This is a genomic window from Spirosoma koreense, assembly GCF_054777875.1.
This window is the reverse complement of record NZ_BAAHAC010000013.1, coordinates 288,357-346,027: the sequence shown is the minus strand read 5'-3', so window position 1 is coordinate 346,027 and position 57,671 is coordinate 288,357. Positions and strand designations below refer to the sequence as shown.

The following is a 57,671-nucleotide window of genomic DNA, read 5'->3' as shown; positions in this document are numbered from 1 at the left end:
GAGGAAGCAGCGGTAGCCACGTTCGTGACGCAGCAGCAAGCCCTGATCGAGTCCATCGAGCCGTCTTTTTTTGAGGTGACCGTGGCCATGGCCTTCGATTATTTTTCCCGGCAGGCCGTCGATCTGGCCATCATCGAAGTAGGCCTGGGCGGTCGGCTGGATTCCACGAATGTCATCACTCCGGAGGTTTCGGTCATCACCAACATCGGCTACGACCATACCGATGTACTAGGCGACACATTGCCGCAGATTGCCCGGGAAAAAGCCGGGATCATCAAAGCCGGAGTGCCCGTCATTATCAGCGAAACTCAGGCCGACACGGAGCCCGTATTTCGGGAGGTGGCCCAGTCGCTTCATGCACCGATTCGCTTTGCCGACCAGGTTTATGGAATAGCAGATGAGGGCTTACAGAACGGACGCCGACAGGTGCGGGTGTCGACCGCTGACCGACCGGATCTAGCCCTTCAACTGGACCTGACGGGTAAATACCAGGTTCGAAACCTGGGGGCCGCGCTGGCGACCGTAGCCACGCTGCAGGCGAAATTCCCTGTGGCTGATTCGGCCCTGGTTCAGGCGCTGGCGACCGTTACGGGACTGACCGGCTTACAGGGCCGTTTCCAGACCGTTCAGGCGAATCCGAGGGTGGTGCTGGATACGGCCCATAATCAGGCTGGCTTAGCGGCTTTACTGGAAACGGTGGAGAGCTTTCCCTACCAGACCCTCCGGATTGTGCTGGGTATGGTGGCTGACAAAGACCGGACGAACGCACTGATGGCTTTGCCGACCACTGCCGTCTATTATTTCTGTCAGGCACAGACGCCCCGGTCGCTACCCGCCGAAACCCTGCAGGCCGAAGCGGCTCAGTTGGGTCGCCGGGGGCAGGCATTTCCAGACGTCAACGCTGCCCTGGCCGCTGCCCTCGACGCAGCGGCTCCAACTGATTTCATTTTACTAACGGGCAGTAACTATACCATTGCCGAACTACCATTTTTATAATCCGTGACGCGTCGTAAAACCCACCGATTTCTGCAAAATGCCGACAGTGCGAATGTACTTGAAACGGGCAAGCCTCTTTATAAAACCATCCGCGGCCACTGGCGCACGGATTATTTTGGTAACGAAAACCCGATTGTGCTGGAGCTGGCTTGTGGAAAAGGCGAGTATACCGTAGGACTTGCGCAGGCGTTTCCGGAAATGAACTTCGTCGGCGTCGATATCAAAGGGGATCGTATTGCCCGGGGGGCGCAGGCAGCCCAACGGCTGGGGTTGGCCAACGTTGCCTTTTTACGCACGGACATTAATTTCCTGACTGAATTTTTTGAGCCCGCTGAGGTGAATGAAATCTGGATCACCTTTCCGGATCCCCAGCCACGCCCCAAGCAGGAAAAACACCGGTTGACCCATCCGCGCTTCCTAACGGTCTATAAAAGCTTATTGGTGGATGGGGGCACCCTGCACCTTAAAACCGATAATCCGGCTTTGTTTGCATATAGCCTTGCGAAAGTGGTGGAGGAGAAGTTTATCGATTTACATTATACAACTGACTTGTATAATTCACAATTGAACACGATTCACTTAGGCATTAAAACGAAATACGAACAGCTCTTCTTTGATAAAGGATTTACAATTAACTATTTACAATGTAAAACGGGTGCAGTTATGTAAACTACACCCGTTAATTTAACCAAATAAACTACATTACATTTGTAATTAACAATAGTAATATCAGTAATTGACTTACTTAAATAGCTTCGTTATCAAATCAGCCACCCGGCTCGAATAGCCATATTCGTTATCGTACCAGCCTACTACTTTGGCCAGCGTACCGTTGACTGTTGTTAGTTTAGAGTCGAAAATACACGAGTGCGAATTGCCAACGATGTCGATGGATACGATAGGATCGGTCGTATATTCCAGTAAGCCCTTCAACGACGTTTCAGAGGCTTCTTTGAGGGCATTGTTGATTTCTTCTGCCGTCGCTTCTTTCTTAAGGATTACCGTGAGGTCGGTCAGGGAGCCATCTGGCGTGGGAACCCGCAGGGCATATCCGTCCAGTTTACCCTTTAGCTGAGGTAAAACCAGGCCGACAGCTTTAGCAGCGCCCGTAGATGTGGGGACGATCGATAGTGCGGCCGCCCGTGCCCGACGCAGGTCGGAGTGGGGCGCATCCTGGAGATTCTGATCAGCTGTATAAGCGTGGATCGTTGTCATGTAGCCTTTTTCAATCCCAAACACATCGTCGAGAACCTTAGCCATTGGGGCCAGGCAATTGGTCGTGCAGGATGCGTTCGATACAATCGTTTCCTCACCAGTCAGGGTGTCGTCGTTTACACCCAGAACAACCGTTGGGATGTTTCCTTTGGCAGGGGCTGAAATGACTACTTTTTTAGCACCGGCTGTCAGGTGTTGGCCAGCACCTGCTTCGTCGACGAATCGACCGGTCGATTCCAGGACTACATCAATGCTAAGATCTTTCCAGGGGAGATTTTTGGGATCACGTTCGGCATAAGCATGGATGCGTTGGCCATTGACGGTTAGACTTTCGCCGTCGGAAGTCACTTCACCCGCAAACTTACCATGAACAGAATCGTATTTTAGTAAATGAGCTAAGGTCGCATTGTCGGTAAGGTCATTGATGGCTACAACCTCGATGTTTTCTTTTTCTAGCAATTTTCTGAAGGATAACCGGCCTATACGACCGAATCCATTAATAGCAACACGTATTTTTTCCATGAACAATGAAAATTGGTTTGTTTTCGGGGTCAAATATACAGAATATATACGCTGAATCGAAGCTAAAGCAATTTAGTAAATAGGAGAGGGTTTTAGCAAAATAGAATACAGTCTCGCTAAAAATTAGCAAATATTACCCATATTGCTAAGTATTTGTAGCATTTTGCGCTGTTTTTGCTAGTGTTTAGTAGGAATATACCCGTATTTTGCTAATTTTTTCGTACAATGCTAATAAATTACTAAAATAGCATTTAACTACTAATGCAATCGGGTAGGGGAGTAGCTTTTAGTATTTATAGTATCTCTCTTCTGGATGTATCCTTTTCCTGCTTATTAGCTAGGTTTGGATAATAGCAAACTTAGTTGATTCGCATTCTCAACTCCTACTCCACAAACAATCTATGAAACGTAACCTAACGATTACCCCTATTTCTCTTTGCTTCTGCCTTTTACTACTACTAAACAAACAAGGCCATTTAGCTTGTGACTACGCTACTTAGTTGATACAACTGATGTTCTTTATCCTGGCATTTATAGGATACCTTAACTCGGATTGTTTCACTTCCGTTACTACAGTAAGGAGTACTATGAGTACGGTTGATCCTCGCAGAAGAGACCATTTACTCTTTAGCCTTTTCTTCACAAACGATAACGCTTTTGATTCCTTCCTAACTATCTTCTAAAATCTACATTGGTACGCATATGAACATCCTGCCTTTAATATAGGGGTCAGAAACTGATCTGGAAGAGTCTTGCTTTAGTCTACCGAATGCGTCATTCATTTTGTCTCCTGCGGAGAGATACCGGCCCTAGCTAGAAAATTTTTAAAGGCTATGTTTCAACTATACATGGGCATTGATTACCTTTGACATCATAGAACTATAGTTAATTTATCAGTGTATATCGGGCAGAATAATATTTTGTAAAAAAATATAAGTTATTTATATTCAGGAAGTTATAACATTTTTACTCTATACTTACTTTAATTAAAATGATTGACGAGATTGAGCGTATTTGGACAAACCGGGAATTATTAGCTAAACCCGATTCGCTACAAGTTGTTCGGGATGTTATTAATCAATTAGATAGGGGAGCCCTCCGGGTTGCTACTCCTCCAACTAATGAGACTGATCCATGGACAGTGAACGAATGGGTGAAAAAAGCTATTCTGTTATACTTCATCAGTCAGCAGATGAAGCCCGAAGAAGTCGGCATTTTTTCCTACAATGATAAGATTCCGCTTAAATCCGGATTCGCCGAAGCAGGGGTTCGGGTAGTCCCACCGGCCGTAGCCCGCTATGGTTCCTATCAGGCCCCGGGGGTCATTCTTATGCCTTCTTATGTAAACATTGGTGCTTATGTAGATGAGCGTACGATGGTCGACACGTGGGCTACCGTGGGGAGCTGTGCACAAATTGGCAAAGACGTTCACCTGAGCGGGGGCGTTGGCATTGGTGGGGTGCTGGAGCCGCCCCAGGCTGCTCCCGTTATTATCGAAGATGGTGCTTTTATTGGCTCCCGCTGCATTGTAGTAGAAGGGGCTCACATTGGCAAACGGGCCGTATTGGGTGCTGGGGTAACGATTACCGGTTCTTCGAAAATAATCGATGTGACAGGCACTCATCCGGTCGACTACCAAGGGTATGTCCCTGCTAATTCCGTCGTTATACCCGGAAGTTATGCTAAACGGTTTCCCGCCGGCGAATACCAGGTGCCGTGCGCGATTATCATTGGTCAGCGTAAAGCCTCGACTGATTTAAAAACATCGCTGAACGATGCCCTTCGGGAAAATAACGTCTCGGTATAATAAGTTAACTAATTTACAGGATACTTGTTAAATTAACATTTATACAATTTACTTATTTTAATGTACAGGAATTTGGCAATTGACAAGGCTGAATTCCTGTTTTTATTTTAATCAATTGGATTCCCTTATTTTATGTAAACTATTTACGTTTATATTTGTCGCCAGGATTTAACAGGCGGGTTATGACTATAAATGACAAAATTAAACAGATTCTCATCGATAAGAACCTGACTCCCTCATACTTTGCCGATGAGATTGGTGTCCAGCGCTCCAGTATTTCGCATATTCTGTCGGGACGTAATCGCCCTAGTTTTGACATTATCCAGAAAATAATCCGCCGGTTTCCCGATCTTGGCTATGAATGGATTATGGAAGAAGAAACCAGTAATCCATCATCGCATACGGGTTACGCAAATCGGGTTGGCCATCCGTTATCCCGATCCTCATCCAACCGCTACAACTCTGTCGAGTCCTCCTCCATGCCTTACCCTAATTCAACCCCTAATGGTATTCGCAGTCAGCGGAATGAGATTCCGCCCGTGGCGCCTGCCCCGGTAAACCCGATCGAGCAGGTACTGGCCTCCGCCAATCCAATGGTTGTCGTTCCGGCCACCACGAATGCCACCGATAAAAAAGTCGAACGGATTTTGATCTTTTATACAGACGGATCTTTTCGGGAATATACGCCTACCGCAGGGTAACAGCGAAGACCTGACACTAGGAGAAATTCTGACGAACCAGCCACGCTGTTAAAAATGGTTAATCCTTTATTCTGATTCCAACCGTGTAAGGCTGGCCGGTGCTCATCTGTACAAACTTCATTCTGTACTCATGAACCGGTTCATCTTCCTGCTATTCCTTTATATATCGGTCAACTATTCAGCGGTCTGTAAATTCGCTCAGGAGCCGGACCGCCCAGTCAAGCAGCTGAATTATGTAGCCTATCACCAGAGCCTGGCCCGCGCGCAGGATCTGATCGCCTGTAGCCAGTTTAGGGATGGCCTTGCGATCTACAAACAGGTTCTCGACAGTTACCCCTTCGTCTTTCTCAGAGATTATCAGGTTGCCGCCCAATTAGCTTTTTACCTGGGGGAGAAGGAGGCCGCTTTCGCATACTTAAACCAGGGTATGGTACAGGGGTGGACCAGGAAAGCAATCCGAAACAACAGTATATTGAGAAAGCTGAAAGGAACCGCCGAATGGCGGGGGCTTAAAAGACGGCACCGAAAGGTCATACTAAATCCCCATATTGACTGGGCGGTAAGAAGTCAGCTTCAAAAAATGTTTCGCCAGGATCAGTGGAAAGCATTGGGGGCTTTATTTACGTTCTCTGCTCGTGGGCAGGATCGCTACGCCGAAAAACGATTTGCCCCCCACAGTGAAAAGCAGCTGCATCGACTCATCGAGTTCATGAATACGTACGGATTCCCGGGTGAGCAGTTGGTCGGGAATGGTGTCTGGGCAACCGTTATCCTAAGCCACCATACATCCATCAGTACCGCTTATGTGTTGAAAGATACCCTGTATCCGTCCCTTAGACCCAGGCTGTTCGATGCCCTGAAAGCTGGCCAGATTTCCCCGTACGAGCTGGCAACCATCGAGGACTGGTACGTAGCCGTCAGGAGCAATCACCAGGAATTAGCCTACGGGTATCTGAGCGGTGAGCTGAGTGAGGCAGCGGTACGACAAGTCGACCAGTTGAGAGAGCAGATCGGGCTGAGCCGGGTAGCGACTATCCAGGCGCTTCTGGAGATTCAGCGTCGAACCGGCCTGAACTTTTACCTTCCGTTCAGGCGAGGAAAAAAATGATCGGCCAGACCAACTAATTCCGGTGGGTATTATCAGAACGGAATGTTGGAATCCGTGCCATCAAGTATCGGTTTAGTTACCAGTATGGCACTGGTAATTGCTCAGTAAAATGGCCCTTTAGAGGTCCTGGTAGGGCTTTTTTGACCATATACTCCCTAACTCCCTGTAAAGCAATACTTTAGTGTTCCACGTGGATAAGTTGTGGATAAGGCTGTGGATGAACGGATCATTTTGTTGTATAATTTATATTATGTTAAGTAGACCAGGAAAGAAGTAGGGCCGATACAGCTGCACCGGCCCTCTTCAACCCTTACTTACTTTCGATGCAGACGATCTTTTTCTCTTCGTACTGCTTCAGGATGTTCTGCGTATTGGTCAGGTTTTCCGTTAACTCCGGCTCGTCCTTCACCGCTTTCGCTTTCGTGAAAAATGGAAGTGCCTGCTTGAATTTACCACACACCTTACCATCGGCTTCTTTACCTACTTTAGCATATTCATTCATATCCATTTTATCGACGGCCCGTTTCAATTCGACAGCCTCGTTGAAGATATAAATGCCCATGCTGTAGTTGGCGTCGAAATTATTGGGGTCAACGGCCAGGGCTTTTTCCAGATATTGTTTTTCCAGCCCTTTGTTCTCCGCCTGTTTCGCTTTCAGATCAGCCAGCTTTTTCTCGGATTCGGCGTTGGCTGATGCGTTAGCCGTGGCTGCTTTCGCTTCACCGTCCAGGCGGGCAATCTCGGCTTTCTGCTCCGTCACTTTCTTCTGTACATCGGCTAACTGCCGCTTCAGGTCCGCATTCTTCGGCTGCTTCTTGATAGCGCCCCCCAGGCGGGTAACCTCCGAATTGTATGTATCCAGGATGCTTTTGGCATCCGTCAGTTGTTTAGCCGAATTACTGCCTTTTTTCGTTTCGCCTTCCAGCTTGCGAATCTCTTCGGTCGACTTACCGGCGATGTTGTTATAAACGATCGACAGGTTAACCAGATTCTGCACGTTGTTGGGATCTTTTTCGACCATCTGCTTCATGCCTGCAATGGCCTCGTCCATCCGGTTCGAGGTCAGCATGATGTTGATTTTCTCGTTGGCCAGGTCTTTGTTACCCGGTGCCAGGGCAATTCCTTTGTCCAGCGCAGCCAGGGCTTTATCCATTTCGTTATCCGCCCGGTACAGCATAGCCAAAGATCCGTAGATCGTCGCGTCTTTGCCCCCACCGGAAATATATTTTTCCAGCTGGGTTTTCGCCGTCGTGTTATCCTTCATCTGTTGAGCGGCAATGGCAGTGTACAGGGGGGCCAGGGTATCTTTGGGGTTGATATCGCCGGCCATCGACAGGGATTTCATGGCATCCCCGTAGTTTTTAGCCTGGAACTTAGCCACCCCCTGCTGCATGAAGGCATTATACATCATCGGGTCTTTCAGGGCAGTTTCGGCTTCTTTCGCTAATTTGCCCGGTCCTCCTTTCTTGTCTTTATCCAGCTCAACGACTTTTTTAAAAGCCTCGTAAGACGTAGTAGCCGCGGCTGAATCGAGCTTGATATTCCCACCCGCTGCAATGTTCTGATAGAGTTTCGCACGATCCATCCAGGTACTGGCCTTCGTCGAGGCTTTCGGGTCGGTAATATCCTTGTCGCTTTTCTCTTTGTCCTTCTTGAGCGCGTCGGCATTGGCAGCCTCCAGCACGCCACCCTGCTGCGCCCGCACACCCGCCGACACACAACAGGCTACAAGAACTACATAAATCGATTTCATGGGTAAATGGGGTTGTGTTTTACTATTTCAAAACGAAAGTACGGAATCTGTCTGTATAAGCATGAACGAGATTAAAATGTTTGAGCCGCCCAGTCGATTCTTCATCGACTAAGCGGCTCAACGATCGGAGGGTCAGTGGCTGTTACTCAGCCGATTCAGCCGGGAGCGCGATCGGCTCCTCCCCTTCTTCCTCCTGCTTAATCTTCGTAACCGATGAGATCTCGTCACCTTCCCGCAGGCTGATCAGGCGTACGCCCTGGGTATTCCGGCCAATGACGCTGATGCTGCCCACCGGGGTGCGGATGGCAATCCCGGATTTATTGATGATCATCAGGTCGTCGTTGTCGGCTACGTCCAGTACCGCTACCAGCCGACCGACTTTATCCGTTACTTTCAGCGTCCCGACACCCTTTGCCCCCCGGTTGGTGATCCGGTAGCCGTCGATCTCCGACCGCTTGCCGTAGCCTTTCTCCGAAACAACCAGCAGCTGGGCTTCCGGCGAAGCGATGCAGACCATACCGACCACATGATCCGTCGGGTCCTCGTCGTCGAGCGAGATCCCCCGTACCCCGGCGGCCGTACGGCCCATGGGCCGCACCCGGCTTTCGTGGAAACGGACCGCTTTCCCCGCACTCGAAGCAATCACGATATCGTTGTCGCCGTTGGTCATGCACACCCCAATAAGCTGATCTCCCTCATCGATCGTAATGGCAATGATGCCGTTCTGACGGGGCCGCGAGAAGGCTTCCAGCATGGTTTTCTTGATGGTACCCTGCCGCGTACACATCACGAGGTAGTTATTGTTGATGTAATCCTCGTTTTTCAGGTCCGTTACGTTGATCACCGCCCGGACTTTATCGTCGGACTCGATATTGATGAAGTTAGCCAACGGTCTTCCTTTCGAAGTTCGGGTGCCTTCGGGTAATTCGTAGACCGGCAACCAGTATAACCGCCCTTTCTGGGTAAACGCCAGCAGGGTGTTGTGCATGGTGGCCGTAAAGAGGTGTTCGGTAAAATCCTCTTCTTTCGTGGCTACCGCTTTCGCCCCCACGCCCCCCCGGCTCTGCGACCGGTACTCGGTAGTTGGGGTGCGTTTGATATACCCTTCGTGCGAGATGGTGATGACCATGTCCTCGTCGGCAATGAGCGAGAGATCACTGATATTACCATCCCCCAGGGCGTTGATCTGGGTCCGGCGTTCGTCGCCGTAGCGCGCCCGAATATCGATCAGTTCTTCCCGGATAACTTCCCGCTTCCGGTCTTCGCTGGCCAGGATATCCCGCAGGTTTCTGATCTCGGCCATCAGCTCGTCGTACTCCGCCTGGAGTTTATCCCGCTCCAGTCCGGTCAACCGTTGCAGGCGCATTTCCAGAATCGCCTTCGCCTGCACGTCGCTGAGCGAGAAGCGCTCCATCAGCCCGGTACGGGCAATTTCCGGGTCACGCGACGAGCGGATGAGTTCGATGACGGCGTCGATGTTATCCAGGGCAATCAGCAGCCCTTCCAGGATGTGCGCCCGTTTTTCGGCTTCCCGCAGCTCATACTGAGTGCGCCGGGTCACTACTTCGAAGCGGTGTTCGACGTAGTATTTCATCATATCCTTCAGGTTCAGCAGCATGGGCCGTCCCTTAACGAGCGCCACGTTATTGATGCTGAAAGACGATTGCAGGGCCGTATGCTTATACAGATTGTTCAGCACCACGTTCGGGATCGCGTCTTTCCGCAGGTCGTAAACGACCCGCAGGCCATCCCGGTCCGACTCGTCCCGGAAGGCCGAAATGCCCTCGATCTTTTTCTCGTTGATGAGTTCGGCCGTTTTTTCGAGCATCACCGCCTTGTTGACCATGTACGGGACGTCCGTGACGATGATCTGGGTTTTGCCCCGGTTTTCTTCGATGGTCGCGTTGGCGCGCATCACCACACGGCCCCGGCCCGTCTTGAAAGCCGACTTCACCCCTTCCATGCCGTAGATGGTGGCCCCGGTCGGGAAATCGGGCGCTTTGACGTGCTGCATCAGTTCCTCCACCGAAATGTCGTTGTTGGCCAGATAAGCAATGATCCCGTCGACCACTTCCGTCAGGTTGTGGGGCGCCATGTTAGTCGCCATCCCGACGGCAATCCCCGACGAGCCGTTGAGCAGCAGGTTGGGAAGCTTCGCGGGCAGCACGGTGGGTTCCTCCAGCGAATCGTCGAAGTTAGGCTGAAAATCGACCGTTTCCTTATAAATGTCGGTCAGCAGTTCTTCGGCAATCCGTTTCAGCCGGGCTTCGGTATACCGCATGGCCGCCGGGGAGTCGCCGTCGATCGAGCCGAAGTTCCCCTGCCCATCCACCAGCGGATACCGCAACGACCAGTCCTGGGCCATCCGAACCATCGTATCATAAACGGAGGCATCGCCATGCGGGTGGTATTTCCCCAGGACTTCCCCCACGATACGGGCCGATTTCTTGTGGGGCTTGTTATAGTTCACACCCAGTTCAGCCATTCCGAACAGCACTCGCCGGTGCACCGGTTTGAGGCCGTCGCGGACATCGGGTAACGCACGCGAAATGATGACCGACATCGAATAATCGATGTAGGCTCCGCGCATTTCGTCCTCAATGTTGATGGGAATGATGTTACTGGGCGATTCGAGGTCGGGAGTTTCTTCCGCCATGTGTTCAAAGGAGTTTCACAGAAAATTACTATTCCGGTTCATGTATCGCTCATGAACCGCTTTATAGACAAATATACAAAATTTTCAGGAGAAACGATAAATAATCCCGCGAATAAGCCGTAAATCCCGTAGAAAGTGGCAACCCGTCGACCGACCGCAGGCGCCCGAAGCCTGGCGGCTTCCCGGTTATAATCCAAATGAAATACAAATCCCTTTCAACTAAAACCTACCTGCTTATCCCCACCCCCTGACTACGGACTGCTTATACGTCGGATCAGTGCTTAATCCGCGGATCGAAGGCAAACGGCTCGGTGTTCACCAGGGTGATCTTCGTAAATTCGGGATGAGCCGGATTGAGCAGGTAATTCCATTCGTGATCGATGATGGCCGAGGGAACCTTGAGCACTGCCGACCGACCCGCCCGCAGCCACTCCCCGCCTATCCGCTGGCAGATCACATACTGCTGGAACGCAAACCAGCCGGCGGGCAGGGTTTCGGGCGCGACGGTTTCCACCGACAGCCCATCAGGCACGTCGATCAGCATCACCCGGAAATTTTCCAGCAGCCCCTCCCCGCTCCGGTGAACCACATTCTCCAGACAGGCCAGCGCCCGTGTCGCGGCCGTGTAGATGACAAACTGGCCGCGCTCGTTCCAGCGGGCAGCGCCCCCCGAAGCTACCAACCGGTCGGCATAGGCTGCTTTGGTAATCCGGTAAACAAGCATCAGGCCAGGTCGCCGTATTCAATCCGGACGACTTCGTCCAGCACCAGGTCGATACCGCCCGAGGTATGGAGCAACTCGAACGGGACTTGATTTCCCAGGCCATAGGCGGGCTTATCCATCCACTGCCGGAAGGCCTTCGCTGAGCCGAAGACCGACTCACCCAACTGGAAGAGGGCTACGATTTTCAGCACCTTCTCACTGTCCTGCGGGTTCAGCTTCTTCTGTTCGCGCTCGTACCGCTGAAAGGTTTTCAGGGAGGTATCAAACACCTCCGCCAGTTGTTCCCGCTTGTAGCCGGTCAACTCGGCTATCTCGAAGAAACGGGTAGCGGGTACTCCTTTTAAAGCGGAGAAAACAAGCGCGGTTCGGTCGGGAGCGATCATGCGACAAAGGTACGAATTTTGTCTTAACAACCAGGAATTTTGTCCAATGGTTCGTCGGACGGTCAGCAGTCGTAATTAATCGGCTTTTTTTACCGAAAACAGGTAATAGTTCTCATCCGTTATCGAGCCATCGAACGTTTTGATGCAGGTGAAGTGATAATCCCCCTGTCGGGTGTGTAGGGTATCTGTCCGGCCCTCAACGGTGCTGTGGGGCGAATGGTAGGCCATGACCAGTAACGACGGAGGATGCACCTGCTGAAAGCGCAGGTATTTTCCGTAGATAACCGAGTCGGGCTGGCTGTTCATCCGGTCGTTCCAGTCGTGCTGGTTGAACAGCACAAACGGGCGGTAGGCCCCCACATCCAGGTAATAAATGGGCTTCTGCAGATACCAGCGTACGGCCGTCAGGTTGTCCTGAAATACCCCCGAGACCGCCATCTTCGGGTAGTGCTGCCGCAGGTGGGCGGCTACGTCCCGGGCCCGCGAAAACGGGTACCGCACATCCCGATACCAGGCGTTCAGGCCAGCCAGTACCTGAATCAGCAAAATCAGCACACCGAAGTAGCCCAGCGATAACCGATGAAATTCGTGCGCGGGGCGCTTTACGCCCTGAATCCAGTAGGCTGCAACCAGCGCCAGGGTGTAATGCCCGAAATGCCGCAGCAATCCCCGGGGTTTCTCGTAGGTAAATACAAACAGAAACAGCAGCGCGGTTCCCAGGACCAGCAGTGCGACTCGCTCTCGGGGCATGGACACGATGGCCAGCAGGAGTAAAATCCCGCCCAGGGTTAGCTTCACAGCCAGCCCGAACGGCACAAACGAGTAATTCCAGAACTGGTGCACCGAGAAATCCGTAATGGGCAAAAACCCGTGCGCAATTCCGGCCAGGGCAAAAAACAGGGTTCCGCGGTTAAATCCGGCCGACCACTCATTCAGAAAGCTGGAATCGGCCGGGGGTACGGAGCGGGTTGTCAGGAACATCCCACCCACGATGATCAGAGCCGCCAGGAACTGCGTGGGCCGAAGTGGCCATAGCCGCCGGGCATAGAACTCCTCCGCCAGCAACCCGATAGCCAGGGCCAATCCGACTAAAAAAGCAAAAACATTCGTCTGAAATAAAAGAAATAACAGCAGACTAATTTTCAGCAGATTCTGAGCAGGATTTTTCCAGAGTACGCAAATGGAACAGATCAATAATACCCCGATCTGATAATTGCGACTGATGGCTGCGTATTCATAAATAAAATAATAACTGAACAGAATCAGCGCCTTTTCCAGCGTTGTAAACGGGCTTCGAAAAAGAATCAGATACGCGCTGGCCAGCGCCAGACAACCGTGAAAGATTTGCATGGCCACCGGATTGCTCCAGAGTTTCGTAATGGGCCAGAGCAGTACGAACCACAGCAGCGGATGTCCTTCATAGCGGGCATTTTGGATTAGATCGGCGGGGGTGTCGGCACTGACGGCAATTCCCCACGACTGCAGTTCATCGCGCCACATTTCGTGTTCCCACAATACCCAGCCAATAGCCAGGGCGTAGAGCAAAAAAAGTACTCCGTTCGCTGTTTCTTTCGGTGTCAATCGCATGAGTGGATTGATTTATGCATGTGGATAGACGAGCCTGCGGAACGAGAAAAAAGTCGCTGGCAATATCCACGGAATCCGGTAAAACCGAACTACCATACGCTAAGTAGCCGACGAAAATCTTGAATTAGTCTAATCGACTCCCCGTATCGTCCGGTAAACACAAAAAGCGGGCGAATCAAAACCTAAGTGGCTGAAAATCGTTTACTGAATGATTCACTAATTATCAATCACGTTATGAAAAAGGTAAGTTTAATCGTGTTGCTGGCCGTGAGTACCCTCAGTTTCCAGGCCTGCAGCAGCAAAAAATCCGAGAGCGAACGCACGGACAGCGTGGAAACCGCCGACAGTGCCAACGAAGCCAAAGCCGATGCCGGCACGGGGCAGGATGAAGACAGCAACGAGTTTGCCGTAAAAGCTGCCAACGGCGGGATGCTGGAAGTAGAGCTGGGTCGTCTGGCGCAGGAAAAAGCCGCCAGCAAGGACGTGAAAGACTTCGGGGCGATGATGGTCAAAGACCACTCGAAAGCCAACGATGAGCTTAAATCGATTGCCGCTACCCAGAACATCACCTTGCCGTCTACCCTGGGCGAAGACGAGCAAAAACACGTGAACGATATGGCGAAGCTGTCGGGCGCGGAGTTCGACAAGAAATACGTCAGCATGATGGTCGACGACCACAAGGAAGACATCGACCTGTTCAAAAAAACAGCCGAAGACGACAAGACCAACCCGGCGGTGAAGAGTTTCGCGTCGAAAACCCTGCCGACGCTCCAGAAACACATGGATGCCATCAGCGCCATCGATAAGAAAATGCGTTAACCGCTCATCTGGCCGCTCCTGCCACGGATATCCTATCCTTCACAGGCGGAGCGGCCTGGCTAGTCTATCCTATGAAAACGATTTTCATGACCGCCTGTCTGCTGCTGACCGTCGGGCTTGTTCAGGTAACCCGGGCGCAGTCGACCACGGGTGGCCGCAGTGGTGGCTCAACGGCATCTACGGGAGCCGGGTACGAGAGTTCGGGCAAACGCCCCGCCGAAACGAGTGCGTCCAGCATGACCATTGCCGACGAAGGCGCTTCCCGCGCTTACATGTACGTTCCGCCGGGAGCGGGCAAAAAAAACCGATCGGCTTCCCCCGATGGATCGGGATCGCACCCGACTACTTCCCCATCGACTCATACTCGTAAATCAGGCGATAAAGGCGACAAATCGACCGGTACCGTACGCGGAGTTCCGCATTCCTGAACGAGTGGCTTACTTCCCCAGATCCAGCATCTGGGCGAGCCGGCGATTCAGGGATTTATCGGCTTTCGCATCCAGTACGCCATAATACTCCTCCAGGGGAGCGTTATGGCGTATCAGTGCTTCTTTGATCTCCAGAAAAGCGCGGGAATTCAGGTATTCGATGTACAGCCAGTCTTCTTTCCGGAGCAGGGCAAACAGGGTTCGGATGGTCAGTTCCCCGTTCGTTCGCGCAGACGTGCCGACCCGTCGGCTGTTGACGATGCGATAGACCAGGTCCCGGGCGTTGATGGTAAGCCCCAGCCGACTCAGGGACAGATCCGGCAACCGATCGATAAAGGCATTCCGGCGGTCGGTTTCTTTCTGGACCGTTTCGGCGATGGCCAGCAGTTCATCCAGGGATAACGATCGGATGTGTTGGGAAAACGTCATGCAGCTCAGGCGGGGTTCGATTTCTGCCAGCAATATTAACACAGAAACCGATAGGCTCGGGCGGAAGACAGTACCGGGGGCCGGGTTCAGCCGGGCGGATATATGCTTTTTTTATCACCTCACCCCTACCCCACAACTCTCTCATTACAAAGTGATTAGCTGTTTACCTACCCGACTATACCTTTTATACCTAACAGGACTATACCTAAACGAAAATAGCCGTGAGCCAGCACGCTCATACCCCATGGCCGCTCGCTGGGCACCTACCGCACGAGTATAGACTACTTATCTGCGATATAAACGATAAAATTCCTGTTGGTTGCAATCAAGAAACCAGACTCGCTCAAACCCGTATACCGTTTGTCGCCCGCCCGACGCTTCGTTTCTCCTACCGACTTCCGGCTTATTTCGCCGGTTCGGCTGTTGATTAGGCCTGTCTGAACAGCGGTCACTCAAAACCATCAGCCGCGAGTCGGGTTACCCAAAGAAGCAAATTCAATTTTACACGTTCATCAAGTAAGCGATGGAACAACCCCACAAATCCGAGCGGGGACGGAAAACTACCCTGATCGGCATAGCCGTCAGTATAGCCCTGCTGCTGATCAAAGGCACGGCCGGCTGGCTGGGGCATTCTTACGCCCTGATCGCCGATGCCATCGAATCGGGGACGGATGTGGTAACCTCTTCGTTTGTATGGCTCGGCTTGTGGGTAGCCGCCCGCAGACCCGACGAAAATCATCCCTACGGCCACGGGAAGGCCGAACCCCTGGCGGCCATCGTCGTTTCCCTGGCTTTGCTGGGTGCCGCCATCCTCATTGCGGTAGAAAGCATTCGGAATATCCAGGTTCCGCACGAGATTCCGGCCCCGTTTACCCTGGCGGTACTGGCGGGTGTCGTCATCGTTAAAGAAGTACTTTTCCGGCGAATCGCCCAGGTGGGCGCCGAAACCGAAAGCAGTGCCGTCAAAGCCGATGCCTGGCACCATCGCAGCGATGCCATCACGTCTTTGACAGCTTTTGTGGGAATCAGCATCGCCCTCATCGGCGGACCCGGCTACGAAAGTGCCGACGACTGGGCGGCCCTGCTGGCCTCGGGTTTCATTGTCTTCAACGCTTATCACATTTTCCGGCCCTCCTTTGGCGAGATCATGGACGAATCGCCGGCGGGCGACTGGAAAGCAGAGCTCGAAGCGATTGCCCTGACGGTTCCGAACGTCAGCCGGGTCGAGAAATGCCTGGTTCGTAAAACCGGGTTCGACTACTTCGTGGACATGCACGTGCAGGTGCCCGAGCACCTGACCGTTAGGCAGGGTCACGACATTGCGCATGCCGTCAAGCGTAAGATCATGGCTAAAAAGCCGGCGATCTACGACGTGTTGATTCATATCGAACCGACCTGACAGCTTCTCCCGACTGAACCGGGCATCGGGGTGAGCGTTTCTCAGGCCGCTACGGGCTAACGGGATTTTATCAGTCGGGGTCTTTGCTGAGCACGGAGACAATCACGCTCGATGGCTGCCGGGGCGAGAAATATACCCGGTGGGTCGCTTTCTGAAAATCGGCCGCAGTCGCCTGGTAGATGTTGACGAATGTCTGCGGGTTCCGGTCGACCAGCGGAAACCACGAACTCTGCACCTGCACCATGAGCTTATGTCCTTTCCTGAACGTGTGGGCCGCGTCCTGCATGTCGAACTTCACCTCCGTCACCTCGCCGGGCTTCATTGGCTCGGGCTTCGAAAAACTGTTCCGGAATTTGGCCCGCATGACCTCCCCGCGGACCATTAGCTGAAACCCGCCCATTTTCGTACCCGGAATCGGGCTATTGTTGGGCGCGTTGGCCGGGTACACATCGATGAGCTTGACCACGAAGTCGGCATCGGTCCCCGTCGTCGAGACGAACAGATCGGCCAGTACGTTACCCGAAATGGTCAGGTCCTGGGTCAGCGTGTCCGACTCGTAAACGACCACGTCGGGGCGGGTGGCAGCAAACCGCTGGTCTTCGTACATGAAATCGCTGCCGCGGACAGTACGAATTTCAGCCGTGTAAGGCACCGGTTTTTTGGGGTCGCTGACGTACTCGTCGAAAGGCGTCTGACTGGCCGAGGGCGCGTCGAACGACAGCTTTCCGTTGGGGTGGAAATACAGGCGTTTTTCCTGAGCGGTTTTCGGGGGCCACTGGTCATATTTTTTCCACTGGTTGGTACCCGTCTCGAAAATGTAGGCTTTAGGCAGCTGCGGATCGGGCTTGTCTTTGAGGTAATGCCCGAAAAACGGAAATTCGATCGTTTCCCGAAAAAACGGCGCGGTCTTCGCGTCGAAGCGGATGTTTCCCAGACTTTCGCCCGTGGAGCGCGACCAGCCGCCGTGAATCCAGGGGCCCATGACCAGCAGATTCGGCGACTTCGGATGGTTGCGTTCGATACCCGCGAAGGTTTTCAACGGTCCGTACAAATCTTCCTGATCGAACCAGCCACCGACGGTCATCACGGCGGGTTTGATATTCTTCAGGTACGGCACCGGCGTGCAGGCCTGCCAGAATTCATCGTAGGCTTCGTGGTCCATCATTTCCTTCCAGATAGCGTTCTGGCCCTTGAAAATGGTCTCATCGGCGTTTTTGACCGGCCCCAGGTTTAGGTAAAATTCGTAGCCACTGGGGGTACCGTAGGCCGAAAAGCCGGGACTGTTCTTGGGCGTGGGTGTGGGGCGCGGCTGTCCGTACGACGACAGGAACGCAAACGTACCCATCAGAAAAAACGCGCCGTTGTGGTGGCGGTCGTCGCCCATAAACCAGTCCGTCACCGGGGCCTGGGGCGACGCCACTTTCAGGGCGGGATGCGCATCGATGAGAGTTTCGGTGGTGTAGAAGCCTGGTGCCGAAATGCCCCAGGTGCCGACGCGCCCGTTATTGTTCGGGATGTTTTTGAGCAGCCAGTCGATGGTATCGTAGGTATCGGTGGTTTCGTCGATGTCGGTTTTCTTTTTCTTGGCCGGGTTATACGGCCGGACCGCCACAAACTCTCCCTCCGACATGTACCGCCCCCGAACGTCCTGGTAGACGATGATATAGCCATCCCGCGCAAAGAGCATCGACGGTCCCAGCGAGGTTTTGTATTTATCCTCGCCGTAGGGCGCTACGCTGTAGGGTGTACGGTCCAGCAGGATCGGGTATTTCTGATCCGTGGATTTCGGTACGTAAATTGACGTGAACAGCTTCACTCCGTCGCGCATCGGGACCATACGCTCCAGCTTGGTGTAGTTTTCGCGGATGTACAGCGAATCCTGCTTATTGGCGGGGGGTGCCTGGGCGATTAGCCGGTGCGCGAGCAGAGAGAGAACGAGCAGCAGCGAAGCGGCTTTGGATAGCGAAGTAACGATTGTCATGTATATCGAACAGGTTGCGCTGTAAAATTCAGAAAAAAGTTGTTTTCAACCCAGAGCCACGGAGGGCACAGAGGCTATTTTTCTCTGTGTTCTCCGTGGCTCTGGGTTGAAAATCAACCTTAGTACACCGAAGAAGCGGGGATGCGCTCGGCTTTGGCAAAGGCCGACCGGTACCCCGCTTCGATCGGCGGTAGTTCCGCCCGCTTCCCCTGCAGGATCAGCGCCCGGTGCAGCCCGACCAGCGCCCAGCCATTCCCCGGCTGATGCACCAGATTCTGCCGGTAGACGGCTTCGGCTTCTTTTCCTTTTTTCAGGGTCAGCAGATACGCGCCTAAAAACTGCCGGGCGGGCAGCGGCCAGTCACTGGGTTCGGTATAAATGAGCTGATCTTCAATAGCAATCGCCTGCTGAAGACTGGCCAGTGCCTGCGCCTGCTTTTGCTCCGCAACCAGTAAGGATGCTTCCAAGATATGGGCAGCAATCTGCGCCACGGGCAAGGACGCATTGAACGGAATCCGGCGCTTTTCGAGGATCGGGTCGGTCAATCGGTCGCGGAGTCCCTGCAACTGCTTGCGGGCTTCCGGTAGTTTGCCCGTCCGGGTATACGCCATTCCCCGGGCGAAATGATCCAGCAGGGTAGCATACCCCCAGGTTTCGTACGGTTTTTCGGTGGCCAGAATTTCCGCCCACTTCCCCAGCCTGACCAGCGTCAGCGAAGGCAGCATGTACAGGTATTGATCGTAACTAGCAGCGGCCGTCGGCGACACCGACCGACGGCAACGCAGGGCATCCCGCAGCCCGGTTTCGTACATTCCTCCGGTAAGGGCACAGTACGTTTGCACCGCAAAATAATGCGGGGAATGTTTCACCAGCCCCAGGTGGGCAGCCAGGGAGTCATAGTGTAACAGATTCGCGTCGGCTGCGTCGTTGACAACCACACCCTGCGCATACAGCCCGTTGCGCTGGTATTCATGGCTTGCCATATGGACCATATGCGCCACCCCGGGCAGCAGGGTTTTGAGTTTATCGGCATTGGCCAGTGCCACCTGCGGCTGCCGGGAGGCTTCGGTCAGGTGGATGTGGTAATGCAGGGCGGCCGGGTGATTGGGGGTTTGTTTCAGTACGGCTTCCGCCAGATCGACGACTTCCGGGGTCCAGGGTTTCGGCTTCCCATCAGGCGTCCAGAAATCCCAGGCATGGATGAGCATGACCGCATCCACGTAGAGCATTTTAATATCCGGATCATCGAATTCGGCCATCAGCTGACGGGTCGCGTCGGCATATGCCTGATTGAGTTTTTTCCGTTCGGCATCGAGCGGATCGGCCCCGTATCGGGTATTCATCACCTGCATCAGCCGTTTCTCCTTCGGATTAGCGTTGGCGGTCAGCTCGTTCATGCGCGCCAGCACCGTGGGCATGTCTGCCGGAACGGTATAGGTATGAGCGGCATTGTAATAAGGCCCCCCTGCCAGCGCCTGCCCCCACCAGGCCATCGGGCAGGCAGGGTCCTGCCGGGCGGCTTCTTTGAAGGAGGCCATGGCCTCCTTCATGTGGTAGCTGTAATACATCGTCAGACCCTGGTCGAAATAAAACTGGGCGCTATCCACCTTTTTCGAAATCGGGTACGAATAGGTTCCCCAACCCGGCATCGGCCCGATAAACTTGCCGTTTGGCAACGGGTCGACCCGAGTAGCGGCACTGGCTCCGCACACAGCGATGCTTCCGGCCATTTCGGCTTCAGGACTACGCAGGTTTGTCCATACCACATAGACCACCGATAGAATCGGTAGAATTAGCACCAGTAGACTGTTTTTCATAGCAGGTTATTTATGCGTCGTTTCAGATAAACAGGATTTCCGATCCCAGAACCGAATGCGTTAGGTGTAGGAATTTCCAAAATACCAGCATCAGGCGAATAAGAGGTTGGCAAAAAACCGGGACTGTTTGCATAGGGGGTATTGACTCTCTTTACCGCTTCGGGAATCTTTCAGGTTAATGATCACTACCATTTCTGGTAAGACTACATAGCTTAGTTTGGTATAGGGACCAGCTGCTGACGCAATGCACTAAATTCGGCGTGGGCTCGCCCAATATATGGCATTTTCGATAAGGTTTCAATAACGTCGAACAGCTTTTGCATTTACATCGTCGCCGTGTCATGCCCCATTCCCCACCCAGATTGATATGATGCCAGGTATGGGTGGACGTTCGTGGCAATTCCCCTCGGTTTTTTCATGGCGACACGGCGGCTCGTCGGCTGACCTGCCCCACCAAACTGGCGGTGGCCTGCCGACTTTGGTAGTACTGCTCCTTGAGATTGTCCACACAATCAATCAGTGCTCCCGCGACCGCCTTATTGAGCGTCTGAATCAGGGCATCGGCTGCATGCAGGTATTGGTGGGTAATGAAAGTAAAGCCTTTTCCAGGCCCCTGTCCGTAGACACGCACATACACCTGGCGCTCATGGATAGACTGGGCCTTAACTGGTGAAGTACCGACTAAAAGCAGGCTAGTCAGCCATGGAATGGGATCGGCAATCAGTTTCATATTGTCTTCTGTACCTAAGTGTGGCTTCGAGTGTTATACTTTTTTGCGTTTATCGTCTGCATATAGAGTCGCTATAAATGCCCCAATAAAGGAACAGAATAGGAATACTCCTTCATCTCAGGCTGGAGCGTTTACTGAGATTGGACTTGCAACAAAGCTCTGGACGAAGTAGCTGTTACACGTTTTTAAGCTACTTCCTGGTATTGCCAGTTGTAATAATCAAATGGAGCAAGATCGGTTATCACTGGCCGGGCTGCCGACGCCATACCTTTGTTGTCAGCCCGGTGGCCTGTGCCATTGTACCGTAACAACGGCCCACTTTTCAGAAAATCTGTTCAGTGAATAGCAAGCAACGACACCTATTGAACGGGAAGTTTCTTTCTTGGCTCGCTCTTATGAGAAGCACTTAAGGCAACTAATAGCAAAACAATACGAATGCATATGGACTTTATCGTATTAAGTAGGTAATGTAGTAAAACAAAAACTCAACGATAATGAATCAACCGCAAAAAGATGCGAAGTACCCCGTCTCAACCGATGCAGACAACCATGGCAATGCTTTACCAGATATACCATCGGCCCATGATGTTACAGCGAAATCAGTGCATACAATACCCGTCGATAAACCCATAACGACCGACAACCGCTCACCCCTGACGACAAATGTAGGCCAACCCGTTGCCGATGACCAGAACTCCCTGCGCGCTGGTGAACGCGGACCCACACTCCTGGAAGACTTTCTGCTCCGGGAGAAACTGCAGCACTTCGACCATGAACGCATTCCCGAGCGCATTGTGCATGCCCGGGGCGCAGCCGCTCACGGACACTTCCAGCTCTACGAATCACTGGAAGCGCTTACGACGGCTAAAGTACTCACGGATACCTCCCTTCAAACTCCCGTTTTTGTGCGTTTCTCGACCGTGGCCGGATCACGCGGTTCTGCGGATACTGCTCGTGACGTTCGTGGTTTCGCCGTCAAGATGTATACTCCCGAGGGAAACTGGGACATTGTAGGTAATAATATTCCGGTGTTCTTTATTCAGGATGCCATTAAATTTCCTGATTTAATCCACGCGGCCAAACCCGAACCAGACCGCGAAATTCCGCAGGCGGCCACGGCCCACGATACGTTTTGGGACTTTATTTCGCTCACGCCCGAATCCATGCACATGATTATGTGGATTATGAGCGATCGCTCGATTCCCCGCAGCTTCGCCACGATGGAAGGGTTTGGTGTGCACACCTTCCGCCTGATCAATGCGCAGGGCAAATCGACTTTCGTCAAATTTCACTGGAAACCCCTTCTGGGTGTTCACTCTCTGGTATGGGATGAAGCCCAGCAGATAGCGGGCAAAGACCCCGATTTTCACCGTCGGGACATGTCCGACTCCATTAAGGAAGGGAACTTTCTGGAATGGGAACTGGGGATTCAGACGCTGGCCGAAGAAGACGAACAGAAATACGATTTCGACATCCTGGATGCCACCAAGCTGTGGCCCGAAGAGTTACTGCCCGTTCGCCGAGTGGGTAAGATGACGCTGAACCGCAATCCCGATAATTACTTTGCCGAGACGGAGCAGGTCGCCTTTAATACCACCAATGTGGTACCAGGGATCAGTTTCAGTAACGATCCTCTGTTGCAGGGCCGTAATTTCTCCTACCTGGATACACAGTTGAGCCGACTGGGCAGCCCTAACTTCACCGAATTACCCATTAATCGTCCGGTTGCTATCGTATCAAACAACCAGCGCGATGCCCAAATGCGGTACACCATCGATAAAGGGCGGGTGTCCTATGCACCCGCGTCGCTCGATGGCCATTCTCCCGACGAAGTAACGCCCAGCCAGGGTGGTTACCAGACTTACCCTGAAACCGTGAGTGGCCCTAAAATACGGGTACGCAGCCGAACCTTTGACGATCATTACGGACAGGCTAAACTATTCTGGAACAGCATGAGCGGTCCCGAGAAGGAGCACATTGTGAAGGCGCTTCAGTTCGAGCTGAGCAAAGTAGAAACCCGTTCTGTTCGTCAGCGAATGATAAAGCATCTGCAACAGATCAATGGCATGCTGGCCGATCAGGTAGCTGCGGCACTGGGTGAACCAGCGATGGACGGCCTGGCACGGGGTTCGGCCGACTCCGTTCAGGGAGCCCGGAAGCTGGCCGAGGCTACGTCGGAAACAACCGCGTCGGGTGGCTTACAAACGTCGAAAGCGTTGAGTATGGAAGGCCAGCCCGGCGGTCCCAAAGGGCGAAAAATCGCCATTTTGGTAGTCGATGACAGGGCTGTTGATCAAATCATTGCGCTCAAAAAAGCACTCAAAAAAGTGGGTGCTCTGGGTGAGCTGGTGGGATCAAGTTTGGGTATGCTCGGTGAGTCAATGGAGATCACCAAAACGTTTGCTAACACCAGTCCGGCCCTGTTTGATGCCGTATTTGTGCCGGGGGGTGCAGGAGCCGATACCTTGAAATCCATGGGCGATGTCTGCGTCTTTTTAGCTCAGACTTACAAGCACGGCAAAGCCATCGGCGTCTTGGGCGAAGCGGTAGAGTTATTGAGGAAAGCCTTGCCCGAAGGAGCCGCGTTCAATGAGATGGGTGTAGTTTCGGAACAAGACGCTCATAAGCAGGATCAAGCCATTGATCAATTCGTAACCATCGTGGGTTCCCGGAACTGGAACCGGCCCGCTCTGGAGATGGTCGCGGCCTAACTACATTGAATTTGTTACCTGGTAGGCCCCCTGGAAAGCCGTGCCCTTAGAGAAGGGCACGGCTTTCCAGGGGGCCTACCTTTTTACTACAGGAGATAGCCGTCCCCAAAGGCGCATGCAACAAACCTTACTACTCTTAAAAACGCGGGATCGTTTCATGAGCTACTTGCACAGAGTTTATAGGCGACTTTTTCCACCAATAAATGAACGTTTATTGGTGGAAAAAGTCGCCTATCTTAGTACAGAATTACATCCGGCTTACCGAACCCTCTATTTTCTGGCACACATTGCAGGGTAGTCTCGCCGGCTCTTATCGCCAGAATCGTCGCGTCGATGACATCATCTTGTTTCACCTCTTTCCGTTTCGTCATCATTAGTGTGGTTGCGATCACATGCGGGTATCGCTCGGCATACCTGGCAATGATTGCCAGTCTGTCGGTCGCCCCTTCATGAGTCGACTTTTTCGACAGCAACGATTGCCGCTGGTTGAGATAGTAAAAGCTAAGCTCAGGATGGGCTTCGTGCAAGGGATAGGCTGGATGATCAAGTCGAAACTGGTTCGCTTCCTTTATTTTTCCGCATATATGCCAGGTTTGTTTTGAGACGCCTTTGCCGGTGTGTAGCCTGTTGAGACGATTTGCCTCGGCATACGTGGCTGCGTATACGGCTGCCCGGTGTGGTGTAAAAAAGATGGAGGCTCTTTTTTTAGCGCCCAGTAACACTTGAGCCGCCACTTCGCAGCTCCGATAGGTGGTGTCAGCAAAGTGGAGCGGTATATCGATTAAGGCTAGCCTGGCGGGGAAAGCTTGTAGCTCATCCAAGCTACGTATAAGGCTATGATGCAGCTTAGCTTCTTGGTCAATACTGGCAACCAGCCAACCACCCCGACATCCATCTATTCCTACATACATAGCTAGCTACATCCTACTTCTGAATGGATTGACCAAGATAGGGCGTTAGTTATTTTAGATCGGTCACCAAAACCAGCGTATTCTGGGATTGAGCACCTAGCGGCACCTGCTAGGTATGCCTATCTAAAAACATTAGCCTAAAAAGCATCCTGCGCATTTCGGCTACAATAAAGCAAAATCAGGCTACAAGTATCCGTTCGCCTACGCTGAAATTTGCGGTATAAATAGCCATAACCATGAAAATTATCATAACCGGCTCGCTCGGTAACATCAGCAACCCATTAGCAACCCAGCTCATTGCCAACGGGCACGAGATAACCATTATAAGCAGCAAGCCCGATAGGCAGCAAGCTATTGAAAAACTGGGGGCCAAAGCAGCAATAGGCCGATTAGAAGATGCCGCTTTTCTGATAAGTACCTTTGCCAGGGCCGATGCGGTATATTGCATGATCCCATTTGATTTTACTGCGACCGACCAGAAGGCGTATTTTCAAAAAATAGCCAACAATTATGGGCAGGCGATAACCGAAACGGGTGTACAAAAAGTGGTGTTGTTAACGGGCTGGGCAGCCGGTCTCACTGGCTCCTTCGAAGCAACTCAGTTGGCAGACCAGTTAAACCATGTCGCCTTAACCGAACTGCGACCCACTGTGTTTTACAGCAACTTTTACTCCTATATTCCGATGATAAAACAGCAAGGGGCTATTGTAGGAAACTACGGCGGGAATGACAGAATTGCGGTTGTTGCCCCAGAAGACATTGCTGCTGCGGCAGCGGAAGAACTAACGGATTCATCTACGGCGAACAAAGTACGCTATGTGGCCAGCGAAGAACTTACCTGTAACGAAGTGGCCGGCATATTGGGCGAAGCAATTGGAAAGCCTGACCTACAATGGGCCATTATTCCGGATGAAGCATTGCGAACTGGCTTCCTACAAATGGGCATGCCTCTGCAATTAGCGGATGAACTGGTAAAAATGCAGGCAGCCATGCATAGTGGTGTGGTGTTCCAAAACTACCTTCGTCATCAGCCAGTGCTGGGTAAAACAAAACTGAGGGACTTTGCTAGGGACTTTGCCAAAGCGTATCATCAACAATAACAAACTAGTAGGGATATGAATCAGCCAGTCCGTCTAAAAAGCATCCAGGAATTTCACCAGCGGAGAGGCTTGCCCCAGCCGGCGCATCCGCTGATCAGTGTCGTCAATATCAAGGACATAACGATTGTGCCAGATCGCCTGAGCCTTAACGACTTCTACTGTATTTCCATTAAACGCATTCCAGACGCCCGATATCGCTATGGACAGCAGGTATATGATTTCACGGGAGGTATTTTGTTCTTCACAGCGCCAGGTCAGGTGATTGGGTTTGAACTGGCTACCCTACCTACTGATCCAACTGGCTGGTTGCTGCTCATTCACCCTGATTTTTTGTGGGGCTCACCGTTGGCAAAAACCATAAAGAAGTATGAATTTTTTGATTACGGTGCTGATGAAGCGTTATTTCTCTCAGCAAACGAGGAGAAGACTATCGACGGAATTATTGCTCAGATCAGCCACGAATATCACGCTACTATTGACCCTTACAGTCAGGGAATTATCCTGGCACAAATCGAGCTGTTGCTCAACTACGCAGAGCGTTTCTACAATCGCCAGTTCATTACCCGCAAAATCAGCAACCATCAGTTACTTGACCGGCTGGACACCTTGCTCAACGGCTATTTCAACAGTGAGGAGATCATGCTCAACGGGTTGCCTACGGTGCAGGTGGTATGCGAGCGGTTAAACATATCGGTAAGCTACCTGAGTCGTGTGCTGAAGCTATTAACCGGCCAAAGTACCCAACAGCATATTCACGAAAAGCTGATTGAGAAAGCAAAAGAAAAATTGTCAACCACCGACCTGTCGGTGAGCGAGATTGCCTTTGGCTTAGGGTTCGAGCATCCGCAGTCGTTCAGTAAGCTGTTTAAAGCAAAAACCAAGACCACCCCGCTCGCCTTCAGAACCTCCTTTACTTAAACGTGCAGTGGTGTAGTGGGTTCGTGCATTGCTGGGCTCCTTAACGCCTATTTCCGGAAACTGATACATGAAAGGTACTGTGTCTCAAGGAGGATGGCTTATAAGACAATGTTTTTTTTTAATATTTGTCACGACTTCTATAGCATACTGATTCGCCGTGCGTGATGCCCTCAGGAGATTGACACAGCTTGATAATGACACGTGGTCAGCGTTTGACAGCGCATTGACTGAAGAAAAACTTAATAAGGGGGATCTCCTGCTACACCCTGGCCAAGTATGCAGGCATATCTTCTTTCTACAAACGGGACTCTTACGGAGTTTTCATATCAAGGATGGCGATGAACGGAACGTGGCTTTTACGGCCGAAAACTCCTTTGTCACTGATTTAAAAAGTTTACGTGCCGGGCAACCAACCGAATTAACCATTCAGGCCCTCGAACCATCACTGGTATTAGCCATCGCTAAAACAGATTTGATCAGGCTTTATGGAGCATCTCATCAAATTGAAGCCTTTGGTCGTACGTTACTGGAAACGCTACTGGAAGAGCAGGAAGAATATGCCACCTGGTTTAAACTATATTCAGCCAGGGAGCGCTATGATATGTTTTCCCAAAAGCAGCCCTCGTTACTCCAACGACTTTCATTGAGTCATTTAGCTTCCTTCTTGGGCATTCGACGGGAGACATTAAGCCGGATCCGGCGGTTGAGATAGCACCGTTTTTTGACTTTTGTCACACAACTTACCTGTACGGCATTCCTACTTTTGTGTTAGCTAAATACTATAGGTAATGGACGTAAATCAGGTTAAACAGGTAACAACCCGCTTCATTGAAGACGTTTGGAATCAACAACGCTATGACAAGTTAGGTGAATATCTTCATCCTGATTATGTCGACCACTCTTTACCAGCCGCTTTATCTGCTGACGGCATTGGTCTAATGAAATGGATCCAGGCTACTAGCCAGTCGTTTTCCCATCAGACCCTTATCGAAGACCAGATTACGGAGGGGAATAAAACGATCCTTAAGGTTAAGCTGATAATGACCCATATTGGCGCCTGGCGTGGAATCGGTCCTACTGGGGCGCAAGTTACTACGAGCGGCTACCGGTTTTATCGCCTGCAAGACGGAAAAATCATTGAACACTGGGCTGAGATCAACGGTACGCTGTTGGAAAGTCAGCTCAAGCAGCAAGCCGCAGACGAATGCAAAGTGCCAGACTAAGGTGAAATGTGAACGTAGCTGTCACTATTTATATTCTCCGCAGCTGTACCACTTTCTTATCGACGTACGGAAAAGCCCTATCGGGCATGGGCCTTTCAAAATTGGGGTGCCTTTACGGTTGTCCATGCATCCGTTTAGGTAACGCCCATTTAAACAAGCAGGTGCCTGAAAGCCTGTCCGTTGCACCTTGGGGAGCACATTTTGAGAATCAGTAACCAGTTGATCATACTAAGAAGGTGCGCGTAAAGATGATGGTTCATCGTCATCTTTACGCGCACCTTCTTAGTGGTTTTTATCCATCCATAAGCGCAGGATGTTGCCGTCAGGATCGTTGAAGCTGACAATATAAGCCCCTTCCCCCAGATCCATGATCGGATGAATTAATGGAATGTTGTGAGTTTTTACAAAGCGCTCAATGTCATCCACCCTAAAGGATAAAACCGTGTTGAGGTTCGCTTGCGCATTTACCGCTTGTTTGAGCACCGCATAATGAATTCCGCTATAGTCGCATTCCCAATGCTCAGGCGTATTGCCATGCCGGTTCAACGCCAATGGTATGCCGAGCACATCGCGATAAAAGTTGGCCAACCGTTCTGGTTCAGGTGAGGACATGATCACCCCACTCAGCCCTTTAACTTGTACTGTGTTCATAGTTATATCATTTATGATGTTTCATTGGCAAATATATATCACAAATGATTATATATGGCATAGGTGATGTTTTATTTTTATTTTTACATCAAAAATGATCTATATGAATAAAGCCGTCGAGTTGCTCAATTTATGGGCGAGTTATGAAGAGGAAAACCCCAGGGCGGAGTTAGTTCAGTTCTGTCAGGCTTACCTGGTGAGTCAGCAGCCAAAAGCCGGTTCAGCTTCCTTTTGGCAATCCCCTGTTCCCCCAGACAAGGCTAGCTTGCTGATTAAATTAATTGGCCGGATTTCCAAGTTGCATACCCTTCACGCACTGGCTGCCTTTAAAGAATCCGGTCTTAACAGCTTCGACGAGTTTTTGTATCTGAGTTCCGTGGCTTATATGACCAATCCAAAGAAGACCGATGTCATCTCGGCTCACTTCAATGAGTTATCATCAGGCTTATTGATTCTTGACCGGCTCAAAAAATCGGGCTTGATCCTGGAGCAAGGCGATGCGCTTGATAAACGAACCAAACGGTTAACGATCACCAGCAAAGGGCAAAGTCAATTGGAAGCCTGTTACCAGAAACTAAACCAGGTAAACCAGTTGTGCTTTGGTGACCTGGCAGAAGATCAAGTTGAGCTTGGTATCCAACTGTTGCAACCGGTGGAAGCCACCTTGGCTGAGCATTGGTTAGCGGCTAAAATGAAATGATAGAATACCGGTTTACGCCTTCCTGGGTGCTTAGCTCTGAAAATAACCAGTGCTTTTATCAAGCAGGATAACTACGATCTGACCGAACACTTGTTCCAACCGATCTCTTTATCAACTGGGTTTTACGGTATCACTAAATGCCCATTTTAAGGGACGGACGACCAATTGCGTCCATGTTAGCTCCGCTCAATCTCAAATTGTTATCTCAAAAATCAAAGACTCATTTTCAGCCAGGCATTTGAGTTGGTAAGACGGTTTCTCTTCAAATGACGCATTATCTCCGTTTCTGCAAAAACTACCCCAAATCCATCCATCAAATAAGAATCCGTATGTCGGTAGTCTTCCTGAGGTTTAGGTGTCCAGACTACCTGGCGAGCCGCCAGTTTACCTGCCATTTCATGTCATCATTAGTGATGGATTCGTTCCGCCCAATCTGCTCGTAGATATTAATACTTGTTCAGAGTACAATAACGGTTGCAGATATTTTCTTCATAATTCATCAAAAAAGCCCCCGCCGTTACCAGCAGGGGCTTTCAAAAATCAGGTCAACCAGAAAAATCTGATAAATCCCGGTTTATTTCACTTCTTCGTACGGAACATCCGAGACATTATCACCGGTGGGTTGTCCCTGATTCGGGTTGGTGTTGCCACCGTCGAAGCCGGCCGCACCGTCGGCTGGGTTAGCTCCCGCACCGTTGGTAGCGTTGTATAGCTCCTGCGATGCCGCAGCCCAGGCTTGATTCAGCCCTTCAAGCGCGGTGTCGATCGCGGCTACGTCGCGCGTACCATGGGCGGTGCGCAGGTTCGCCAGCGCTCCTTCGATGGCCGTCTTGTTACCGTCCGACAGTTTGTCGCCGTACTCTTTCAGTTGTTTTTCGGTCTGGAAGATCATCGAGTCGGCCTGGTTGACTTTCTCGATTTTTTCCCGTTCGGCTTTGTCGGCAGCTTCGTTGGCTTTCGCTTCTTCGCGCATCCGGCTGATTTCCGTTTCAGTCAGACCGCTCGACGCTTCGATCCGGATCTTCTGCTCTTTGCCGGTGCCTTTATCCTTGGCCGTTACGTGCAGAATCCCGTTGGCATCAACGTCGAAGGTTACTTCGATCTGGGGTACACCCCGCGGTGCCGGTGGAATATCGGACAGTATGAACCGGCCTAACTGACGGTTCTGAGCCGCCATTGGGCGTTCCCCCTGCAGGACGTTGATCTCTACGCTCGGCTGGTTGTCCGATGCCGTCGAGTACACTTCCACTTTCTTGCTCGGAATCGTGGTGTTGGCCTCTACCATTTTGGTAAACACCCCACCCATGGTTTCGATACCCAGCGAGAGCGGAATCACGTCGAGCAGCAGTACGTCTTTGACTTCACCCGTCAGGACACCCCCCTGAATTGCAGCGCCGATGGCGACGGCTTCGTCGGGGTTAACGGCTTTCGAGGGTTTTTTACCGAAGAGTTTCTCGACTTCGTCCTGCACTTTCGGAATCCGGGTCGATCCACCCACCAGAATCACTTCGTCGATCTGGCTTGCCGACAGACCCGCGTTTTTCAGGGCACGGCGGCAGGGTTCGAGGCTCCGCTGAATCAGCGAATCGGCCAGTTGTTCAAATTTCGAGCGGCTCAGCGATCGTACCAGGTGTTTCGGAATTCCGTTCACCGGCATGATATACGGCAGGTTGATTTCCGTCGAGGTCGAGCTGGACAACTCTACTTTAGCTTTTTCGGCAGCTTCTTTCAGGCGTTGCAGAGCCATAGGGTCCTGCCGCAGATCGATGCCTTCATCTTTCTTGAACTCGTCGGCCAGCCAGTTGATGATCACCTGGTCGAAGTCGTCCCCACCGAGGTGCGTATCGCCGTCGGTCGATTTTACTTCGAAGACGCCATCGCCCAGCTCCAGGATCGAAATATCGAACGTACCACCACCCAGGTCGAATACGGCAATTTTCTGGTCGTGGTTGGTTTTATCCAACCCATACGCCAGGGCGGCTGCGGTTGGCTCGTTGATGATCCGTTTCACATCGAGGCCGGCAATTTGTCCGGCTTCTTTGGTAGCCTGACGTTCGGCGTCGTTGAAATAAGCTGGCACCGTAATTACGGCCTCGGTTACGGTCTGACCCAGGTAATCTTCAGCCGTCTGCTTCATTTTTTGCAGAATCAGGGCGGAAAGCTCCTGTGGCGTATATTGACGGTCACCGATCTTCACGCGGGGCGTACCGTTCGGGCCGTTTTCAACGTCGTAAGCGACGTTTTTAATTTCGTTCGTTACCTCGCTGTACCGTTTCCCCATGAACCGTTTAATCGAGGAAATCGTATTTTTCGGGTTGGTGATGGCCTGACGTTTAGCGGGTGCACCCACTTTGCGTTCGCCGTTGCCGTTGTCCATAAATGCGACCACCGACGGCGTCGTCCGGGCTCCTTCGGAGTTGGGGATTACGACCGGCTCGTTGCCTTCCATCACGGCCACGCACGAGTTCGTGGTGCCTAAGTCAATACCAATAATTTTTCCCATAACTGGTTTAGTTTCTTGTGTTGGCTGTGTAATAACTGACAGACAGTACCTATCTATCAATAGAAATGCCAGCCGGGAAAAATGTTCGAATTGCTGTCAGATTGGCAGAATAATAAATTCAGGGAGTCACAATGTCGCCTTTTAGCCCATTAAGTTGCAAAAAGGTGGCAGATCGCAGGCTCAACCATTAGGGGGTGCTTTCTTTTATCCCCTGAATGATAAGCGTGCCGAAGGGAATAGCCAGCTGTCCGCTGCCATACTCCCCGCGCAGTCGGGCGAATAGTTCGGCTTTGATCCGATCGATGGTTGCCGGATCGGCTTGTTTGAGGGCAAAAACGACCGGGGCGGCAACCTCGGTCATATTCGCCCAATAAGCGTCCAGACTCGCGTGGATGACCTGACCCGATAAAGGCCACTCCTGCACCTTCGTTAAACCGGCATCGGTTAAAAAACCAGAGACCAGCCCTGGTTTCGCGCAACGGAACATGCCCGGCGCGTCGGAAGGTGGCGGAGGTCCGGGCAGGGTCTGGTTGATAATTCCCATCAGGGTACTCACCCACGGATTGTCGGCCGGCCCCGACCAGACCGAGGTAGCCAGCCGCCCACCCGGTTTAAGCACGCGTACCATTTCCTGAGCCGCCAGGGCCATACTGGGAAAAAACATAAACCCCATGCGGCAGCTCACGGCATCGAAACTGGCATCGGCAAACGGCAGGCGGCACACATCGGCCTGTTGCGTCCGGTAATTGGTCAGCCCCCGCTGTCGGGCTTTTTCCTCAGCCGTCGCCAGCATCCCTTCCGATAAGTCGGTTCCGATTACCCGGCCGGCCGTTACTTTTGCGGCAATGGTCAGGCCCGGCTCGCCGGTTCCCGTAGCCACGTCCAGCACGGCATCCGTTGGGCTCAACGTGAGCGCGTCGATAATAGCATCGCCCATGGGCTGCAGAAACTGCATGGTCAACTCATCCCACTTTTTCCAGCCAGCAGCAAACTGGTTCCAGACCGTCTGCTGCTGGTCGCGAATGACATGCTGGGGCGTTTCCATAAGAACGGTGTTTGGTTCACCGAAAAATAATCCGTTGACCATGAATCCATTCGCTACAATTTAGGAAACGGTTCATTTGACTGGCTAAGCGGTCGGCCGATGCACCAGGGGTCGGTCATCAGGGACCATCAGGGCAACGTCCCGGTGTAGTGATCCCGGTCTGCGGGATCACTACACCGGGACGTTGCCCTGAACAGGGTGCTATTTGTCCGGCAAATTACTTGCCACCGAACAGGCCACCCAGCATTCCGCCGAGTCCACCGCTCCCACTCCCACCCTGGTTGCCCACGACCCGCATCAGGTCGTTCATATCGAGTTTACCATCGGCCATGGCCGACGAAGCGGCTCCCATCCAGTCGACGCCCTGGTTGCCGGTAGCCGCTCCCAGAATGCTGTTACCATCGACGCTATTATCGTTCGGGTCAGCCGCCTTGTTCATCAGCTTACCCAGCACCATCGGTACCACCGCCCCGGCAATCGACATAGCCACCTGGGGCGAAATACCCAGTTTCTGCATCAGGTTCTGTTCAACGTGCTGCTGAACTCCCTGCGTCACGGGGTTTTGCTGCACATTGCCGCCCCCATTAGCGACCATCCCGAGCAGATTCCCTAGCCCACCGCCCTGAGCCTGCTGCCCCAGACCGCCCATGATACTGCTGGCAATGGTCTGCATGACACTATCGTTCTGGCTATTCGGAATAGCCGGATTATTGATAACAGCCTGACCCGCGTGCTGTTGCACCAGGTTCATCAGTGTTTCTAACATGTCTGTAGTGGTTTTGAGTTTAGCCAATAAGTTTCTTATTCGCGTTGAAAAAGCTAAGTTTCCAATTGATATGTCAACCACCAATCCTCCTAATTGGTTAATCGGTGGTGAACTTATTCTTCTTTATGACGAACGACGAGCCCAAAAGTACCCTTCCCGTTTCAGAAAACGGAACATTCAGCGATCAGGTGGTTCCTTTAGTGACGAATCTGCTTTACCCTAGTGAGTCGGACGAACCCGTGGAGCCAGTAAGTTGCCCACTCAGCCAGACAGAACCGCTGACGGTCAGCCAGATAAAGGAATGGCTGATGCAGCCGCCGTCGGTATATGTCGAAGAACGGTCCGAAGCAGACTTCTGGGATCCCGTGATTACGAATCAGGACTGGTACAGCGACGAAGAAAAAAAACGCACCGACACCTTTCAGCGGCTCAAACAAACCCTGGAAAGCCAGCTATCGGGTCGGCAGGTGTTTTGGGTCGGCGAAACCGAAATCGACGTGTATTTGATTGGCCTACTGGCCACCGGTGAGCGGGCGGGTATCAAAACCAGGGTTGTTCAAACCTAGCCGCCCGTAGCCAACTGAGTTTTTGAACTCGTCGGCTACGGGCGTAAAAGCGGATCGGCTGTCGACCGACCCAACGAACCAGCGCAATACCTTACGGCGTCGGCGGCACTGGAGCAGGCACCGAATTAGCTATGGGTTTGAGTGATTTCAGGTACGCGAAAACGGCCTTCATGTCTTCGTTCGTCAGGTTCGTGTAGTTGGGCCAGGGCATCGGTGGCAGCAGCGGTCGGCCGGTGGCGGCTCCTTTGAACTTACCTTGCCGCATGGCACGGCTGAATTGCTCCAGCGACCAGTTGCCGATGCCCGTTGCGTCGGGGGTCAGGTTGGCGGCAAACGACACGCCCCAGGGCCCCACGAAGGCGGTATTCTGCCCGTTGAACAGCACCCACTGCCCTGTTTTGACCAGGTTTTTATCGTAGGTTCCCAGCGGCTGCGCGCCGTCGTAGCCCGACAGAAACCGGTCCCTGTCGGGCGCGGGACCCTGGGGTGTCATTTTCTTGGGTGCGTGGCAATCGGCGCAACCCGCAATGGCAACCAGGTATTCGCCCCGTTTGATCAGTTGACCAGGCGCGGGCTGCCTGACCGCCGGGCGACGGCTGGCTGGCGCCGGAGTGTGGTTTGTAAAGGCACAAGTAAGCCCAGTGACGGCCGCAACCGCCAGATAAATCCACTGTTTCATGGTTATAGATTTGTTAGTGTAGTAAGAAAGAAATGTCTGAAGTGTCGCGGATGCGCCCCGGTGCCCCACGAATCGATGCGAGAGCCGCGGTAAATGAGTAAGATTCAGACACCCCTACCCATACGGTCAGTCAGCCGGTTTTACACCCGCCTGCCGGCCGGTTACCGACCGGGCGGAGCGGAAATACTGGCCCGGATCGTGATAGACTATCGTGGGCACCTCATTGGCAAACTCCCGGAAATCCCGGATAAAATGGGCCTGGTCTGCATAACCCAGGTTGTAGGAAATATCCAGCCAGTTGGGGGCCGTTGAGGTTTGCTGGAACGACTCGTAGGCATTCCGGAAGCGAATGATCCGCTGGTATACCTTGGGCGTGGTGCCGTAGGTATCCTTGAAACTGCGCTCCAGTTGCCGCTTGCTGATGGCCAGATGCCTGCTCAACGCTTCGATCGACAGGTTTCCTTTTGCCTGACGGATGAGCCGGGCCGCATCGATGACGTAATTCGGCTCGGCGCTCAGGTTTCGGAACTGGGTTAACAGGAACGACTCGACCACCCGGATCACCTCCTGCACCGCCTGTACCCCGTAGACATCCTCCACCAGGCGGTTGATCGGCCGACCAAAGAAATTTTCGAGGGACGTAAACTGATTGAACAGCGACGCGACCGGTACGTTGAACAACTGCAGCAAACTCTCCGGCTTCAGGCGGATACCGAATTTTCGCCCCGTTCCAACCGGTTTCCAGTGCACTGTATCCCGGTAGAGTCCCACAAAAAAGCCCTGTGGCAGTTTTTCCCAGCGGTTATCCAGCAATACGTGCGCGCGGTTATCGTCCAGATGCAGAATAAGCTCCAGCGCTCCGAAAGGCATGCACCGCTGAATCGGCGACGCTTCGTTGGTGACTGTTTCGAACTGATGCAGCCAGTAGCACTCTACGAACGGTTGCAGCGCCAGTGATGGCTTGAACTCCTGATAACTTGTTTTCATCTGGCAGTAAGCGGACGAATGGTTCAGACAAAGATAGACCGCTCCCCGAAGCCGATATTGAAAAAAAGCGACATCTTCGTATGCGGTTACGCGCGCCCCCTGCGGCTGGTCTGCCCCTGCGGCCAGCTGCCGAAACCGGTGTGGTGTTTGCGTGGTTTTCTGGCTGAAGGCGAACCCCATCCGGCTTATTTCACGGCGGTAGCTTCGAGTTCAATGGTCAGTTCCGGGAAAGCCAGCGCGTTCACTTCCAGCAGGGTACTGGCCGGTGCGCAGCCAGCGGCCTGCAGCCGGGCGATGACCTGCCCGTACGCCCCAAAAAACTGCCCCACGGAGGTGGTGTAAAAATTGAGCCGGACCACATTGGCCAGCGTATACCCCGCCTGCTCCAATACCGCTTCCAGGTTAGCGAAGCATAAGTCGATCTGCCCGCCCATGTCGGCCGCAACGGGTCGGCCTTCGGCATCCATAGCCGCTTGCCCGGCACAGTAAAGGGTATGGGTAGCTGGCGTTACTTCGATGGCCTGCGAGTAGCCTAGCTGCTGTTGCCAGGTCCAGGGATTGATCGTTGTCGTTTTCATTGTAAATGGTGTTTTTTGATTTGTTTAGGCAAAGGTAGCGAGGGTTCCGGCCTCTGATAGAAGAAATGCGACATAGCGGATACCAGCCTTGTGCTGGTCGCAGCGGCTATAAACGCAAAAACCCCGGCTCATCACCGGGGTTTTCACTGTATTCAGTTCTGTTTACTTCACTTGTTCCACAACGGCGGCAAAAGCCTCCGGGTGGTTCATGGCCAGATCGGCCAGTACTTTACGGTTCAGCTCGATACCCGATTTATTCAGAGCACCCATCAGGGCCGAATACGACAGCCCATTGATGCGGGCCCCTGCATTGATCCGCTGAATCCAGAGTGACCGGAAATCGCGTTTTTTGGCCTTCCGATCGCGGTATGCGTAGCCTAACCCTTTCTCGACGGCGTTTTTCGCAACCGTCCAGACATTCTTACGCCGACCAAAATACCCTTTGGCCAGCTTCATTACTTTCTTACGACGTGCCCGTGAGGCAACGTGGTTAACGGAACGTGGCATTGTGTGTTAATTGTTTTTTGACGACAGGCGGACGAGAAGTGTAGAGTGATCAGTGAATAGTGATGAATAGATTAAAAATCCAGTTACTATTCACTCTTCATTCTTAACTCTTCATTCACTTTTGGCCCGGCATCGGGTGAAACGTGAACCAGGATGCGACCGCATCCTTTCGTTGTTCTTAGATGTTCAGCATCGCTTTGATACGACGCTCATCCGAACCATTGACCAGCGAGTCGTGCACTAAATTGCGCTTCTGCTTGGTTGTTTTCTTCGTCAGAATATGACTGTGGAAGGCATGCTTCCGCTTGATTTTCCCGGTTCCCGTCAGCTTGAAACGCTTCTTGGCGGCCGAATTGGTTTTAACTTTTGGCATTATCGTAAACCGCTTTCGTGGAAATTTAAGTAAACAGGCCGCAAAGATACGAAAAACTCGAATAATCGCTACGCATAATATCCGAGTTTTTCGTCTAACGGTTCGTCATACATGAGTTTAAGTACCCTTGATGGCATTACTTCCGTTCCTGACAGCCAGTATAGGTATACGTCGTAGTGTTCGTGGAGGAGAAAGGGGTAGCGATAATATTTATTGGCTTGAAGTTTGGGCCGTAACTTACTAAATACGTTTCCCCGGAACTAACCGAGTATTTTTTACTTGGAAATCCATTACCAGTCTTTTCGTAATTGGTTATTGATTCATAAGTTTTTTTGGTTAGCGGCACGATTCTAGCGCTACCGTATATTTCTACTTTTGTATCTAACCCTAATTCAACCAACGCATTTGGTGACAGGTATTCTTTACTGATACCCGGATAATAGCGTAAAACCCGAGGCCATCCTTTTGGTAATACGTAGGCTTCGTACACAGATTTACCATCTGTATATTCGGAGGTGTAGTATCTGTTTAAGGTATCAGCAGCTTTCGTTTCCGAACGAACTACACGCCCCTGAGCATCAAAAAGTCGGGTTGTCGTTTGCCCATCGGGTTCGCGGATCATTATCAGCCGCCCATTTTCAAAGGTATATCCCGTTTTTCCATCCACCGGATTTCCATTTACGTCTATCAACGCAAACGTTTGTGATATCAACTGATCGCCTGTAAACGTATACGTGTTATTAACGGAACCATCCAGATCGACATAACGACTCAGGTTACCTGATCCATCATATTCAAGTACCCGGCTTCCGACTATACTACCCGTAGGGCCTTTAATGAACCATTTCGTCAAACGATTATCTATGTACTCGAAGGTATTCGTACGCTGTACAGCACCGGTTATATCAGTAACTGTATTGCTCACCATGAACTGATTGGCATCGTACGTATAGGCTATTTGTCCATTTCTTAAGGACCGATACGTCTTAAGCTGGCCATCGGCTGTGTATTCCCAGTTTTCCTGGTCAGCGTCACTGACTATACTGGCAATTCGACAGGTTTGAGTCGTTTGGGATGGTTCGGTATGATCTGTACAGGCCACCATCGATAGACCCATTATTGCACCTAAAATTGTTATCCGAAGGGTGTTGCAGACAGTAATGAACTGAAAATTTGACATAAATAAAGCTGAACAATAAGTAAGTTTAATTTTGAGCAATACTATTAAATTTATATGTAAGTCCTTCATCCGTAAAGAATACTATCTTGTTCACAGAAAGGTCCGAAAATATTCTTTCAAAGCCCGAAAGTAACCATAAAAAACTCGGGTTGCCCCACCGTAGCAGAACAACCCGAGATTAGACGATAATAAAGTAGATAACTTATTTTTTGACCGGAGCGGCTTTCGGTGTCAGAAACATACTCATCCGCTTGCCTTCGAGCTTAGGCTCAGCTTCAATTTTGCCGTATTCTTCCAGCCCTTTGGAAAAGCGCTCCAGCAGCTGGAAACCGCGATCTTTGAAAACAATAGCCCGACCCACAAACTGGACGTACGCTTTTACCTTCGCTCCTTCTTTGAGAAAGTTGATGGCGTGCTTCAGCTTGAACTCGAAATCGTGATCGTCGGTGTTCGGACCGAACCGAATTTCCTTAATGACGACTTTCGTAGCGTTGGCCTTGATCTCTTTCTGTTTTTTCTTTTGTTCGTACTTGAACTTGGAGTAGTCCACAATGCGACAGACCGGCGGCACTGCATTGGGCGAGACCTCCACGAGATCGAGCGCCTGGGCTCGGGCCATGGCCTGTGCTTTATTGATGTCGTAGATTCCCTGTTCTACATTTTCACCGACCACCCGCACTTCACGGGCCAGGATGCGCTCATTGACTTTATAGGGTTCTTCAACCACGCGACGGGGTGGTCTGCGTTGGGGTAATGCCATAGATAATGTTTAGTGTAACGATTTTTAAAAACAGACTTTTTAAAGTCGCTTGGATAACATAACGAGTGTTAAAAAGTTCGGTAAAGTATTGAAAATACTGATTATAGTCAAGTTTCGTCAGTCGATAGTCGCCCGTATGATCACTGGCAACTATCGACTAACGACTCCTCACTCAAACCTTGATCTCGGTCTGAAAGGTTTTGATGAATTCCTCTACGCTTAGACTACCTAAGTCGCCCTGGCCTTTCCGCCGAACGGATACCTTGCCATCCGCGGCTTCTTTTTCCCCAACGATGAGCATATAAGGTACTTTTGCCACTTCGGCGTCACGAATTTTCCGGCCGATTTTCTCATCGCGCAGGTCAACGAATCCGCGGATATCATGCTCCTGCAGGGTAAAAAACAGATCGTTGGCGTAAGCTTCGTACTTCTCCGAAATGGGCAGAATGGCGATCTGGTCGGGCGAGAGCCAGAGCGGAAAATTGCCCGCCGAGTTCTCGATCAGAATCGCAATGAACCGCTCCAGCGACCCAAACGGCGCCCGGTGAATCATCACGGGCCGGTGTTTCTGGTTATCGGCTCCGATGTATTCCAGCTCGAACCGGTTGGGCAGGTTGTAATCGACCTGGATGGTTCCCAGCTGCCATTTCCGGCCCAGCGCGTCGCGCACCATGAAATCGAGTTTGGGTCCGTAAAAAGCCGCTTCACCCAGTTCGGTTACGGTCGTCAGTCCTTTTGCAGCCGCCGATTCGATAATAGCCGACTCGGCTTTCTCCCAGAGCTCATCAGACCCGATATACTTGGTCTTATTCTCGGGGTCACGCAGGGATATCTGTGCACTATAATCGTTGAAGCCCAGCGACTTGAAGACGTACATCACCAGATCGATCACCTTCATGAACTCGTCTTTCACCTGGTCGGGGCGGCAGAAGATGTGGGCATCGTCCTGCGTAAACCCACGCACGCGCGTCAGCCCGTGCAGCTCACCCGACTGCTCGTAGCGATACACGGTGCCGAACTCGGCCAGCCGCAATGGCAGATCCCGGTACGAGCGGGGCCGGGTTTTGTAAATCTCGCAGTGGTGCGGGCAGTTCATGGGTTTAAGCAGGAACTCCTCGTTTGGGTCGGGGGTCCGGATCGGCTGGAACGAATCCTCGCCGTATTTCTCCCAGTGCCCCGACGTTACGTACAGTTGCTTGCTGCCGATATGCGGAGTCACCACGGGCGAATACCCGGCCCGAACCTGCGCCCGACGCAAAAAATTCTCCAGCCGCTCGCGCAGCATGGTTCCTTTCGGTAGCCAGAGGGGTAGCCCCGCCCCTACTTTCTCAGAAAACGCGAACAGTTCCAGCTCTTTACCCAGCTTGCGGTGATCCCGTTTTTTGGCTTCTTCGAGCATGAACAGGTATTCGTCCAGCTCTTTCTGCTTGGGATAGGTTACTCCGTAAATCCGGGTCAATTGTTTATTCTTTTCATTCCCGCGCCAGTACGCACCGGCCACGTTCATCAGCTTGGCGGCTTTGATAAAACCCGTGTTCGGAATGTGCGGGCCGCGGCAGAGGTCGGTAAAAGCACCCTGTGTGTAGAACGTAATCGTACCATCGTCCAGGCCTTCGAGCAGATCGAGTTTATAGGGGTCCCCTTTTTCCTCAAAATACGCGATGGCGTCGGCTTTGCTCATGGGTGTGCGGATATACGCCTGCTTCTGGCGAGCCAGCTCCAGCATTTTATCTTCCACCTTCTTAAAATCTTCCTGCGAGAAGGGCTGCCCACCCAGGTCCACATCGTAATAAAAGCCCGTTTCGACGGCCGGTCCGATGCCGAACTTCACACCCGGATACAGGGCTTCGAGGGCTTCGGCCAACAGGTGAGCCGACGAGTGCCAGAAGGTGGCTTTGCCTTCGGGATCGTTCCAGGTTAGCAACTGCACATTGGCATCCTCATCGATGGGACGCGTGGCATCCTGCACGGTACCATTGACTTTGGCGGCCAGCACATTCCGGGCCAGGCCTTCACTGATTTGAGCGGCAATATCGAGGCCGGTACTGCCTTTGGGATACGGCCGAACGCTGCCGTCGGGCAACGTCACGCGGATTTGTTCGTCCTGCGCAATCATGGGTTATTTGGTTATATGGGTACCCGCAGCTTACCTACAACTGTAAGCCACTTAATTTTTAATGAATAATGGATAATGAACAATGCACGTGATCACATACCCGTTGTACATTATTCATTGTACATTATCCATTAATTCAACGGTTTCACGCTGCGTCGCAGCGAGTCGCCGGTGCCGATCGACATCCTGGCTTTGGGCTGGATGGGCGAAATACGAACCCGGCTGGTATCCAGTTGCGTTCGGCTCCGGGCCGTATTCAGCGGCTCGGCGGGCGTTTCCGGCAAAAATAAGGAGTTTTGCGAGTTTTGTCGTCGTTGTGAGCGCCATAATCCAGCTGCTGCCTGCCGGTCGGTCGCGTTTTGCTGCCTGGCTTTCGTATAAGCGGCAATGGCCAGATCGTATTGCCCTACCTGTTCATGACAGTAACCGATGTACGTGTCGATACGCGGAAACTGGGGCCGGAGTTGCAGCACCCGCTGATAGTCGGCCAGCGCTGCGTAATACCGTCGGTAAGCCTGGTTGATCAGCCCCGCCTGAAAATAAGCCTGGTAATAGGTAGGTTGTCGTTGCACTGCTGCCTGATAACAGACCATCGCGCTGTCCAGTTTCCGCTCCGAATGGTAAATCAGTCCGCGACCGTAGTAGAGCCGGGCGTTGTCCGGAAAATACCGCAGCGCCCGATCGGTGTATGCCAAAGCGGCTTCCGGATTCCGCAACGCCCGGTAAATGGAAGCCATCTGGGTGTACGTTTCCAGATACCGGGGCTTGAGCCGAAGCGACTGCTCGTAGTGCGAAAGGGCCTGCACGGTATCGCCCAGCCGGGCAGCCATCAGCCCATTAAAAAAATACGCTTCTCCATCATACGGAGCCATCTGCAGGGCTTTGGTAATATACAGCCGCGCTTTGTCGAACTGATTCTGCTGCTGTAGCAGATCGCCCTGCAAGGTATAAAGTTCTGGCGTATCGACGCCCAGAATCTCGGCCCGTTGGGCATTCTGCAGGGCTTTTTCCGGCTGCTGAAGGGTCCGTAGAATCTGGGCCCGCGTCAGGTAATACGTTCCGGCATTGTCGTTTCGGCTGATGGCTTCGTCGATGTCGGCCAGCGCGTCGGTCACCCGACCCATAGCCAGCAGAATTACGGCCCGTTTGGCGTAAGCCGAGGCAGGCGACGATTGATTGATGGCCCGCGTCAGGGCCCGGAAAGCTCTTTCTACCCGGCTGCTGTCACCCGGTTTCGGATAATCCGGAATCCGGGCCATCTGCCGGTTTTCGTTGGTGCATCCAAGGACAGCGAGCATAACGACAGGGACAAGTGCACATAAGCGCATGAGCGGGTAGCTGACACTGGCTTTTTTCACTTCTGCAATTGACTCCTCTCCTCGTTTGCTCTTTCGCCGATCAACCATTTTCATGACGCAAACCGATAAAACACCCCCAAAGGTAAGGGTTTCTGCGCCTGATCGATCAGGGCCAGTTCGCCCCATTCGGGGTTGGGCACCCGACCGAAGGTCTGCTGCATCAGGTTGTCGAGAATAAGCGACGAGAAGCCGAGCGAGTACAGGTTGATGATGAAGAAAAAGTCCGTCCGGTCGAGCAGGTCGGCGCAGGATTTGAGCAGGTCGTTCAGGTGTTCCTCCAGCACCCATTTCTCGCCATCCGGGCCACGACCGTAGGCGGGCGGGTCCAGTATGATTCCGTTGTACTGATTGCCCCGGCGAACCTCGCGCCGAACGAATTTGACCGCATCGTCGACGACCCAGCGGATGTTGTCCAGTTCGCTATGGTCCATGTTTTCCCGCGCCCAGCTAATGACGGGTTTCACAGCATCGACATGGGTTACCTCGGCCCCCGCCTGCCGGGCGGCCAGCGAGGCCCCGCCGGTATAGGCAAACAGATTCAGCACCCGGGGACGGGATACATGGGCCGACATCGCGTTGAGTTTGTCGTGAATGTACAACCAGTTATCGGCCTGCTCCGGAAACAAGCCGACATGTTTGAAGGTCGTCAGGGCCAGTTTAAATTTCAGGTTCAAACCATCCTGCTTAAAGCTGACGTACCAGGGATCGCGCATGTCCGGCGTAGTTTGCCAGTCGCCCCGTTCGGGCGATTGTCGGTCGCGTCGGAAGATAGCGTGTGCCCTCCGGTCCCAGTCCGCATCCGACAGGGATTTATCCCAGATGGCCTGCGGTTCGGGTCGCGACAACACAAAGTCACCGAAGCGTTCGAGTTTCTGAAACCTTCCTGAGTCGATCAGTTCGTAAGCCGCCCAGGGTTTGGGCGTAATCAGTTGAATAGCAGCCATAGCGTTGGCGGATAAGAAATGAATAATGGATAATGAACAATGATCAATGGCCGTCGGGAGAGAAACCATCATCATTCACTATTCATTGTACATTATCCATTATTCATTCCTTATCCGCTCCCATTGTTAAAATCAATTCAAATTCATCGGGCCGGACGGGCATCACCGACAGCCGTGACTGCCGGATCAGGCCCATATTAGCCAGTAGCGGCTCTGCTTTGATGCGCGTCAGCGAAACAGGACGGGCCAGGGCCAGCAGGGGTTCGAGTTCGACAACGACCCATCGGGCATCGTCGGGCACGGTGGGATCCTGATACGCTTCCCGAACGACCCTGGCCAGGCCCACGATGCCCGGATTGGTCACACTGTGGTAAAACAGCACCTGGTCACCCAGTTGCATGGCTTTCAGGTTGTTACGCGCCTGATAGTTGCGCACCCCATCCCAGACGGCGCGGGTTTGTTCCGTAAAATGATGCCACCCGTACTTATCGGGTTCTGATTTGACGAGCCAGTAATTCAAGCCGATCGGTTGTTTGCGGTTTCGTTATGCACGCGGCTCGATGCCCGAGCCGGCATCGAGCCAGTCGAGGATCGCCGTATCGTGGGTTTCGTCGAACTTACGGGCAAAAAATTTCCCCGAATGAATCAGATTCTCTTTGTCACTCATATCGAGTGGTATCGGATACAGTTCGGGCGGACGGTCCCAGTGTGCATAGGTAAAATTGTCGTTATATAAACTTTCCCGCAGGGCGGTATTGTCGGTATTGGCCAGAATTGTCTGGTAAATATACTCCTCGGGAACCAGCACGTAACGAAAATACGAAACGAACGCCGGGTGCTGGCGTAGAAAAGTCAGCAGGTAGCGGGCGGCAGTAGGCTTGATCCGCAGCCAGTTCGACCCGAAGTAAGGGGTATAGCGCAGGGGTGTCGGCCGCTGGGTTGGCAACAGACGACTATAGGCTAAAGCCCGGTCGAGGATTTTTTTCTTCGGCGAATCAGGAGCCGGGTTCGGATAGGTTAGCACTTTATTCGACCAGAGGGGTATCCGATAGGTATTCAGCCGTTCCACCAGGTGGTCATTCCCTGGCTCAGTCAGCGCATGGCAGGGCACGAAATTGCGGTCGATGTGATGCTCCAGAAACGACAGCAATGCCTGATTCGTAGTCAACGGGTAGTCCTGGCCGCTCAACAAAAAAATAAAGTCGGGCTCCAGATTGGCGTTTAATATCTCAGCCAGACCATCCAGGGTAGCCGCCGTGAGCGAGAAGTCGCCCCACCGAATCCGCATTCGTTTTCGGGTGAAGTGCAACGCTTCCGCCGGAATTCCTTCCGCGGCCGCGCTGAACGGAGCCAGCAGGGCATTGGCACTAACGTGAATGAAAAAATGACATCCCGGATAGTACAGCCGCTTCAGCAACCGGCCAACCTGAGCCGGATTTTTATGAACCGTGATCAAATAGGCAATCCGAATGGTGCTGTCTCCACCGCTCATTTTCTATCTACGTGTTTACCCATGAATCAATGGATGGTTCTGTCCTGAAGCCCACTTCTGCCTGATTGCGGCCCGTGCCCGGTGGCTCAATAATAATCGTCGTGCTCCGGACTACCATAAGACGAGCCGTATTCGTCGATGTCATCGTCGTCCTGATAGGGGGAGCCGGCTCCTTTGAAGCTGAGCGCTTTCCGAAGAATCATGATCTGCCCGGTATGGTACATGTCGTGGTTGATAATCCCGTGCAGCATGTCGTAGTAGGTATAGTCGCGGCCGGGAACGATGTCTTCCAGAAACTCGTCGTCATCGCGCTTGTCGAGTTCGTTGATGAGTTCTTCCTGGCTCAAACTCAGCTCCATCTGCAGGGCTTCCCATTCGAAATCGTCAATTTTATCGGGCAGCGCCCCAAAGTTTTTATCGGGTGTAGTAATGTCGAACGTCGGATCGCCCTGCATTTTCTTGACGCAGAAAATCCGCCAGCTGGTCATGTGAAACACCAGTTCGGCGATGCTGTGCGTATTCGAACTGATGCGACGCCCGGACATGTCGGGCGTTACCCCCCGCAACACATCCACCAGCGACGGGCCGTGCCAGGCTTCTTCTCCCTCATAGGTTGTGTTCAATAAATCAATGATGCGAATTAGTTCGTCGTTAGAAACCATAATTCAAAGCAGTGAGGCTGGCTGATCCGGTAGCTGGCGATGTCACGCAACGGACCCTGCGCCTTTACCTCCTAATAATCAGCAATTCGTGTTTTATACCCATCCGGCAGGCAGGCTACCGGCCTACAAAGGTACGCCAAGATCGGTGGTCTTCCGAAAAAAAATTAGTGTCCCATTTCATCAATAGAGCAACTCTATGTTAATGAGCCTATTTCCGCTCTATATTTCCTTTTTCGGGCTGCGGGCGTAAAACGTATACATCCAGCATGGCGTACGGCCGGGCGAGGTACTCGCGAATGAGGGTCCGCAGAGAATAACCATCGGGAACGTCCTGAGCGGCAAAAGCGATGGCTTCGATGCCTTCATGGTTGCCGATGTAAAGGGCGCGGGCATTGTGGAAATTCTGGGAAATGATCGTGATCTTCTCCTGGTTGAAGACGTCCTTGCAGCGAACCACCGAATCGAAGGTGCGATAACCAGCGTAATCGAGGGTCATCACCGAAGCCGGCACGCCCAGCTTGAGCAGCGCCCGCTGCATGTCGACGGGTTCATTGTAGTATTCCGAATCGTTGTTACCGCTCAGAATCAGGTACTTTACCTTCCCTTCTTTCCAGAGCCGGGCCGTTGCTTCCATCCGATAGCGGAAAAACAGATTTTCCTTACCGGTACGGACAAATTTGCTGGTTCCGAGCACCAGCCCCACGTCGTTGGCGGGTAGTTTGTCGATTGAAAAGTAAGTCTGGTTGCGGGTATTATACACCACCACCCAGTTACAGACCAGCACGATCATGGCCCCCAGAAAAACCAGGACTACCCCGGCTTTGATGACCCGTTTGGCCACGCGAACGCCAACCGCTTCGTGCGGAGGCTCTTTGCTGTATTCGGTAGCCAGGGTCGTATTCATCGCTTACAAACTAAAATGCGGGTTTTCGATCAGTCCCAGTACGTTTCCGAAGGGGTCCCGAACAGCTGCCACCTTGATGCCCCCACCTACGTCCTGCACCTCGGCGTGTAGGGTGGCGCCCAGCGTCAGCAACCGTTGCTGCCCGACAACAATGTCGGGAACGCCCCAGTACGCTAATGTGCTGCCCTCGGCGATCGGTATGTTTGGGTCCAGCCCCAGCTCATAGCCCCCCACGGTAAAGCCGACATAAAACGGCTCATCGAAATACGGGGCAAAGCCCAGTGCTTTTGTATACCATTCTTTGGCTTGTATAAGGTTCGGGGCGGCATAAATTACCGTTCGCAACCCCAGAAATGTCGATCCTTCCATACTTGTATGGCTTATGGGGCGGGTGGCTCACCGTTTCGGTCCACCCGCCCGACGAATCCATTATGAAAACAATCCCAACTGCACCGGTTCTTTCTCGTCACTGTCCGTGGTAACGGCCGCAACGGTTTCGATGACCGGAGCGGCTTTTACCGGCTCTTTGGGGGCTTTGGGTGCCAGCAGTTTCACTTCTTTCACTTTAGCGAATGGCAGCGGTTTTCCGAGCGCTTTCCAGCCGCGAATGTCGATAAATCCTTCGGGCTCCAGGATCATCTTCTCCTGAGGGCCCCGTTCTTTTTCCTGATACACGATCTCGATCCGCGGGAACTGGTCAGCCGTCACCGCCAGCACTTTCGAGCCTTTGGTGTCGCCGATGAAGCTGAATTTCTTATCCAGCGACGTGGTCTCCACCTTGAACCGCTTGACATACCAGGTTTTTTGGTTCGCTTCGAAATACACCGCCGACAGCACCGTTTCGGGGTTGAACTTCATCAGCACCGCAATAGTATTCGGTTCGTAGCGATTCGTCAGGTCGAAACTCGTCAGTTCGTACTGCCCATCGTGGTACACGACCAGGATGCTGTCTTTCGCGTCGAAATTTCCCAGCGCCCGCCCGCGTTCGTCGCGGTTCAGCCGTCCGAGGTGTTCGTCGTACCAGATATCCACGCCACCGAGGGTCGAGACCCCACCGGTTTTCTGGGTAATTTTCCGCACCGGATACTTGGTCAGGATATTCCCCTGCGCCGACCGGTTCTTGATGGCAATGGTCGCGAAGTCGAAATCGAACTGCTTTACTTTCGCCGAACTCTGGGCCGTCAGGTTCACCATGATGATTTCCGCTTCGCCGTTGTCGTTGGCGCTGAAATACGTCAGCTTCGACTTCGGATTCCCCATCGTCAGGTCATACTCCCGGTCGCGGGTCACGGCCGTTACCGGGAACCGTTTCACCATCGAAATACCCGACTTACCATCCAGGTATACGATGTTATAGATCTTGCGTTCGTCGTTCTTCTTGAAGACCGACACGTACACGATGTCTTTCCCGACAAACACTTTATCCTGCACCTTCGTCACCAGGCACTTGCCGTCGCGCCGGAACACGATGATTTCGTCGATGTCGGAGCAGTCGCTGACATACTCGTCTTTCTTCAGGCCGTAGCCGATGAATCCGCCTTCGCGGTCCACGTACAGTTTCTGGTTGGCGGCAGCCACCACACTGGCGGCAATGGTGTTGAACGCCCGAATCTCGGTTTTACGTTCGCGGCCTTTGCCGTATTTCTTTTGCAGGTCTTTGTAATAAGCAATGGCGTACCGGGTGATGTTCGCCAGGTTGTCTTCCGTTTCGGCCAGTTCCTGCTCCAGCCGGCGCATCAGCTCATCGGCTTTAAAGCCGTCGTATTTGGAAATCCGCTTGATCTTGATCTCGGTCAGGCGAACCAGGTCATCTTCCGTGATGGCGCGGTAAAACTGTTTTTTATACGGTTTCAGCGCTTTGTCGATGGTTTCCAGCACGGCCTCGAAGGTTTCGCACTCTTCGATCTTCCGGTAAATCCGGTTTTCGATGAAGATTTTTTCGAGGGAGCTATACAGCAACCGTTCCATCAGCTCAGTACGCCGAATTTCGAGCTCGCGTTGCAGCAACTGCACGGTTTGGTGCGTATTGACGCGCAGAATGTCCGAGACGCTCACAAAATGCGGTTTGTCGCCGATGATGACACAAGCGTTGGGCGACACGGAAACCTCGCAGTCGGTAAACGCGTACAGCGCATCGATGGTGACGTCGGGTGACACGCCGGGCTGCAGGTGCACCAGAATTTCGACATCCCGGGCCGTATTGTCGACCACGGCCGCCACGTTGCGGCTGGGTGCCTTGATGCGGATCTTCCCTAACTCGGCGGCCTTCACGATCGAATCGATCAACTGGGAGGTCGTGACCCCAAAGGGTACGTCGCGAATGGCGAGGGTTTTCTTGTCAAGTTCCTCGATCCGCGCCCGGATGCGTACCTTCCCGCCCCGGTGGCCGTCGTTGTAATTGCTCACGTCGATCAGCCCACCCGTCTGAAAATCGGGGTAGAGCGTCGCCGGTTTATCTTTCAGCAACTGAATCGATGCGTCGATCAGTTCATTGAAGTTGTGGGGCAGGATTTTGGTCGACAACCCCACGGCAATGCCTTCTACGCCCTGCGCCAGCAGCAGCGGAAACTTGACCGGCAGGGTGACGGGTTCGCGTTTGCGGCCATCGTAAGACAGTTGCCATTCGGTGGTCTTGTCGTTGTACACCGTGTCGAGAGCGAACTTCGAGAGCCGCACTTCGATGTAGCGCGGAGCGGCTGCTCCATCGCCCGTACGGACGTCGCCCCAGCTGCCCTGGGTATCGAACAGCAGTTCTTTCTGACCAATGTTGACCAGAGCTTCCCCGATCGAGGCATCGCCGTGCGGGTGGAACTGCATGGTCTGCCCGATCACGTTCGCCACTTTGTTGAAGCGCCCATCGTCCATTTCCCGGAGGGCGTGCAGAATCCGGCGCTGAACGGGTTTGAGCCCATCTTCGACGGCAGGGACGGCCCGCTCCAGAATTACGTAGGACGCGTAATCGAGAAAGTAATTTTCATACAGTCCTGACACGACCGTCTGATCGTGGAGGACTTCACGGGTGGTATCGATCGGTTGTTCATCAGCCTCCATGGCGTCGGTCAGCTCGATGCCGTCGACCGGAAATTCGGCGTCGGGCGGCTGATGTTCGGCGTCCATTGGTTGTTCATTTTCTTCGTTTACCATTGACGTTCTGTAGCAACTATTTCTAGCAATAATCAGGTGGATGAACCAAACGTTACGTATAGCGTTCGGCTCCTTAAATATACAAAGAAAAATTGACAAAAAGGCACCATTGGCTTAATAAAGGCCTCTTTCCAACAAAATACTGCCATCCTTCCGCTTCCGGATCACAGGACTTCCGGAGGCTTTGGCCCCGCTCATCTGCCCTCGCCTGACGGCTGACCGAACAGCTGATCGTAATGCGGAGACGGCAGGAAAATCCCGCCACTCTCGGCATAAAACGACTGGTCCGTCGGATACACGCCCCGCTGGGTCTGGGTCCAGGAAGCGCCCGCCCGGGGGTGATAGCGCTGCAATTTAGCCCACTCTTTAAAGTACTGATGCCCGTTGGTTTCCTGCAAGCCGATCGTGACGCCCGGAAACGGCGGCAACCGGGCAGCGACGTTTTTATTCCAGTCTACCAGAATCGGGTTCACCGTCAGGTCGGCACAGAAGCAGGGAATACCTTTTTCGAAGGCCAGCTGGGTAATTTTCATCGTCATGCTCAGGGTCTTGGCAATGGCCTTGACGGCAATGGCCGAGTACCCCTGCTGTATCCGGACGGCGGCATCTTCGACGGTATGCGCGCTTTCGTCGGCGGCAATCCGCACGCCCAGATTTCCCACAAACTCCTCATTCCGTTCGGCAAACGGCTCTTCGATCACGGCAATCTGGTCGAAGGCGCCGATTTTCCTGGCGTGATCCAGAAACCGGAGCAGGGTTTCTTTTTTCTCGTACCGACCGTTGGCGTCGAAATAGTACGGTATTTTCCCGCTTTTCGTGTAGGGAGTTTCGTACTGACCGATGGCCTGATGCACCGCCGTCAGGAAGGCGATGTCTTTTTCCAGCATCTCGGCCTGGGTGCCCGCCGAGCCGGTTTTCAGCTTCATGATAAAGTACCCGTCGTCGGCGGCCGCTTTGATGGTGCTGGCCGTAGTACCGACGCTGAACGATGGAATGCTGGCCACCTTGTCGTGCCGGTACGACAGGCCGGGGCGGTATGCCTTCGGAATTACCTCATCGAAGGTCGTCAGCCGGTTTTCCTGAGCATACAGCAGCCAGGCTGCGTTATCGACGCTGACGAGGGCATTGAGGGCGAAGGTTTTTCGCAGATCCGGATTGCGGGTGATCGTTTTGGCATAGGCATATACTTCCGGCAACAGATCGTCCAGTAAGCGAACCGGATCGGTGAACGACTGCCCTTTCATCAGTTGCAGCGCCCGGTCGCTGATGGCGTACATGAGCGCGTTGCCAACCCGTTCGGAATGGGCGGCAAACACGCTGGCATCCGACCAGAGCACACCCTGGGTACACAGCCCTACTTTTTGGATGCCCGACTCACTTTCGAGCAGCGACGCGACCTGCCAGCTTTCGGTAATGGCGCTCCCTTTGAAGCGGTACGGATTCAGGGGTTCCCGCTCGAAATTCGAGTCGACCCGCCGGATGCGGATGGCCGAAAGGGGCTTTCGGGCAGGCGGCCCATTCGGTTCCGGCAGCTCTGGCCGATGGCCGACGCCCAGAGACAGGATGGCCCCCGCCGTCTGGATAAACGTCCGGCGGCTGAGAGGTTCCGATGCAGGTTGCTGATCATTCATGGGGTCGGTGCCCGATTCGCTACCTTATGGAAAGCCAACAACCGGAGAATCTACCGTCCCGGCGCCTGATCAGGCGGCCCACTCAGTACCCCCGGTCCAACTGGACCGGGTTTTCGAGCGGGCGGCCCGCCAGAAAATTCGTCAGGTTTCTGAGCAGCAGAACGACCTTCCCCGCATCTTCGTCCAGTTGTCCGCCCCCGGTATGCTGGGTCAGCAACACGTTCGGCAGGTTCCAGAGCGGACTATCGGCGGGCAGGGGTTCTTTTGCCGTGACATCGAGCACGGCGCCCCCCAACTGGCCTGACTGCAGCGCCTGGATCAGCGCGGGTTCGTCGGTCGTACTGCCCCGCCCGACGTTGGCGTATACGCTACCAGGGCGCATGGCCTCAATCACCTCCGCCGAGACAAAATTGACGGCCGTGCCGGGCAGGCAGTTGATGAGAATATCGGTTTGGGGCAACACGGCTTTCAGATCGCCGACCGAATGCAGCTCGGCCTGCGGATCGGTGCGGGCCAGCATGGTCACCGGACACTGAAAGCCCGTCAGCATTTGCCGGACCGCCTGTCCAATGGTGCCGGTTCCGAGAATGACCACGCGTTTATTCCGGAGCAGGTCCATCCGTCCCCGGACGGGTGCGCCCACCCACTGGGTCTGACTTTGCAGCACCGCCAGTTCGGGAATCCGGCGATATAATCCCAGCAGGCCGGCCAGCATGGTTTCAGCGCAGGGCCAGGCAAAATAATCGCCCATGTTGGCAACGGCCGCGTTTAGTTTCACCTGCCGGTAGCCATCGAAGCCCGCCGAGTCCAGCTGCCAGAATTTCAGGTTGGGGAGTGGGTCCGAAAACCAGGCTGCGGGTGGGTTTCCCAGCACGAAGTCGGATGCCTGAAAGGCCGTCTGCTGTTCGGCCGGGGGTAACTCCTGACGCAGCACGATCGTAATTGGGTGCTGGCCGGTGTCGGGGGGGAGTTGTTGCCGAAGTTCGGCTTTACGGGTATCGCTGAGGGTACTCTGAACAAATAACTGCATACGGTACGTACGAAAATCGACTCAATTAGGTTGTGTTTTTCGACAGGATTGCAACCGTAAATAGCCAAGTCAATTCTGTCAAAAAAATACATTACTTATAATTTCAACCGGATGCCGGCCCCGTTGAGCCTCCCCGTGACCCAGGCGCACGACAGGGCAAACAGAAACGACTTCACCAGCCCTACCCCACCGGTCAGGACCGCATCCGGCAAATGCAGATTCAGGAGCGTCATAAGGCCATAGGCAAAATACGGGATCAGATAGCACAGCAAGGTATCGGTTCCGGCGGGTCTGATCAGGCGAAACCAGCCGGCCTTCCCGCCGACGTCTGTCAGCCAGTAAATGCCGATAAACGCCAGAATAGTAAACGCGCTGCACAGAAACAGCCAGGCCGGGGTAGCGGCCAGCTTGCTCAGGCCCCAGAATGGCCGGGTATATACCGATAAAACGATCAGTAAAGCGGCTATACCCAGAAACACCAGGGTCATCTGCCGGTCGTCGGCCTGGCTCCGAAAGTGCAGAAAGAGAGTCGCTATGACCACGCCCCCCATGGTCAGCCCCACCAGGGTTCCGCCACTGATGGCATTGGGAATCAACCGAACCACCTGGGGCACCAGGCCAGCCTGATCGGCCATGCTCAGGGCGGCAAACCCCACCCAGGCTATCACCAGGACGGATAGGCGGTTGCGGGCAAACACCGTAACCAGCGCGGCTCCCAGGTACGACCAGCCGATCAGCCCCAGAATGCCCCACCAGTGGGTTGCAAACCGGGTGATCGATTCTTCGCCCCCGCGGTACAGGATGGCCAGCCCCAGCAAAACCACTGCGCCGATGGCCTTACTACCGTTGACGATCCATGAGCTGGCGGTTTTCGGGTAGGCATTCCAGAGCAGTATGAAAGAGACACACGACAGCATGTTCCAGACACCGCGCGTCAGTCCCGTAGCCACTTCGTTGATGGACTCCCCATTCACCAGAAACACGCCCATGATCAGTAACGCTATCGACCGACTCAATACGTGCCTCACCAGCGCAGCGTCCGTAGCTCCTTTCTGGCGTCGGGCGTTGATGGCAAACGGCAGCGACATCCCTACGATGAACAGAAACGCCGGAAAGACCGTATCGGCCAGACCGATGCCATCGGCTCCCCGCGGCACGTGCTCCAGCCAGCCGGGAATACCCGTCAGCGACCACAGGTCGTTGACAAAAATCATCAGGATCATGGTAACGGCCCGCAGGATATCGATGGCCCCGACCCGAATGGCCTGAGCCGACCGGATTGAAGACTGCGTGAGGGAGATGTCCGGTTGTAGCATAGACGTAGAGTGGATTAGCGACCGACTGAAGCTAAAAACTGACCAGGTCCGGGAATCTACCGAGCCTGTTTTTGTTTTCGCCTATTTAATGTATAACCACTTGTTGTACAGCGTTTTTTGTTCGGGCGTTATGGTCGGCAGCGGCACCAGCCGGTAGCTCACCAGTGGATTTTGACCGAGCGTCACGGGAATGTGGCGAACCAGCCCCCCCCGGTTGACGAGGACGTTCAGTTTATCCCCGGCGTTGCGGTTGCCGACGAGCTTCAGCAGGTCATCGCCCACGCGAACGCTGTCGATGGAAAGCACTTCGTCGCCGACGTTCAGGCCATCAATATAAGCCGCCGATCCGCGCCGGACGCCCGTAATGGTTGTTTTCCCATTGGCCGCCGATACGGACGCGCCCAGAAATCCATCCTGCAGCTTGGCCGCCACGTTGACCAGTTGTAGCCCAACGGGTTCAAAATAAGCGTTGTAGTTGATGGGGTTGGCCGAGTTGACCCCAATGGCGAAGAAATCTTCCAGCGAGCGACCGGCGACCTGCTCGGCCGCGCGTCGGAATTCGTCGTCCGTAAACCCTCGTTTCTGTTTCTTGTAATAGTCGTTGTACAGCAACCGCATCAGGTCGTCCATCGTGCGGGTACCGTTGCTGCCCGCCAGAATCGCCAGGTTCAGCAGCGACCCCAGCACGCTGCCTTTGCTGTAATACGAGATGGTGGTATTACCCGAGTTTTCGTTCGGTCGGTACTCTTTGATCCAGGCATCCCAGCTCGACTCGGCGGCCGACTGCACCCGGCTTCCCGGCTGGTTCTCGATGCGGTTGATGTCGTTGGCAACCAGGCTAAGGTAGGCTTCAGGCGTATGAAAACCCGCCCGGCGCAGGATATAATCTTCGTAGAAAGACGTGCCCCCTTCCGACAGCCAGAGCATGTGGGTGTAATTCTCGGCCTCGTAATCGAAAGGCCCCAGGGCGATGGGACGAATCCGCTTGACGTTCCAGAGGTGAAAATATTCGTGTGCCACCAGCGTCAGAAATCCTTTGTAGTTAGCTTCCGTAGCGTAGGCATTCCGGGACGTCTGGAGGGTCGTCGAGTTGAGGTGTTCGAGGCCTCCCCCACCGGCCCCCGGCGGCAGATGGTGCACGATGAAGGTATAATTCGAGCAGGGATGTTCGCCGACAACCGTCGCAGCGGTTTCGCAAACCCGCTTATAATCGGCCTGTAACCGGCTTACGTCATAATCGACCTCACCGAACATAGCGACCGTATGCGGCACGTTCGAGGCCGTAAAGGTAAACGTCCGCTGGTTACCAATTTCGATGGGCGAATCGACGAGCAAATCGAAGTCGGGGGCTTCGTAGGTAAAAGGGGCTCCTGCCACGGGCGTCAGCGCGGTCGACACCTGCTTCCAGGTTTTGTAAGGCTGCACCACCACCCGATGGGCCCCATTTTTGAGGGCGTCGTGGTACATAAACATACCGGCGGGGGTAACGTAGCCATGATCGGCATCCACAAAATTCGTCCGAACGGTCAGTTCATTGGCGTATACCCGGTAATGAATGGTCAGGTTATCCTCGGCGCTGAAGACACGCCAGGCATTTTTCCGGATCTTCTCACTTCTCACGGGCTTCCCCGCTGCGGTGGCCGCAAAGGATTCCACGTTTTTGGCGTACTCCCGAATCAGGTAAGAACCTGGTGTCCAGACCGGCATTTTGATGTCGACGTACCCGTTTTTTTTTGCGTTCGTCGGCGAAGCGATATTTTTCAACTGCATCTCCACCTCGAAATAATGGGTCTGCGGTTGGGGCATGGAAAGCACGTAGGTTATGCCCGGAGCGGCTGCCGCGGGGTTTTCGTCATCGGGGAAAGGCGCTTTAGCAGTTGATGAGAACGGGGTAAAAATGGGCCAGACAGTAAGTAAATACAGAAGCCAGGCGTTTTTTTTCATACGGAAAACAGGAGTACTTTCGTTTTTTGTCCAGATTTGACGTGAAATTTGCCAATCCGTTGGCGAAACTACAACGCAATCCAGAGAATACGTAGTTTCGAGTTTAAGTTCTTCGGTTTATCGTTTTCGGTTTACAGTATCTGGTTTACAGGAGTGGGGGTCCGCGTCTCGTTCGCAGCAGGAAATGTAGGCCAAAGCCCAATACCGTAAACCCCTTTAACCACAGCATGCATCTATGCCCTATTTAATCGCCCTGTTGGGGCAACATCAGCCGAACCGGTTTCCGGCAAGTCGGTTTTTTTCTTCCCTGGCCCTTGGGCTGCTTATGGCCTGCCCGGTTTGGGCCCAGCGCACCCAGAGCTATGCCGAACCCGATTATCATTACCGCAACGGACTCGAACTCTTCGAACGGGCCAATTACGCAGCCGCCCGGTATGAGTTCCGGCAATACCTGGAACCCCGTCGGGGCGACGGCACACAGACGCTGCTCAACACTGGCGATCAGAACGCGGTCGAGGCCGAGTATTACATTGCCCTGACGAGCCTCTACATCGATGAACCCGGTGCCGAACTGCTCGTCGATCGGTTCGTCAAAAATCACAGCCAGCATCCTAAAGCACAGCAGTTATACGGCGATTTGGGAAGCTATTATTACAACCGTCAGGAGTACGCCAAAGCCATCGATTTTCTGGAGAAAGCCGTTGCCCAGGGTGGCAGCAACGGGCAGCAGCTTACCTACAAATACCAGTTGGGGCTCTCCTACTACAACACCCAGAATCTGCAGAAAGCGCTGCCGCTGCTCAACGAAGTGAAACTGGACGCCAACTCCCCGGATGCGCCGGCTGCGTCGTACTATGCGGGGGTAATCAATTTCCGGAACCGGAATTTCAACGAAGCCGTCGCCGATTTCCGTCGCATCGAAAAAAACCCGACCTACCAGAACCAGGTACCCAACTGGATTGCGCAGGCGCTTTATCGCCAGCGCCGGTTCGACGAGTTACTGGCATATACCGAACCGCTTCTCAAACGAAACACCGGCGCGGCCATGAGCGAAGTAGCGCTGTATACGGCTGAGGTATACTACCAGCAGAACCAGTTCGCCAAAGCGATTCCGTATTACAGGCAGTACCTGACGGCGGCCGGCACCAAAGCGCCCGGCGCGGTTAAATTTCGGTACGGTCAGTCGCTATTCCGGACGGGTGCCTACAACGACGCCATCGCCCAGTTGAAGACCCTGGCGGGTGGCAAAGATACCACCGCGCAGTATGCCGCTTATACACTGGGGATCAGCTACCTGCAAACGCAGAACCCGGCTTATGCGCTCAACGCCTTCGATCAGGCCGCGCGGTTGTCGTTCAATCCGACGATTCAGGAAGACGCCCGCTTCAACCACGCCAAGCTGCAGCTCGACCAGAACAACGGAGCCGATGCGGTGAAGGAACTGACCGCGTTTCTGAAGCAGTACCCAAACAGTTCGTACGAAAACGAAGCCAACGAACTCGTTGGCGAAGCGTATTTTGCCTCCAACAATTACCCGGCGGCCATTGCCTACATCGAAGGGCTGAAAAAGCGGACGCCGAAGATCAACGCGACCTACCAGCGGCTGACCTACAACCAGGGCGTCAATGATTTCAACGCCGAACGCTATCCGCAAGCCGTCGCCAACCTGGATAAGTCGCTTAAATTTCCGGTAGACCCCGATCTCCAGCAGGCGGCTCAGTTCTGGAAAGCCGAATCGTATTCGGCCGGAAAACAATACGACACCGCCATCCCGCTCTACGCCAGTATTGCCAAGAGCCCTGGCTCCTACGCCGGCCGGAGTCTGTACGGGCTGGGTTACGCCTATTACAATAAGAAAGACTACAGCCGGGCGCTCCCCTACTTCCGCGATTTCGTGAGCCGGGGGGCGTCGCCCGA

At 53.1% G+C, this 57,671-nt stretch carries 51 protein-coding genes (2 of these 51 cut by a window edge); 16 read left to right on the top strand and 35 right to left on the bottom strand.

Going from position 1 to position 57,671, the window contains the following annotated elements; genetic code table 11:
• A protein-coding gene (locus tag ACYVC2_RS13305) for a bifunctional folylpolyglutamate synthase/dihydrofolate synthase (RefSeq protein WP_461102917.1) crosses the window boundary here: on the top strand, nucleotides 1-996 show its 3' portion. Its footprint begins 291 nt before the window's first position; 996 of the gene's 1,287 nt are visible here — the last part of the coding sequence; the start codon falls outside the window, past its left edge; the stop codon is at nucleotides 994-996.
• A gap of 3 nt (nucleotides 997-999) precedes the next feature.
• A complete protein-coding gene (trmB, locus tag ACYVC2_RS13300) occupies nucleotides 1,000-1,665 on the top strand; it encodes a tRNA (guanosine(46)-N7)-methyltransferase TrmB (RefSeq protein ID WP_461102916.1) in 666 nt (221 codons plus the stop codon).
• Between the two features lie 72 nt (nucleotides 1,666-1,737).
• Here trmB and gap read toward each other — a convergent pair whose 3' ends face one another.
• Complete coding sequence (gap, locus tag ACYVC2_RS13295; RefSeq protein ID WP_461102915.1) at nucleotides 1,738-2,733, bottom strand: type I glyceraldehyde-3-phosphate dehydrogenase; 996 nt, start codon at nucleotides 2,731-2,733, stop codon at nucleotides 1,738-1,740.
• A gap of 991 nt (nucleotides 2,734-3,724) precedes the next feature.
• Here gap and ACYVC2_RS13290 point away from each other — a divergent pair.
• The 3 genes from ACYVC2_RS13290 (at nucleotide 3,725) to ACYVC2_RS13280 (ending at nucleotide 6,349) form a co-directional block, all read left to right on the top strand.
• On the top strand, nucleotides 3,725-4,540 hold the full coding sequence (locus ACYVC2_RS13290) for a 2,3,4,5-tetrahydropyridine-2,6-dicarboxylate N-succinyltransferase (RefSeq protein WP_461102914.1): 816 nt from the start codon (nucleotides 3,725-3,727) through the stop codon (nucleotides 4,538-4,540).
• A 182-nt stretch (nucleotides 4,541-4,722) separates the two neighbouring features.
• The gene (locus ACYVC2_RS13285) at nucleotides 4,723-5,241 is read left to right on the top strand and encodes a helix-turn-helix transcriptional regulator (RefSeq protein ID WP_461102913.1); all 519 of its coding nucleotides are present in this window, start codon (nucleotides 4,723-4,725) and stop codon (nucleotides 5,239-5,241) included.
• A gap of 130 nt (nucleotides 5,242-5,371) precedes the next feature.
• Entirely contained in the window at nucleotides 5,372-6,349 is a 978-nt protein-coding gene (locus ACYVC2_RS13280; protein WP_461102912.1) for a hypothetical protein, read from the top strand.
• 310 nt (nucleotides 6,350-6,659) lie between these two features.
• On the opposite strand, the gene ACYVC2_RS13275 is transcribed toward ACYVC2_RS13280, so the two are convergent.
• The 5 genes from ACYVC2_RS13275 to ACYVC2_RS13255 all read right to left on the bottom strand — a co-directional run bounded on the left by ACYVC2_RS13275 (nucleotide 6,660) and on the right by ACYVC2_RS13255 (nucleotide 13,452).
• Nucleotides 6,660-8,102, bottom strand: a complete 1,443-nt coding sequence (locus ACYVC2_RS13275; protein WP_461102911.1) for a tetratricopeptide repeat protein — start codon at nucleotides 8,100-8,102, stop codon at nucleotides 6,660-6,662.
• Nucleotides 8,103-8,244: 142 nt separating this feature from the next.
• Nucleotides 8,245-10,758: a DNA gyrase subunit A gene (gene gyrA, locus ACYVC2_RS13270; RefSeq protein WP_461102910.1), complete on the bottom strand. Its 2,514-nt coding sequence runs from the start codon at nucleotides 10,756-10,758 to the stop codon at nucleotides 8,245-8,247.
• A gap of 274 nt (nucleotides 10,759-11,032) precedes the next feature.
• Complete coding sequence (locus ACYVC2_RS13265) at nucleotides 11,033-11,482, bottom strand: RES family NAD+ phosphorylase (protein WP_461102909.1); 450 nt, start codon at nucleotides 11,480-11,482, stop codon at nucleotides 11,033-11,035.
• The gene (gene parS, locus ACYVC2_RS13260; RefSeq protein WP_461102908.1) at nucleotides 11,482-11,865 is read right to left on the bottom strand and encodes a type II RES/Xre toxin-antitoxin system antitoxin; all 384 of its coding nucleotides are present in this window, start codon (nucleotides 11,863-11,865) and stop codon (nucleotides 11,482-11,484) included. Before parS ends, ACYVC2_RS13265 begins: the two co-directional genes overlap by 1 nt.
• Nucleotides 11,866-11,940: 75 nt before the next feature.
• Complete coding sequence (locus ACYVC2_RS13255) at nucleotides 11,941-13,452, bottom strand: hypothetical protein (RefSeq protein ID WP_461102907.1); 1,512 nt, start codon at nucleotides 13,450-13,452, stop codon at nucleotides 11,941-11,943.
• A gap of 234 nt (nucleotides 13,453-13,686) precedes the next feature.
• Between ACYVC2_RS13255 and ACYVC2_RS13250 the strand changes: the two genes are divergently transcribed.
• Together ACYVC2_RS13250 and ACYVC2_RS13245 are read left to right on the top strand one after the other, a co-directional pair.
• On the top strand, nucleotides 13,687-14,271 hold the full coding sequence (locus ACYVC2_RS13250; RefSeq protein WP_461102906.1) for a DUF4142 domain-containing protein: 585 nt from the start codon (nucleotides 13,687-13,689) through the stop codon (nucleotides 14,269-14,271).
• A gap of 71 nt (nucleotides 14,272-14,342) precedes the next feature.
• Nucleotides 14,343-14,699 carry a hypothetical protein gene (locus ACYVC2_RS13245; protein WP_461102905.1) on the top strand — a complete coding sequence of 119 codons (357 nt, stop codon included), beginning with the start codon at nucleotides 14,343-14,345 and terminating at the stop codon, nucleotides 14,697-14,699.
• Between the two features lie 9 nt (nucleotides 14,700-14,708).
• Here ACYVC2_RS13245 and ACYVC2_RS13240 read toward each other — a convergent pair whose 3' ends face one another.
• A complete protein-coding gene (locus ACYVC2_RS13240; protein ID WP_461102904.1) occupies nucleotides 14,709-15,128 on the bottom strand; it encodes a hypothetical protein in 420 nt (139 codons plus the stop codon).
• Nucleotides 15,129-15,651: 523 nt separating this feature from the next.
• On the opposite strand from ACYVC2_RS13240, the gene ACYVC2_RS13235 reads away from it, so the two are divergent.
• Entirely contained in the window at nucleotides 15,652-16,527 is an 876-nt protein-coding gene (locus ACYVC2_RS13235; RefSeq protein ID WP_461102903.1) for a cation diffusion facilitator family transporter, read from the top strand.
• Between the two features lie 70 nt (nucleotides 16,528-16,597).
• Here ACYVC2_RS13235 and ACYVC2_RS13230 read toward each other — a convergent pair whose 3' ends face one another.
• The 3 genes from ACYVC2_RS13230 to ACYVC2_RS13220 all read right to left on the bottom strand — a co-directional run bounded on the left by ACYVC2_RS13230 (nucleotide 16,598) and on the right by ACYVC2_RS13220 (nucleotide 21,055).
• On the bottom strand, nucleotides 16,598-18,508 hold the full coding sequence (locus ACYVC2_RS13230; protein WP_461102902.1) for a CocE/NonD family hydrolase: 1,911 nt from the start codon (nucleotides 18,506-18,508) through the stop codon (nucleotides 16,598-16,600).
• A 119-nt stretch (nucleotides 18,509-18,627) separates the two neighbouring features.
• Nucleotides 18,628-20,325, bottom strand: coding sequence for a hypothetical protein (locus ACYVC2_RS13225; protein WP_461102901.1), 1,698 nt, complete (start codon nucleotides 20,323-20,325; stop codon nucleotides 18,628-18,630).
• Between the two features lie 415 nt (nucleotides 20,326-20,740).
• A complete protein-coding gene (locus ACYVC2_RS13220; protein ID WP_461102900.1) occupies nucleotides 20,741-21,055 on the bottom strand; it encodes a hypothetical protein in 315 nt (104 codons plus the stop codon).
• Between the two features lie 494 nt (nucleotides 21,056-21,549).
• Here ACYVC2_RS13220 and ACYVC2_RS13215 point away from each other — a divergent pair, with 494 nt between their 5' ends.
• Nucleotides 21,550-23,766: a catalase gene (locus ACYVC2_RS13215; RefSeq protein WP_461102899.1), complete on the top strand. Its 2,217-nt coding sequence runs from the start codon at nucleotides 21,550-21,552 to the stop codon at nucleotides 23,764-23,766.
• A 236-nt stretch (nucleotides 23,767-24,002) separates the two neighbouring features.
• Here ACYVC2_RS13215 and ACYVC2_RS13210 read toward each other — a convergent pair whose 3' ends face one another.
• Nucleotides 24,003-24,677, bottom strand: coding sequence for a DUF429 domain-containing protein (locus ACYVC2_RS13210; RefSeq protein ID WP_461102898.1), 675 nt, complete (start codon nucleotides 24,675-24,677; stop codon nucleotides 24,003-24,005).
• Nucleotides 24,678-24,913: 236 nt separating this feature from the next.
• Here ACYVC2_RS13210 and ACYVC2_RS13205 point away from each other — a divergent pair, with 236 nt between their 5' ends.
• The 4 genes from ACYVC2_RS13205 (at nucleotide 24,914) to ACYVC2_RS13190 (ending at nucleotide 27,918) form a co-directional block, all read left to right on the top strand.
• Complete coding sequence (locus ACYVC2_RS13205) at nucleotides 24,914-25,777, top strand: NAD(P)H-binding protein (RefSeq protein ID WP_461102897.1); 864 nt, start codon at nucleotides 24,914-24,916, stop codon at nucleotides 25,775-25,777.
• A gap of 15 nt (nucleotides 25,778-25,792) precedes the next feature.
• Nucleotides 25,793-26,695 carry a helix-turn-helix domain-containing protein gene (locus tag ACYVC2_RS13200; RefSeq protein WP_461102896.1) on the top strand — a complete coding sequence of 301 codons (903 nt, stop codon included), beginning with the start codon at nucleotides 25,793-25,795 and terminating at the stop codon, nucleotides 26,693-26,695.
• Nucleotides 26,696-26,852: 157 nt separating this feature from the next.
• Entirely contained in the window at nucleotides 26,853-27,407 is a 555-nt protein-coding gene (locus ACYVC2_RS13195) for a Crp/Fnr family transcriptional regulator (RefSeq protein ID WP_461102895.1), read from the top strand.
• Nucleotides 27,408-27,483: 76 nt separating this feature from the next.
• Nucleotides 27,484-27,918, top strand: coding sequence for an ester cyclase (locus ACYVC2_RS13190; protein ID WP_461102894.1), 435 nt, complete (start codon nucleotides 27,484-27,486; stop codon nucleotides 27,916-27,918).
• 282 nt (nucleotides 27,919-28,200) lie between these two features.
• Here the strand turns inward: ACYVC2_RS13190 and ACYVC2_RS13185 are convergent, their stop codons facing one another.
• A complete protein-coding gene (locus ACYVC2_RS13185; RefSeq protein ID WP_461102893.1) occupies nucleotides 28,201-28,569 on the bottom strand; it encodes a VOC family protein in 369 nt (122 codons plus the stop codon).
• Nucleotides 28,570-28,672: 103 nt separating this feature from the next.
• On the opposite strand from ACYVC2_RS13185, the gene ACYVC2_RS13180 reads away from it, so the two are divergent.
• Complete coding sequence (locus tag ACYVC2_RS13180; protein ID WP_461102892.1) at nucleotides 28,673-29,269, top strand: MarR family winged helix-turn-helix transcriptional regulator; 597 nt, start codon at nucleotides 28,673-28,675, stop codon at nucleotides 29,267-29,269.
• A 574-nt stretch (nucleotides 29,270-29,843) separates the two neighbouring features.
• Here the strand turns inward: ACYVC2_RS13180 and dnaK are convergent.
• From dnaK to ACYVC2_RS13165, 3 genes are all read right to left on the bottom strand, one after another.
• Nucleotides 29,844-31,772 (bottom strand): molecular chaperone DnaK, encoded by a 1,929-nt coding sequence (dnaK, locus tag ACYVC2_RS13175; RefSeq protein WP_461102891.1) that lies wholly within the window; start codon nucleotides 31,770-31,772, stop codon nucleotides 29,844-29,846.
• 187 nt (nucleotides 31,773-31,959) lie between these two features.
• On the bottom strand, nucleotides 31,960-32,817 hold the full coding sequence (locus ACYVC2_RS13170; protein ID WP_461102890.1) for a class I SAM-dependent methyltransferase: 858 nt from the start codon (nucleotides 32,815-32,817) through the stop codon (nucleotides 31,960-31,962).
• Between the two features lie 217 nt (nucleotides 32,818-33,034).
• Nucleotides 33,035-33,583 carry a hypothetical protein gene (locus ACYVC2_RS13165; protein WP_461102889.1) on the bottom strand — a complete coding sequence of 183 codons (549 nt, stop codon included), beginning with the start codon at nucleotides 33,581-33,583 and terminating at the stop codon, nucleotides 33,035-33,037.
• Nucleotides 33,584-33,708: 125 nt separating this feature from the next.
• On the opposite strand from ACYVC2_RS13165, the gene ACYVC2_RS13160 reads away from it, so the two are divergent.
• Nucleotides 33,709-34,149 (top strand): nuclease A inhibitor family protein, encoded by a 441-nt coding sequence (locus tag ACYVC2_RS13160; protein WP_461102888.1) that lies wholly within the window; start codon nucleotides 33,709-33,711, stop codon nucleotides 34,147-34,149.
• Nucleotides 34,150-34,240: 91 nt separating this feature from the next.
• Here the strand turns inward: ACYVC2_RS13160 and ACYVC2_RS13155 are convergent, their stop codons facing one another.
• From ACYVC2_RS13155 to ACYVC2_RS13060, 20 genes are all read right to left on the bottom strand, one after another.
• Nucleotides 34,241-34,828 carry a c-type cytochrome gene (locus ACYVC2_RS13155; RefSeq protein ID WP_461102887.1) on the bottom strand — a complete coding sequence of 196 codons (588 nt, stop codon included), beginning with the start codon at nucleotides 34,826-34,828 and terminating at the stop codon, nucleotides 34,241-34,243.
• A 126-nt stretch (nucleotides 34,829-34,954) separates the two neighbouring features.
• On the bottom strand, nucleotides 34,955-35,995 hold the full coding sequence (locus tag ACYVC2_RS13150) for a helix-turn-helix domain-containing protein (RefSeq protein ID WP_461102886.1): 1,041 nt from the start codon (nucleotides 35,993-35,995) through the stop codon (nucleotides 34,955-34,957).
• A gap of 5 nt (nucleotides 35,996-36,000) precedes the next feature.
• On the bottom strand, nucleotides 36,001-36,393 hold the full coding sequence (locus ACYVC2_RS13145; RefSeq protein ID WP_461102885.1) for a RidA family protein: 393 nt from the start codon (nucleotides 36,391-36,393) through the stop codon (nucleotides 36,001-36,003).
• Between the two features lie 162 nt (nucleotides 36,394-36,555).
• Nucleotides 36,556-36,900: a 50S ribosomal protein L20 gene (gene rplT / locus ACYVC2_RS13140; RefSeq protein WP_461102884.1), complete on the bottom strand. Its 345-nt coding sequence runs from the start codon at nucleotides 36,898-36,900 to the stop codon at nucleotides 36,556-36,558.
• 178 nt (nucleotides 36,901-37,078) lie between these two features.
• Nucleotides 37,079-37,273 carry a 50S ribosomal protein L35 gene (gene rpmI, locus ACYVC2_RS13135; RefSeq protein ID WP_461102883.1) on the bottom strand — a complete coding sequence of 65 codons (195 nt, stop codon included), beginning with the start codon at nucleotides 37,271-37,273 and terminating at the stop codon, nucleotides 37,079-37,081.
• A 136-nt stretch (nucleotides 37,274-37,409) separates the two neighbouring features.
• Nucleotides 37,410-38,453 (bottom strand): hypothetical protein, encoded by a 1,044-nt coding sequence (locus tag ACYVC2_RS13130; RefSeq protein ID WP_461102882.1) that lies wholly within the window; start codon nucleotides 38,451-38,453, stop codon nucleotides 37,410-37,412.
• Between the two features lie 202 nt (nucleotides 38,454-38,655).
• Nucleotides 38,656-39,213 carry a translation initiation factor IF-3 gene (gene infC / locus ACYVC2_RS13125; protein WP_461102881.1) on the bottom strand — a complete coding sequence of 186 codons (558 nt, stop codon included), beginning with the start codon at nucleotides 39,211-39,213 and terminating at the stop codon, nucleotides 38,656-38,658.
• Nucleotides 39,214-39,385: 172 nt separating this feature from the next.
• On the bottom strand, nucleotides 39,386-41,329 hold the full coding sequence (gene thrS, locus ACYVC2_RS13120; protein ID WP_461102880.1) for a threonine--tRNA ligase: 1,944 nt from the start codon (nucleotides 41,327-41,329) through the stop codon (nucleotides 39,386-39,388).
• A gap of 131 nt (nucleotides 41,330-41,460) precedes the next feature.
• On the bottom strand, nucleotides 41,461-42,627 hold the full coding sequence (locus tag ACYVC2_RS13115) for a tetratricopeptide repeat protein (RefSeq protein WP_461102964.1): 1,167 nt from the start codon (nucleotides 42,625-42,627) through the stop codon (nucleotides 41,461-41,463).
• Between the two features lie 110 nt (nucleotides 42,628-42,737).
• Nucleotides 42,738-43,631: a class I SAM-dependent methyltransferase gene (locus tag ACYVC2_RS13110; RefSeq protein WP_461102879.1), complete on the bottom strand. Its 894-nt coding sequence runs from the start codon at nucleotides 43,629-43,631 to the stop codon at nucleotides 42,738-42,740.
• A 103-nt stretch (nucleotides 43,632-43,734) separates the two neighbouring features.
• On the bottom strand, nucleotides 43,735-44,151 hold the full coding sequence (locus ACYVC2_RS13105; protein ID WP_461102878.1) for an EVE domain-containing protein: 417 nt from the start codon (nucleotides 44,149-44,151) through the stop codon (nucleotides 43,735-43,737).
• A 24-nt stretch (nucleotides 44,152-44,175) separates the two neighbouring features.
• Nucleotides 44,176-45,123 (bottom strand): beta-1,6-N-acetylglucosaminyltransferase, encoded by a 948-nt coding sequence (locus ACYVC2_RS13100; protein WP_461102877.1) that lies wholly within the window; start codon nucleotides 45,121-45,123, stop codon nucleotides 44,176-44,178.
• A gap of 86 nt (nucleotides 45,124-45,209) precedes the next feature.
• Entirely contained in the window at nucleotides 45,210-45,785 is a 576-nt protein-coding gene (locus ACYVC2_RS13095; RefSeq protein WP_461102876.1) for a DinB family protein, read from the bottom strand.
• A gap of 208 nt (nucleotides 45,786-45,993) precedes the next feature.
• On the bottom strand, nucleotides 45,994-46,689 hold the full coding sequence (locus tag ACYVC2_RS13090; protein WP_461102875.1) for a SanA/YdcF family protein: 696 nt from the start codon (nucleotides 46,687-46,689) through the stop codon (nucleotides 45,994-45,996).
• A 3-nt stretch (nucleotides 46,690-46,692) separates the two neighbouring features.
• Complete coding sequence (locus tag ACYVC2_RS13085) at nucleotides 46,693-47,058, bottom strand: VOC family protein (protein ID WP_461102874.1); 366 nt, start codon at nucleotides 47,056-47,058, stop codon at nucleotides 46,693-46,695.
• A gap of 60 nt (nucleotides 47,059-47,118) precedes the next feature.
• Nucleotides 47,119-49,833: a DNA gyrase/topoisomerase IV subunit A gene (locus ACYVC2_RS13080; protein ID WP_461102873.1), complete on the bottom strand. Its 2,715-nt coding sequence runs from the start codon at nucleotides 49,831-49,833 to the stop codon at nucleotides 47,119-47,121.
• A 194-nt stretch (nucleotides 49,834-50,027) separates the two neighbouring features.
• Nucleotides 50,028-51,464: an enolase C-terminal domain-like protein gene (locus ACYVC2_RS13075; RefSeq protein ID WP_461102872.1), complete on the bottom strand. Its 1,437-nt coding sequence runs from the start codon at nucleotides 51,462-51,464 to the stop codon at nucleotides 50,028-50,030.
• Nucleotides 51,465-51,546: 82 nt separating this feature from the next.
• Nucleotides 51,547-52,494 (bottom strand): D-2-hydroxyacid dehydrogenase, encoded by a 948-nt coding sequence (locus ACYVC2_RS13070; protein WP_461102871.1) that lies wholly within the window; start codon nucleotides 52,492-52,494, stop codon nucleotides 51,547-51,549.
• 95 nt (nucleotides 52,495-52,589) lie between these two features.
• On the bottom strand, nucleotides 52,590-53,810 hold the full coding sequence (locus tag ACYVC2_RS13065) for a DUF5009 domain-containing protein (RefSeq protein ID WP_461102870.1): 1,221 nt from the start codon (nucleotides 53,808-53,810) through the stop codon (nucleotides 52,590-52,592).
• 81 nt (nucleotides 53,811-53,891) lie between these two features.
• Complete coding sequence (locus ACYVC2_RS13060) at nucleotides 53,892-55,754, bottom strand: M61 family metallopeptidase (RefSeq protein ID WP_461102869.1); 1,863 nt, start codon at nucleotides 55,752-55,754, stop codon at nucleotides 53,892-53,894.
• A gap of 235 nt (nucleotides 55,755-55,989) precedes the next feature.
• Here ACYVC2_RS13060 and ACYVC2_RS13055 point away from each other — a divergent pair, with 235 nt between their 5' ends.
• Nucleotides 55,990-57,671 carry the 5' portion of a tetratricopeptide repeat protein gene (locus ACYVC2_RS13055; RefSeq protein ID WP_461102868.1) on the top strand. The gene runs 1,387 nt beyond the window's last position, so the window shows 1,682 of its 3,069 coding nt (coding positions 1-1,682); its start codon is at nucleotides 55,990-55,992; its stop codon lies off the right edge, out of view.

Bases quoted from the DNA above. Each gene is read 5' to 3' on its own strand.
- ACYVC2_RS13235 (WP_461102903.1), top strand. From the start codon at position 15,652: ATGGAACAACCCCACAAATCCGAGCGGGGACGGAAAACTACCCTGATC.
- ACYVC2_RS13110 (WP_461102879.1), bottom strand. From the start codon at position 43,631: ATGGCTGCTATTCAACTGATTACGCCCAAACCCTGGGCGGCTTACGAA.
- ACYVC2_RS13255 (WP_461102907.1), bottom strand. From the start codon at position 13,452: ATGCGATTGACACCGAAAGAAACAGCGAACGGAGTACTTTTTTTGCTC.
- ACYVC2_RS13275 (WP_461102911.1), bottom strand. From the start codon at position 8,102: ATGAAATCGATTTATGTAGTTCTTGTAGCCTGTTGTGTGTCGGCGGGT.
- ACYVC2_RS13170 (WP_461102890.1), bottom strand. From the start codon at position 32,817: ATGGAAACGCCCCAGCATGTCATTCGCGACCAGCAGCAGACGGTCTGG.
- ACYVC2_RS13150 (WP_461102886.1), bottom strand. From the start codon at position 35,995: ATGGGGTTCGCCTTCAGCCAGAAAACCACGCAAACACCACACCGGTTT.
- ACYVC2_RS13130 (WP_461102882.1), bottom strand. From the start codon at position 38,453: ATGTCAAATTTTCAGTTCATTACTGTCTGCAACACCCTTCGGATAACA.
- rplT (WP_461102884.1), bottom strand. From the start codon at position 36,900: ATGCCACGTTCCGTTAACCACGTTGCCTCACGGGCACGTCGTAAGAAA.
- ACYVC2_RS13245 (WP_461102905.1), top strand. From the start codon at position 14,343: ATGAAAACGATTTTCATGACCGCCTGTCTGCTGCTGACCGTCGGGCTT.
- ACYVC2_RS13085 (WP_461102874.1), bottom strand. From the start codon at position 47,058: ATGGAAGGATCGACATTTCTGGGGTTGCGAACGGTAATTTATGCCGCC.
- ACYVC2_RS13075 (WP_461102872.1), bottom strand. From the start codon at position 51,464: ATGAATGATCAGCAACCTGCATCGGAACCTCTCAGCCGCCGGACGTTT.
- ACYVC2_RS13230 (WP_461102902.1), bottom strand. From the start codon at position 18,508: ATGACAATCGTTACTTCGCTATCCAAAGCCGCTTCGCTGCTGCTCGTT.
- ACYVC2_RS13095 (WP_461102876.1), bottom strand. From the start codon at position 45,785: ATGGTTTCTAACGACGAACTAATTCGCATCATTGATTTATTGAACACA.
- ACYVC2_RS13180 (WP_461102892.1), top strand. From the start codon at position 28,673: ATGAATAAAGCCGTCGAGTTGCTCAATTTATGGGCGAGTTATGAAGAG.
- ACYVC2_RS13200 (WP_461102896.1), top strand. From the start codon at position 25,793: ATGAATCAGCCAGTCCGTCTAAAAAGCATCCAGGAATTTCACCAGCGG.
- dnaK (WP_461102891.1), bottom strand. From the start codon at position 31,772: ATGGGAAAAATTATTGGTATTGACTTAGGCACCACGAACTCGTGCGTG.
- ACYVC2_RS13265 (WP_461102909.1), bottom strand. From the start codon at position 11,482: ATGCTTGTTTACCGGATTACCAAAGCAGCCTATGCCGACCGGTTGGTA.
- gap (WP_461102915.1), bottom strand. From the start codon at position 2,733: ATGGAAAAAATACGTGTTGCTATTAATGGATTCGGTCGTATAGGCCGG.
- ACYVC2_RS13155 (WP_461102887.1), bottom strand. From the start codon at position 34,828: ATGAAACAGTGGATTTATCTGGCGGTTGCGGCCGTCACTGGGCTTACT.
- ACYVC2_RS13160 (WP_461102888.1), top strand. From the start codon at position 33,709: ATGACGAACGACGAGCCCAAAAGTACCCTTCCCGTTTCAGAAAACGGA.
- rpmI (WP_461102883.1), bottom strand. From the start codon at position 37,273: ATGCCAAAAGTTAAAACCAATTCGGCCGCCAAGAAGCGTTTCAAGCTG.
- ACYVC2_RS13210 (WP_461102898.1), bottom strand. From the start codon at position 24,677: ATGTATGTAGGAATAGATGGATGTCGGGGTGGTTGGCTGGTTGCCAGT.
- ACYVC2_RS13240 (WP_461102904.1), bottom strand. From the start codon at position 15,128: ATGACGTTTTCCCAACACATCCGATCGTTATCCCTGGATGAACTGCTG.
- ACYVC2_RS13060 (WP_461102869.1), bottom strand. From the start codon at position 55,754: ATGAAAAAAAACGCCTGGCTTCTGTATTTACTTACTGTCTGGCCCATT.
- ACYVC2_RS13285 (WP_461102913.1), top strand. From the start codon at position 4,723: ATGACTATAAATGACAAAATTAAACAGATTCTCATCGATAAGAACCTG.
- ACYVC2_RS13115 (WP_461102964.1), bottom strand. From the start codon at position 42,627: ATGCTCGCTGTCCTTGGATGCACCAACGAAAACCGGCAGATGGCCCGG.
- ACYVC2_RS13220 (WP_461102900.1), bottom strand. From the start codon at position 21,055: ATGAAACTGATTGCCGATCCCATTCCATGGCTGACTAGCCTGCTTTTA.
- ACYVC2_RS13165 (WP_461102889.1), bottom strand. From the start codon at position 33,583: ATGTTAGAAACACTGATGAACCTGGTGCAACAGCACGCGGGTCAGGCT.
- gyrA (WP_461102910.1), bottom strand. From the start codon at position 10,758: ATGGCGGAAGAAACTCCCGACCTCGAATCGCCCAGTAACATCATTCCC.
- ACYVC2_RS13250 (WP_461102906.1), top strand. From the start codon at position 13,687: ATGAAAAAGGTAAGTTTAATCGTGTTGCTGGCCGTGAGTACCCTCAGT.
- ACYVC2_RS13100 (WP_461102877.1), bottom strand. From the start codon at position 45,123: ATGAGCGGTGGAGACAGCACCATTCGGATTGCCTATTTGATCACGGTT.
- ACYVC2_RS13215 (WP_461102899.1), top strand. From the start codon at position 21,550: ATGAATCAACCGCAAAAAGATGCGAAGTACCCCGTCTCAACCGATGCA.
- ACYVC2_RS13065 (WP_461102870.1), bottom strand. From the start codon at position 53,810: ATGCTACAACCGGACATCTCCCTCACGCAGTCTTCAATCCGGTCGGCT.
- ACYVC2_RS13145 (WP_461102885.1), bottom strand. From the start codon at position 36,393: ATGAAAACGACAACGATCAATCCCTGGACCTGGCAACAGCAGCTAGGC.
- ACYVC2_RS13190 (WP_461102894.1), top strand. From the start codon at position 27,484: ATGGACGTAAATCAGGTTAAACAGGTAACAACCCGCTTCATTGAAGAC.
- infC (WP_461102881.1), bottom strand. From the start codon at position 39,213: ATGGCATTACCCCAACGCAGACCACCCCGTCGCGTGGTTGAAGAACCC.
- ACYVC2_RS13290 (WP_461102914.1), top strand. From the start codon at position 3,725: ATGATTGACGAGATTGAGCGTATTTGGACAAACCGGGAATTATTAGCT.
- thrS (WP_461102880.1), bottom strand. From the start codon at position 41,329: ATGATTGCGCAGGACGAACAAATCCGCGTGACGTTGCCCGACGGCAGC.
- ACYVC2_RS13205 (WP_461102897.1), top strand. From the start codon at position 24,914: ATGAAAATTATCATAACCGGCTCGCTCGGTAACATCAGCAACCCATTA.
- ACYVC2_RS13090 (WP_461102875.1), bottom strand. From the start codon at position 46,689: ATGAATACGACCCTGGCTACCGAATACAGCAAAGAGCCTCCGCACGAA.
- ACYVC2_RS13070 (WP_461102871.1), bottom strand. From the start codon at position 52,494: ATGCAGTTATTTGTTCAGAGTACCCTCAGCGATACCCGTAAAGCCGAA.
- parS (WP_461102908.1), bottom strand. From the start codon at position 11,865: ATGATCGCTCCCGACCGAACCGCGCTTGTTTTCTCCGCTTTAAAAGGA.
- ACYVC2_RS13185 (WP_461102893.1), bottom strand. From the start codon at position 28,569: ATGAACACAGTACAAGTTAAAGGGCTGAGTGGGGTGATCATGTCCTCA.
- ACYVC2_RS13280 (WP_461102912.1), top strand. From the start codon at position 5,372: ATGAACCGGTTCATCTTCCTGCTATTCCTTTATATATCGGTCAACTAT.
- ACYVC2_RS13080 (WP_461102873.1), bottom strand. From the start codon at position 49,833: ATGGTAAACGAAGAAAATGAACAACCAATGGACGCCGAACATCAGCCG.
- ACYVC2_RS13225 (WP_461102901.1), bottom strand. From the start codon at position 20,325: ATGAAAAACAGTCTACTGGTGCTAATTCTACCGATTCTATCGGTGGTC.